Here is a 57,671-nt window from a genome sequence, read left to right on the forward strand (position 1 = left end):
CGCCCGGTCCCGTTCCGAACCCGGAAGCTAAGCCCCATCGCGCCGAGAGTACTGCGGGGCCAGCCCGTGGGAGGCCAGGGCGCCGCTGACCGGTGGACGGCACCGAGCCGTGCGATTGGACTGAGAAGGGGGAGGCCTCGCGGCCTCCCCCTTTTTTCGTTTCTCAGGCAATTTGTCTCACATAGTAGCTGTGTTTTATAACCCTCGTTTGTCGCATCTTCTTTGAACGGGCTACAATATCGTAGTCTGTGTAGCATGGAGGTGAACATGGCTGAAGCTGGTATCGGCGTTGATATCGTCGAGATTTCCCAAATGAAATCAATCCTTGAGAAGACGCCGTCGTTTGCCCGGCGCGTGTTTACCGATGAAGAGCGTGCGTATTGCGATGCGTCGTCTCGCCCTGCCGCTCATTATGCCAGCCGCTTTGCCTCTCGCGAAGCGGTACTTAAGGCACTTGGAACGGGGTTTAGTCAGGGCGTTGGACGTAAGGACGTTTCCGTAACACGCGATAGGCTCGGCAAGCCAAAGGCTCTGCTTTCTGGTCGCGCTCTCGAAATCGCCCAGGATTTGGGTGTTGTCGAGGTTGCTCTTTCTATTACCCTTACGGGTGACTTGGCTGTCGCTAATGCCATTGCGATCACCGAGGATGCTCGACCTAAGCCTAAGGAAGAAAAAATGAGCACCAAGGAGCGCGTTGCCCAGACATTTAAAGAGGTTCGTTCTGTATTGGATGAGCTTGAACAGCTGCAACAATCTGCTTTGTCGGAGCATTTGATTGATAATCCGCAAGATACGCAAGGAGCATAGATGAAACCGGTTTTGAGTACCGAGGAAGTCGTTCGCCTCGAGGATATCATCGAGCGCGAGGGCACCTCGAAGGCCGAGCTCATGGAGTTGGCAGGTGAATTTGCCGCCAACGAAATTTTAAAGCTCAACCCTGATCGCGTTCTTGTGCTGGTCGGCTTTGGCAACAATGGCGGTGACGGTTGGGTCGCTGCGGATATCCTGACCCATAAGGGCGTTGATGTTGATATCGTTTCTCCAGTTGAGCCGGATGAGATTCCTGCTGCCCTTGCTCGTCACGTTGCCCGTCGCACCGCCGGTCGCGACGTTCATGTGTGCGTTGGGCCTTCGCGAGACGAGCTAGAGGTTCTCATTAACAAAGCGGATGTCGTGGTCGATGCTATTTTTGGTACCGGTTTTCACGGCAACCTTCGTGCGCCGTTTTCTATTTGGATTCCTACGGTTAACGAGTGCGCCGATCACGTTGTTTCTATCGATGTTCCCTCGGGCCTGAATGCCGAGACGGGCGTTGTGGATGACGACTGCATCCGTGCCGAGCGTACCGTGACGATGATTGCCCCTAAGATCGGCCTCTACAGCGCTGACGGTCCGGAGTATGCTGGCGACCTGGTGTGTGGCGGTCTGTACGACCGCCTCGACGAAGTCATCGATGATGTCGATCATGCTGCCGAGATCGTTGAGCCCGGTGATCTGGTGGACTACTTTGCCCCGCTGCCCACGAATATCGATAAGTATTCGCGCGGCTCCGCGCTCATCGTTGCCGGGTCGGCACAATATCCTGGTGCCGCCATCATGGCCGCAAAGTCTGCCGCTCGTGCTGGTGCCGGTTATGTGGCCGTTGCGACGCCCGATGCGTGCGCCAACCTTATTCGTATGGCGCTCCCGTCGATTCCCGTTTTCGCCATTCCGTCTGATTCCCGTGGATCTTTTGGTGCCGCTGCGCGTATGACAGTGTGCGAGATTGCTAAGAAGTACAGCTGCGTTGTGTGCGGGCCTGGCATGACGACGTCTGCCGGATCGATGCAAGTCGTTTCGGGCCTGCTTGAGCTCGATGTGCCGCTTATCCTAGATGCAGATGCGCTCAACTGCCTTGCCAAGATTGCAATCGACGGCATCGACAGTAATCCCGAGATGTACCGTCGCGAGCAGCCGCTCGTTATGACGCCGCATTATCGCGAGCTTTCGCGTCTCGTTGCCGGCGACGAGGTCAATGATCTTGGCACTGCGATTGCCGCTGCTCAAAAGATTGTCTGGGCTGCCGGTTCCGATAATCTCGTTGTTATCGCTAAGGGCCCGACGACGGCCATTTGCGGCGTCGAGCGCGTGCTGCTGCCGCTTTCGGGCCCAGCGTCGTTGGCGACCGCTGGCTCGGGTGATGTCCTCGCAGGTATCCTTGCAGGAACGCTTGCGACCATGCGTGACGATATGGACCGTTGGGAGCTGCTGTACTCGTATGCCGTCGCACTCCACAGCTATGCCGGCTTTGCTGCGGCGACGGAGTATGGCGAGAAGAGCGTTATCGCGACCGATCTTATCGACTTGATCGGTCCCGCCATGGAATTGGCGGCAAAGGATGCGCTCGATGATCTGGGAATCATGGACGAAGGGTCGGATGACTAATCATGAATAAAGCCGATTTGACGCGTTGGTCCTGGGTCGAGATCGACCGCGGGGCGCTCCGCCGCAATACGAGGGCCTATAAGAACTTGCTAGATCCGCGTCAGCGCCTGTGCTGCGTGGTTAAAGCCGATGCTTATGGTCATGGAGCCGTCGAGTGCGCCAAGATCATGTATTCGGCCGGTGCCGACATGTTTGCCGTGGCGACGGTCAGCGAGGGTATTGAGTTGCGCCAGGGCGGAATCACCAAACCCATCCTGATTCTAAGCGAGCCTCCCATCGAGGCTATTCCTTCATTGCTCGAGTTCGATATCATGCCCTCGGTCTATACGTCCGATTTTGCTCTTGCGTATGGCGAATGTGCCGTCGCGGCGGGCAAGGTGGGCAAGTATCATCTTGCCATCGAGACGGGTATGAACCGCATCGGCGTTCACTACACGCAGGTGCTCGACTTTGTCCGCGGTATTAATTTCCATCGCGGTATTCAGTGCGACGGCGTATTTACGCACTTTGCCACGGCCGACGAACCATCGGGTTGGGACTACAAGCTGCAGTGCCAGCGCTTTACCGAGGCCGTTCAGGCCATTAAGGATGCGGGTTTTGAGTGCGGTATCGTGCACTGTGCCAACACGCCGTCCTCGATGCTCGATCCCTCGATGCATTTTGATATGATTCGCGCTGGCGTTGGCTTGTATGGCATGCAGCCGTGCGAGCTGAGCGGCCGCGTGATGCAGCTTGATCCCGTTATGAGCGTTCATGCGCGCGTGACGCGCGTGGCGCATCCTGCGATGGGCGAGGGCGTAGGCTACGGTTTTACCTACCGCGTACCGCGCACACGCGTTCAGATCTGCACGCTGCCGATCGGATATGCCGACGGCCTTTCGCGCACGCTTTCCAATCGTATGGACGTGCTGTATCGCGGTGAGCGCGTGCGTCAGGTCGGAAATATCTGCATGGATCAGTTTATGGTTGCCATTCAGTCCAACCCGGCTCACGAGATTCCCGAGGCCGAACATGGCGACGAGATGATAATTATCGGTCGCGATGGCGATGCCGAGATTACCATGGATGAGATGGCGCGCCTGCGCGGCACGATCAACTACGAGGTCGCCTGCGGCTTTGGCATGCGTCTCGACAAGGTCTACGTGTAGGAGCCGCTATGGGCGTTATGCACATCCCCGTCCATAGCCATCAGGCGCCGCGCGAAGTTGCACTCGAGGAGATCGAGGCCGTCCTGGGTGATTGCCGCCTTTGCCAGCTTTACCAGTCGCGCCACAATATCGTGTTTGGGGTGGGAAACCCCCGCGCTCGCGTGATGTTTATTGGTGAAGCGCCGGGCCGTAACGAGGATTTACAGGGCGAGCCCTTTGTGGGGGCGGCGGGTGAAGACCTCAACGGCATTCTGTCCCTGGCGGGTCTTAAGCGTGAAGATGTCTATATCGCCAATGTGCTTAAATGTCGCCCGCCGGGAAACCGCAATCCGCGTCCCGAGGAAGTGCTTGCTTGCTCACCGTTTTTGCGCGAGCAGATTCGAAGCATCTGGCCCGATATCATCGTGACGCTCGGCAATCCCGCAACGCACTTTGTGCTCAAGACCGAGATTGGCATTACCAAGCTGCGCGGCAGGTTCCATCAGATGGGGCACTTTGTGGTGATGCCGACGTTTCATCCCGCGGCGGCGCTGCGCAATCCGGCGTGGCAGGAGTTGCTGGAGGAAGACTTTAAGATGCTGGGCGACTATCTGGTGCGACATCCCGCGCCAGAGGGCGCCTCGGAATAATAAGGAGCGTATATGTCCCTGGAGCGCCTGGGGCTAGGTACCTACAAAACGGCTCGTACTGCCGATACTGAGCAATTTGGCGAGTTGGTTGCACCGTGTCTAGAAAATGGCGATGTGCTGATACTGACCGGCGGCTTGGGCGTGGGAAAGACCCACTTTACCAAGGGCGTCTCGCGCGGCTTGGGCGACGGGCATATGGTCACGAGTCCTACGTTCGCGCTCATGGCCGTTCACGACCAGGGGCGTATTCCGCTGTTCCATTTTGATCTGTACCGCTTGGAGCATGCCTACGAGCTCGAGGATACGGGCATTTTTGACGTGCTCGGCTATGAGGGCGCTTGCCTGTTGGAATGGGGCGAGCAGTTTCAGGACGAGCTGACGGATGAGTATCTCTCGGTGACGCTTAGGCGCGATGAGGACGATAGCGACGTGCGAACGATCGCGCTCGAGGCGCACGGCGAGCGCGCGACGGAGCTTTTCGATTTGATTGATAAGGCTGTACAAGATGAGCTTGCATAACGACAACGCGCTGGTAGTGGCGCTCGATACTTCGACCGACATGCTTGCCTGCGCGGCAAGCTGGATTGATGAACAGACGGGCGAGGCGAAGCTGGTGAGCGGGGACCATCTGTGTCGTCGCCATGCCAACGTGGAACTTGTGAATACCGTCGATGGCGTGTTGGCGCAGGCCGGGCTGAATCGCGGCGATGTCGGCTGTTATGTGGTTGGACGCGGCCCGGGTTCGTTTACGGGCGTTCGCATTGGCATCTCGACCGCCAAGGGTCTGGCGCGCGGTGCCAACGTGCCGTTGCTGGGCGTGTCGACACTTGACGCTTGCGCCTGGACGGCGTGGAAGGCTGGCGTGCGCGGCAAGCTTGGTGTTCTTGCCGACGCCATGCGTGGCGAGGTGTATCCGGCTCTGTACGTGCTGGGGGACGAAGGTCCCGAGCGTCTGTTTGAGCGCGAACACGTGGTCAAAGCCGCCGTGGCGCTTGATGAGTGGCGCCAGGCCGCGGACTGGGGCCAGGTTAAGCTGACTGGTGACGGTCTCGTACGTTATGGCAAGCTGCTGAGTGAGGATGAGACTGCGCGCTGCGTGGAGCGAGACCTGTGGTGGCCCTCGGGCGAAGGCCTTCTGATGGCGCACGCCGCGGGCGACGGTAATCCGGCTCGCGTTTTGCCGATCTACACGCGTCTTTCGGATGCCGAGGAAAATGAGCGTAAGCGCCTTGGGCTTGCCGAGAGCGCCCAGAGCGAGATTACGGGTGTTGCCGACGAGCTCGCCGGCCGCCATCTGCAGTTCCGTCCCATGGGCGCGGCGGATGCCGAGGGCGCGAGCGCATTGGAGGCCGCCTGCTTTGAAGGCGCCGGACACGAGGCGTGGACGCCGGGCATGTTCCTGTCCGAGCGGGGCGAGGGCGTTGCCGCTCCGCGTAGCTGGTGGGTGGCGCACGACGACGGTCAGCTGCTGGGACTTGCCGGCGGCATGGTCGTCGACGGTGACGTTCAGATTATGGACGTCGCGGTTGATCCTGCTCATCGTCGCGAGGGCATTGCCCGCAAGCTGCTGTCGCACGTGAGCTATGACGCCCAGATGCTCGGCTGCACCACTGCTTCGCTTGAGGTTGAGGACGGCAACGAGGGTGCGATTGCGCTCTATAGCGCCTTGGGCTTTACCGAGGCGGGTCGTCGCCGTGGCTACTACGGCGTCGGCAAGGATGCCATCGTCATGACGGCGTCGCTGCCCCTGGTGCTTCCTCTCGACAATGCCTCGCCCGAGCCAACGGCTGCCGAGCAGCGCGTCTGGCCGCTGCCTGAGCCCGAGCGCACCGCCGAGGAGCGTGCCGAAATCGAGCGCCGTCGCCTAGTTCTTGCCATCGAGAGCTCTTGCGACGAGACGGCTGTTGCGATTATCGATGCGGACGGCAATATGCTGGCCAACCAGGTGTCGACGCAGATTGATTTTCATGCTCGCTTTGGCGGCGTGGTGCCCGAGATCGCCTCGCGCAAGCATGTCGAGGTGATTGTGAGTGTCGTAGATGCGGCGCTTGAAGATGCCGCGGTATCGCTTGGCCTTGAGGGTGGAGCGATTGCGCCAAGTGAGCTTGCCGCCGTGGGTGTGACGCAAGGCCCAGGCCTGGTGGGTGCCCTGGTGGTGGGCGTCGCCTTTGCCAAGGGCTTTGCGTATGCTGCCGGTAAACCGCTCGTGTGCGTCAATCATCTGGAGGGTCACCTGTTCGCCAACCTGCTGGCGCAGCCCGACCTTAAGCCGCCGTTTATCTTTACGCTTGTCTCGGGTGGGCACACCATGCTCGTGCACGTAAAGGCATGGGGCGACTACGAGGTGCTTGGCGAGACGCTGGACGACGCCGTGGGCGAAGCCTTCGACAAGGTTGCCAAGGCGCTGGGCCTGGGCTATCCCGGCGGCCCCATCATCTCCAAGCTTGCCGAGACGGGCAATCCCCGCGCGATCGATTTTCCCCGTGCGCTTAACAGCAGGGGAGACTACCGCTTCTCGCTTTCGGGCCTCAAAACCGCTGTGACGTTATACATCGAGCAGGAGACCAAAGCCGGCCGAACGATTCACCTGCCCGACCTTGCAGCCTCGTTTGAGGCGGCGGTCTTTGACGTGCAGTACAAGAAGGCCAAGAACGCCTTGCACGCCACCGGGTGCAAGGAGTATTGCATCGGCGGCGGCGTCTCGGCCAACCCGCATCTGCGCGAGATGATGATTAAGAAACTCGGGCGTCAGGGGATTCGCGTAACGGTGCCGCCTCTCTCGGCCTGTACTGACAACGCCGCCATGATTGCGGAGGTCGCTCGCCGCAAATTCGACCGAGGTGAAATCTCGCCGTTCGACGTCGACGCCGATCCAAACATGACGCTGTAGTCGTATGGGTGCGGTCTCCGACGCTGCCCGGGCGCCAGCGGCCGCATATGAACTTTCCTGCTCTACAGTCCTGCTCACGACGGAGGCCACATTAAGTGGCCTCCTGTTCGTGCGGAACTCGCGATAAAGTTCATATGCGGCCGCTGGCGCCCGGGCAGCGTCGGGAACCTTTCTGTATCGATGCAGCTACTGAGCTGGATCGGCGTCGACAACGTCCGGCAAGGTTAGCCAGCCTGCGTCGAATTTACGGCGTGCTTTAGCTGAAAGAAACCTACCTGATAATCGACTCAATATCTCGGCTTTTATATAGCAGTCGGCGGACTTCCATGACGTCGTCGATGACGACATAAAAAACCATGTAGTTGCCAACGTAGAAGCGGTAATACGGGTGCGACCGTCTTCTTGTCGAAGGGTATGTTGGTGACATGGTTGGATTCTTGAGATGCTCGAGTATGCCTGCTTCAACATTGTCGACAAGCCTATTTGCTGCAGCGGGGTTATTGAGATCAAAGGCGATATATGACGCTGCTTGGCTGAGGTCCTCCCAAAATAGGGGAAGATAGCGGAGCTTATAGTGCCTGTTCATCGAGACCGCCGTCGAGCATTTTTCTGACAGAGCCAAAGACATCGTCGTGTGTATAGCGAAGTTGCATGCTGGCAGCCTGACGATCAGCGGCATCAAGTGCGCTCTCGATTGTATTGCTCAGCGACTTGTACTGCTCAAAGCTCATGACGACCATAGAGCCCCGCCCGTTTTTAGTTAGAAAAACCGGACCCTCCTGTTCGACTTCGCGTTCAACATCCGGGTAGTGATTTCTAAGATCTGAGACCGGCCTAATATTCACAGCTACCTCCTGAGCTATCAGAATATTATCGTAATTATGATAACAGAGTTGAGATTTGGGATGGGAACTCCTCGGGGGCGGGGCGGGCGCCTGCCGCCATATATGAACTTTATCGTGAGTTCCGCACGAACAGGAGGCCACTTAATGTGGCCTCCGTCGTGAGCAGGACTGTCCGAGCAGGAAAGTTCATATATGGCGCAGGCGCCCGCCCCGCCCCCGAGGAGCATCTCTCAAGCAAAAACTGTCGTGGGGTAAAGTCCGAGGTCAGTGACGTTTTATACCGAGAAATTCAAAAAAAGTTGAAAATTCATTACATATTTGCGTTGACTTTAGTCAACTAAAGTTTCATACTCCTTTTCATCCACTGGGGGATGTGAACGCGCACGGATCGTTCGCATCATGATTGAAGAGGATTTCTTAGACATGTTCACGCATCAGCTAAACATTATCAGCGTAGTAATTATCTGATGCGGGTTAGCACATACAGCTAGCCCGTACGATAACGGGCGGCTGATGAAGATGAGGGCCGTCGAGCGCAACCGACGGCCCTCATTTTTTATGTCTAGGAAGTTCTTTTTTGAGGAGGAAATGTAATGAACGGAGTTTTGCTCATGGTTGTGGCCGCGGCGGTGCTCGCCTGCGGCTATCTGGGCTACGGCCGCTGGCTGGCTAACAAGTGGGGCGTTGATAAAGAGGCTCTCACGCCTGCCAAGCGCATGAAGGACGGCAAGAGCTTCTCGCCCGTCTCCGCCTTCACCGCGTTCTCGCATCAGTTCAGCTCGATCTGCGGTGCTGGCCCTGTTACGGGTACGATCGTCGCCATGGCCTTCGGCTGGCTGCCCGTCGTGCTCTGGGTCCTCGTCGGCGGCATCTTCTTTGGCGCCGTTCACGACTTTGGCGCCCTGTACGCTTCGATGAAGAACAACGGCAAGTCCTTGGCTCAGCTCATCGAGAAGTACATCGGCAAGACCGGCCGTCGCCTGTTCCTGCTGTTCTGCTGGCTGTTCTGCATCATCGTCATCGCCGCTTTTACCGACATGGTCTGCAAGACGTTCATGTTCACCCCGGTCGTTGACGCCTCTGGCGCTGCCACCGGTGCCATCGACTTCACCAAGTCCTATGCCGCTGGCTGCGCTGGCACCATCTCCATCCTGTTCACCTTCGTCGCCATGGCCTTTGGTTGGGCTCAGAAGAAGTTCAACCTCACCGGCGCTGCCGAGTTCGTCACCGGCGTGGTGCTCATGGTCCTCATGTTCGCCGTCGGTATGCAGTTCCCGGTTTACCTGGACAAGTTCCAGTGGTTCGCCGTCGTCATGGTCTACCTGGTCTTTGCCGGTGCCATGCCCATCCAGATGCTCAAGACCCCTCGCGACTACCTCACTTCCATCATGATGATCGTCATGATTGTCTGTGCTGTCCTCGGCATCGTCGTCCTGGGCGTTAACGGCCAGGCCACCATCACCGCTCCGGTTTTCACCGGCTTTAGCAATGCCTCGGGCATGATGTTCCCGGTCCTGTTTGTCTCCGTTGCCTGCGGCGCTCTCTCCGGTTTCCACAGCCTCGTTTCTTCGGGCACCTCTTCCAAGCAGGTCGAGAAGGAGCAGGACGCCGTCAAGGTTGGTTTTGGCGCCATGATCGTCGAGTCCTTTGTCGGCATCCTCGCCATCATCGTCGCCGGCATCATGTTCTCCGACATGAACACTGCCGGTACCGGCGCCCTCAACGCCGGCGTCGCTTCCACCCCGTTCCAGATCTTCGCTGCTGGCATTTCTCGCGGTATGCAGGCCTTCGGCGTTGACGGCACGCTTGCTACCGTCTTTATGACCATGAACGTCTCCGCTCTGGCCCTGACCTCGCTCGACGCCGTCGCCCGCATCGCCCGCACCTCGTTCTCCGAGTTCTTTGCCCAGACCAACGACGCCCTGGCCATCGAGTCCAAGGCCGGTTACATGAAGGTCCTCGGCAACCCCTGGTTCGCCACGGTTGTCACTCTGCTCCCCGGCCTCGCCCTCGCCTTTGGCGGCTATGCCAACATCTGGCCGCTCTTTGGTGCTTCCAACCAGCTGCTCGGCGGTATGACCATGATCACCCTTGCCGTGTTCTGCAAGTGCACCGGTCGCAAGGGCTGGATGCTCTACGTGCCCGTCGCCTTCCTGCTCTGCTGCACCTTCACCTCGCTGGTCCAGAGTGCTATGGGCTGCATGACCGCCGTCCAGGCCTACGGCTTCTTCGGTACCATCCCGGCTACCGCCACTACGGCCGCAGTCTCCGTCGCCGCCACCAAGGGCCTGCAGCTCGTCTTTGCCGTCCTGCTGATGGTCCTGGGCCTCATCGTTGCCGTCAACTGCCTCAAGGAACTCTTCGGCAAGGAGGCCGGTTCCATGCCCGACGAGGAGCCCGAGTGGTCCGAGATGGGCAAGGCCGAGTATGGTCGCGCTGCTGCTGCCGAGGCTCCCGCAGGCGCCGAGGCCGCCAAGGCCTAATCGACCTAAGGGATTGAACGTCACATCTATATGACTCGGAAAGGCCGGGTCCGCAACTGCGCGGGCTCGGCCTTTTTTTCCTTGCAAAAGCTAGTGTGCCCGGGTGTTCTCGCAGATGTTTTGCGTGGATAGGGGCGTGCGTTGTACCATATAGACGTATATGTGTACATATGAAAGGGGCCCCGTGGCCAAGACGGTATATTCCGATAACCAAAACAACGTCGATGCCCTGGCTGAGCGTCTGAGCAGCCAGACGTCGCTTTCTGCCGAGCGTGCCAAGCTGGTTGCCTACGACCTGCTCTGCCGCAAGGCGCTCAAGATCAAGTCGAGCGCGCTGGCACAGATTTTCCGTTCCGTCGATAAGGAATGTGACACCAAGGCGATGCGCGATGAGCTTATCGCGGCAAAGATCGTTACCAAGATCGAGGGCAGCGGCATTAACGGGCGCCCAGCGTTCTATACCATTAATGCCGAGATTCGCGATGTCCAGGAGCAGCCTGCCGAGGCTGCCGAAGAGGCCGTCGAGGACGTTGTCGAGGCGCCTGCTGCGGTGGAAACGGCTCCGCGCGAGAACGTCGACACCGATGAGCTGCTTGACGAGAGCGTCGTTCGCGCCTTTACGGCCAAGGCGGGCCGCGGCGGTTTTGGCGGGGGCGGTAAACGCGATGCGCAGCGCCGTGCCCAGCAGGAGCGCTTCCGTCGCGCCGTGGCTCAAAAGGACGAGCTCGATACCGAGACTGTTGAGACCGAGGTTGCTGCCGAGTCGCAGAAGCCTGCGAAGGAGCAAAAGCCCGTGGAGGCCCAAGAGCCCAAGCGTCGTCGTGGTGCTCACTTTAAGGCTGCGCAGCAGGATGTCGCGCATGAGGTTGAAGAGCCTTCCGAGGTTACAGACGATGCTGAGGAGTCTGCCAAGAGGGCTCCGAGTTCGTGTCGTCCCGGTCGCGGCTTTGCAGGTCGCGCGTACCCCGTAAAGCGTCAGGAGAAGGGCAATCCGGCTTCGACCGCTCAGGCCGAGAAGGCCGAACAAACCGAGAAAACCGTTGAGCCGGCGGCTCGCGAGCAGCAACCTTCCGAGTCGCAGCCTGCGACTGACACCGAGGCCAAAGCTCAACAGTCCGCTGATAAGCAGGCGGGGGAGAGCGCCTCAAGCAAGCCCCGTCGTCGTCACCGCGGCGGTCGTGGCTCAAATGCCGAGGCCGCGGCCGAGAAGGCAACGACACAAATCAGAGATGAGAAGGTCGAGACTCCGGAGGATCAGGTCAAGCGCCAGCCGGCGAAGGAGACTAAGTCTGATCGTCCGCAAAAGCACTCGTCCGCGCCCAAGCAGGAACGCAACACCCGGGCAGATTCCAAGCGTAAGCCCCGTGCACAGGCTGAGCCTGCCGCGGCCGATAATGCTGCCCAGCGGTCTGAGCCGACTGTCCACGGCGAGGTTTCGGCATTTGCCTTGGCCCACGTGCTGGGCAGGCAGCTGCTCAAGGTTGTCCCCACGCCTACGGCGCTCTCCAAGATTAAGGAGCAGCAGACCCAGATTGTAAGGGTTGAAGGCAAGGACGGTAAAAAGACGCCGCAGCGCGCTCAGCACAACGAAATGTCCAATCGCAAAATCGCGGAGGAGATTGCGATTATCCAGGCATGGATTGAGCAGAACCGCGGTGCCGATACGCCGGTTGCCTCGCGTCGCCAGCGCGCCTACCAGATTTTTAACGATGAGAAGGCCTTTGACGGCAAGCACGGCGAGCGCTTGATTCGGCGTATGACCGAAAAGGGCATCAGCATGCAGGCGATTAAGGTCGCCCCCAACCGCCCCGTGCACTTTACGGGTTTCTTTACGCTGGGCGCCGACAAGCCGTTCATTATGGTCGAGAACCTAGACACCTATGACGAGATCGTCAAGCTCCTACGCGGCCGCAAGCACGCTAAGCTTTTTGGCACCAAGGTGGGTGGCGTGATTTTTGGCGGTGGCTGCAAGGCGAGCGTCTCGCACGCACTGGATGATTATCTGGCCGAGATCGGCTATCGCTTTAACTATGTCTACTACGTGGGCGATATCGACCGAGAGGGTGCGCGCATCGTCGAGCAGGCCCGCAATGCCAATGTGGTTGAGATTCGCTTGCATGCCGGCATGTATCGTGCCATGCTCGCCGAGCACAAGCGCCGCGTGAAAGCTGGCGGCGAGTGCGAGCCTGCGGCTGCTAATCAGGGTGTGCCGCAGAATTTGGCGGCGACAATCAAGGATCTGCCTATGGTCACGCGCGTGCAGTTCCGCAATGTGCTGCGCGAGGGCGGTCGCATTCCGCAGGAGATTCTGATGACCGCCGACTATCGGGATGGCGACTCGGGAAGCTTCGACCGCATGCTGAACAATTAGGGACGCGTGGCCCCGGCGGGCCGGGCATTAAGTTTGCTGCTCTACAGTCCTGCGCAAGACGAAGGCCACATTAAGTGGCCTTCTTTGCGTGCGGAACTCGCGACAAACTTAATGCCCGGCCCGCCGGGGCCACGCGCCATTTTGTAGATGGCGGCTCGCTTTTCGGAACGGGGCTGATATTTCTTGATGTAAGGCGCTCTTGGTCCTTTCGGGCTTGGGGTGTCTGTCTTTTGAGGGTGGATGAGCCGGCACTTGGGGACGTTCCTTTAGTGCCGGCACTTTGGGAACGTCCCCAAGTGCCGGTTGAGATACGGAGAGCCCGTTGTTGATATGGGACGGAGGGATTCCGCGTCCGCCTGCCGGCGGCCGCGCCCCGCTGCGTCGCTCCGCTCCTTGCGTGCTGCGCTGGAAAACGCTCCGCGTTTCCTCAGCTCCGCACCCTTGCGGGTTCGAATCCCTCCGCATGCCCACAAGAAAGCGCCCCGGGCTGATGAAAGCCCGGGGCGCTCAGTTACCTTGGCTGGGACGGAGGGATTCCGCGTCCGCCTGCCGGCGGCCGCGCCCCGCTGCGTCGCTCCGCTCCTTGCGTGCTGCGCTGGAAAACGCTTCGCGTTTCCTCAGCTCCGCACCCTTGCGGGTTCGAATCCCTCCGCATGCCCACAAGAAAGCGCCCCGGGCTGATGAAAGCACGGGGCGCTCAGTTACCTTGGCTGGGACGGAGGGATTCGAACCCCCAACAGCCGGCACCAAAAACCGGAGTTCTACCGTTGAACTACGTCCCAATGTGTGGTGCTGCCCAAAAGCAGCTCGTCTAGTTTACCTAATCTGCGAGGGCATCGCAAACGCCATCGAGCAGGCGTACAGCGAGTGTCTGTGCATCGCTTGCGGTGAAGGTTCCGTTGTAGCGCGTCATGCCCGTGAGCTCAATGCGGATGCGCGCGGGCTTTTGCTGCGCGGCGACATTAGCGGTGCGGATGCGCTGCGCCAGGTTGTGACATTCGGCAAGGGCGATCGTGGCGCGCGGCGCTGCATCTGCGGGCAGCTCATCGCTTGCGATCTCGAGTACCAGGTCCACGTCGGTCGGAACCTCGGAATCGCAAAGCATCATGCCGCTGTTGTCGGTCGTCGCCGTGGCGATGTTCCACATGCGCGATGCAACGCTGCGTGCGATGGGGTCCTCACCGATGACGGCAATCTGGAAGCGCTCGAGCACGTTGGCGGCGCGGGCAAAGCCGATGCGCGACTCGGCCTCGGTAACCGAGGGTTTGCCCTCCCACACGTGATGCAGACGGTTGATATAGGCGTAGGTATCCTGGAATGCCATGCCGTCGGCAAACAGGCCGACATTTTCTTGGAACTGCTGCAAGGCCGCCTCGGTGTGCGGGCCAAAGTAGCCGTCGTCCTCACCGCAGGCAAAACCCAAAACGTTGAGTGCCCTCTGCAGGGCACGAACGTCGGCACCATGGAAATTGGGCATGCGCAGATAAAGCGTGCGGTCGCCCAGCTTATACGAGGCGTCTACCAGGGCGCTCCAACAGGGGATATCGACGGCGTAGCCAGCGGCAAGGCCGCTGTCGAGCCTAAAGGTGCCAACAGCCTGCTCGGTGGTGGTGCCAAAGCGCTTGTCGGCGACCTCGACGTCATCGATTGTATAGCCGAGCTGCAGAAGGCGGGACTGGACGTCCTCGACGGCTGCTCCCTGCATGCCCGTTGTGATAGGTTCCATGAACGAGCCCCTTTCGGCGTACCATTCGTACTATTTAAGCGTGTGTCGGATAGACAACGCAAAGGGTTGCATAAACATGCACTCAACAGTGTAGCAAGTTGTACCCAAATGCGCTGCTGACAGGTTTTATAACCCCCGCTAGTTAAGGCGCTCCACAAAGAAATCTGCCATGGAGTCGAACAGCTCGCGTGCATGCGGGTCGAGCTCGGCACCTTCGATAGCGGCCTTGGCCTTGGCAGTCAGGTTGAGTGCGTAAGTGTGGGCGAAATCGACAGAGCCGGTCTGCTGGAAGATCTCCACGGCGCGTGCGAGTTGCGCGGGGTCCTCGGTGCCCGAGGAAAGGATTGCCTCGACTTCGTCGTGATAACGCTCGTCTGACAGGGCATGCACGGCGACGAGCGTGCGCTTGCCCTCTGTGATATCGGTGCGGAAGTCCTTGTTGGCGGCCTCCTTGGCGCCAATAAGGTTGAGCAGATCATCTTGGATCTGAAAGGCAAGGCCCGTGTGCAGGCCAAAGGCACGCAGCGCCTCAATCTGGTCTTCGCTGCCGCCACCGATAATGGCTCCGGCGGCAAGTGGCGTGGCTCCGCTGTAGTACGCGGTCTTGTGCGTCGCCATGTCCAGATAATCGTCGACCGAGATGTCAAAGCGCCCATCGCGGACCCAGCCCAGGTCGAGCGCCTGACCCTCGATGGTGCGAACGATCATCTCGGTGAGCTCGTGGAGCACGCGGAGCTTCACGTCTGCCTCGAGCGTGGGGTCGTCGAGAACCGTCTTGGTAACCATGGTGAGCGCTAGGTCGCCGCAGTTGATGGCAAGTCCCGTACCCTCGGTAAGGTGCATACAGGGCTTGCCGCGGCGCAGCTGGCCGTTGTCGGCGATGTCGTCATGGATAAGCGCTCCCGACTGAAAGTGCTCGATGGCCGCCGCCGCGCTTCGGGCGCTCTCAAAGCTGCCGCCTACCGCGGTGGCGGCGAGCATGCAGATGAGCGGGCGGTGGCGCTTGCCGGCATTGGCCGTAAATGCCGAGAGCGGGCCATACAGGTAGCGCTCGATATCGGCAGAGGTCGCCTGTCCGTCAAAGAACGTGGCCAGATAGTCGTTAATCTGGTCAAAATGCTGGGCTAAAAAGCTGGTAAACGGACTGGACACGGGTTCTCGCATTCTTTCTTAGGTTGCATCGTTGCGTTATGCAGACAACATATTGCCACATTAGGGCATCGAGCGCGGCGGTTGAAGACGATTGAGCCATGTTGTCGCAAATGCGGCAAGAGGCGCGGCTAGATAAGTCCAAAGTGCTCGAGCGCGGTGACGACGCCGTCGTGGTCGAAGCTGTCGGTGACGTAGTCGGCCTTTTCCTTGAGGAAGTCCGGCGCGTTGCCCATGGCGACGCCAACATCGACCGCCTCCATGAGGGCGATGTCGTTGCTTGCGTCGCCGATGCCGTACACAGTGCCGTGATCTGGCCCCAGGGCGTCAAGCACGGCCTTGATTCCGGCCCGTTTGGTGCACTCGCGAGGCGAGATTTCCGTGACCTCGAGTTCGAGCTCGTTGAGGCAGAGCAGAGGCCCAAGCTCTTCATCTTGGGCGATGCGGTTGGCGAGCGGTGTGGACATAAGAATTTTATAAGCGTTGTAGTGCTTGAGTTGCGTGACGGCGTCGCCCACGGTGCGCGCGTATCCGTACGTCTCGGGGGCATCTGCGCTCATGCGCACGACGCGATCGATGCCCTCAAAGCGAATGACCTCACCCGATTGTTCGAGATAGGGGACGAGGCGCTGTAGCAGACCGGGGTTTATGGCCGCATTTCGTACGATGCGCCCCTCGAGTTCGGCGTAGCCGCCCGCGAGACATACGATGCCCGCCCACGGCAGCTCGAGCAGCTTGGGATGGATGCAGCTGAGGGTGCGCCCCGTGCAGATAAAGGCTTTGTTGCCGTTGGCGACAAACGTGCGAATTGCCTGTGCAACCGTTTCGTTGGGATAGGGGGAAAGGTCTCGCTCGCCCTCGGGGAGCTCTTGGGCAAGTTTGGGATCTTGCCAGGCAAGCGTACCGTCGATGTCGAAGAAGCAGATATTGCCATGCTTTTTGGCGTCATCGGCGGCATGAGAAAGCGGGGTGGCAAATGCAAAACCCGGTTCGAGTCCCATAATCTGATCAAAGTGCTCTTTGACGCGGGGGACCGAGACGCCGATGATTACCTGGGCGGTCTTGCCGGTGACGATGAGGCCTTTGGCGCCCGCTGCGACAAAGGTTGCGTTGTCCGCGACGATAGAAGGGTCCGCGACTTCGACGCGCAGCCGCGTGGCGCAGTTGGTTGCGCCCACAATGTTGGAGACGCCGCCCAGAAGCGCCACAACCTGCTCGGCGAGCAGACGATCTTGTGATGCCTGGCAGTCGGAAGCGCCGACTTCTGATAAGCGCTTTTCGTCAACGTCGTTTCCCGTCAAGCGCGAGAGCGCCGTGTTGCTGGCAATGTAGTTCTCGCGTCCCGGGGTTTTAAGGTCAAAGGTCAGGATAAGACCTCGAAAGCTCAGAAAGAAGATGACGCTAAAGACGAGTCCGATTCCGAGTGCCAAAAGGTAGGAGCCGGCATGCGTCCGCATGAGCGGGATAAAGTTGAAGGCAGCCATCTCCATAAGGCCACCCGAGAAGATGCCGACGACGCCAAAGAAGTTCATGGCCATGGCAAGGCAGGAGGATAGGACGGCGTAGAGCAAAAAGAGTCCGGGATAGGTGAACATAAAGAGAAACTCGAGCGGCTCGGTGATGCCGCAGACCATCGAGGCGACGATGGCGGGCAGAAGGATGGTCTTGAGGCTGGCACGGCGTTCGGGCTTGGCCGTGGTGTAGAACGCTCCGGCGATGGCGGGAAGACCAAAGAGCTTGACCCAACCGGTGGCGGTGAAACCAGCCCAGGGCGCTAGCTCGTTGAGGGGGCGCGTGCTGTGCGAGAGGATGGGAAGCAAGTTGGTCCACGTGGCGTAGATGCCATCGGTAATAACCAAATTGTCGTAGTAGATTGGCATGTAGAGCAGGTGATGCAGCCCCACGGGCTCGAGTGCTCGCTCTAAAAACACGAAGGCGCCCACGCCGAAGGGACCGACGCCCGTAAGTGCATGGCGCAGTGTTTCGGTCATTGCGTATACGATGGGCACGATGGCGGCCGAGATAGCGGCAAGGGCGAATACGGCAAAAAAGCTAATGAGGTAGACCAACGAGGAACCCGAGAAAGTACCGAGCCAATCGGGAACCTTGGCATCGTAGAAGCGGTCATGGATGGCGACGACGGTGGCCGATACCGCCAGCGGGCCGATAATGCCGGTGTCGAGCGTCTTGATGCCGTCGATGACGGTGATGCCGCTGGCGGAGGTCAAAGACGACGGGTACTTAAGTCCAAGGTTGTCGCCGCTCAGCTTAATGATCTCGCTCAAAAAGAAGCAATAGGCAAAATAGGCCACGAGTGCCTCGAAGCAGCAGCGCGCCGGTTGCTTTTGGGCAAGGCCGATGGGCAGAGCTACGGCAAAAAGCAGTGGGAGGCGTTTAAAGACCGTCCACGAGCCGCGCTGGATGATAGCCCAAAAAACATACCAAGGGGTTCCGTATACGGCGAGGTCGCCGACGATGTCCGCAGACGTTGCGAGGGCGGAGACGCCGACCATAAGGCCCGATATGGAAAACAGCATGGCGGGCGCGAACATTGCCCCGCCAAAGCGTTGGATTTTCTGCAGCATAATATGCCTTCCGGATGCAACATGCTGTGCGAGCAAGAACGTTTAAACAATGAACTCATTGTAGAGGACTGGCTGCTTGCCGCATTGACGGTTTTGATTCGGTCCGATTTGGGTGCCGGGGGAACCGTCGACGGTAAATAATCCGTGCTTTGCCGATAGACGGTTTAAACAACCCCAAGAAATGCTATCGTGCCTAGCCATACATATTCATTAGAGGTGAAGCCATGCCAAAAGCGATTTACGAAGGAATCTACCGCGAGATCCGTTCGCGCATCATTAACGGGACCTATGCGTTTCAGGAGATGCTGCCAACCGAAGCCGAGCTGACCGCAGAGTTCGACTGCACGCGCAATACCGTCCGCCGCGCATTGAGCATGCTGGCCGACGAGATGTTTGTGCAGCCCATACACGGCAAGGGCGTACGCGTTATTTGGCTCAAGGGCGAAACCGACATGCTGGGCGCGCTCGAGGAAGTCGAGTCGTTTGGCGAATTTGCAAAGCGCAACAATGCCGTTGCATCGACGGACGTTAAGTCCTTTGAACATCTGGTCTGCACCGAGCAGCTCTCTCGTCGCCTGGGCTTTAAGGTGGGCGAGGAGCTGATTCGCGTAGTGCGTGTCCGAAGCCTCAACGGCAGCGCGCGCCAAGTGGACCATGGCTACTTTTTGGAGTCGATCGCCAAGGGTCTGACCCCCGAGATCGCGGCAGAATCTATCTACGACTATCTGGAGCACAAGCGCGGCATCAAAGTGATGGCAAGTCGCCGTACGGTGAGTGTCGAGCTCGCCAACGATGAAGACTGCAGCTATCTTGACCTCGGCAAATACAACTGCGTCGCCGTCATGGAGAGTCAGTCGTACACTTCGGACGGCATCTTGTTCGAGGTGACGCATGCTCGCACACACCCCGAGATCTTCCATTACCGCATCAATTCCAAGCGATAGGTAACAGACGCATAAGCTTGCGTTTCGATATGAAGCGCCCCATGCGGTCGATGGGATATCGGCCGTACTGGGCGCTTTAATTGTTTAGACAATATTTGTCAAGTACGAATGTATCAAGAACCGTTCACCGAAGTATTTCTACCGCTCTAGTAATACTTGTTCAAACAACTGTCCAAATAGCGTATTGTACAAATCAGAAAAAGGGGCAAAGTCCCCGAGCCAATCTCCGAAGGTGGCGGCAAAGGGTGCCGCCACGGTGTGAAAGGGTGGATTGTAATGAAGAACGAAATGAGCAGAAGGCAGTTCCTGGGCTTCGCTGGCTCCGCGGCCACGGTCTTTGGCCTGGGTCTCGTGGGCTGCGGTGGCTCCGCCGGCTCCGGCTCCTCTGCTTCTGGTGACGCTGCCGAGGTCTACTTCCTCCAATTCAAGCCCGAGGTCGACAAGGAGTGGAAGGAGATCGCCAAGGCGTACAAGGAGGAGAAGGGCGTCGAGGTCAAGATCGTGACCGCCGCCTCCAACACCTACGAGGAGAAGCTTAAGTCCGAGATGTCCAAGAGCTCCGCTCCGACCTTGTTCCAGGTCAACGGCCCCACCGGTCTTAAGAACTGGAAGGACTACTGCGCCGACCTGTCCGATACCAAGGTCCGCGGTGAGCTCGTCGACGACTCCCTGGCTCTGCAGTCCGACGGCAAGGATCTAGGTATCGACTGGGTCCAGGAGAGCTACGGCATCATCTACAACAAGCAGCTGCTCGAGAAGGCTGGCTACAAGGCCGAGGACATCAACTCCTTTGACAAGCTGAAGGCTTGCGCCGATGACATTCAGGCCCGCAAGGACGAGCTTGGCGTTGACGGTGCCTTCACTTCCGCCGGCATGGATGACTCCTCCAGCTGGCGCTACACCACCCACCTCGCCAACCTCCCGCTCTACTACGAGTTCGAGAAGGAGCACAACCAGGAGGATGACGAGATTAAGGGCGAGTATCTCGACAACTTTAAGCAGATCTTCGACCTGTACATCACCGACTCCACCTGCGATCCTTCGCAGCTTGCCTCCAAGACCGGCGACGACGCCTCCAACGAGTTCGCAACCGGCAAGGCCGTCTTCTATCAGAACGGCTCTTGGGCCTACGCCGACCTCATCAAGGCCGGTATGACCGACGATCAGATTGGCATGATGCCCATCTACATCGGTGTCGACGGCGAGGAGAACCAGGGCCTGTGCTCCGGCGGCGAGAACTACTGGTGCGTGAGCTCCCAGGCTTCCGAGGATGCCCAGAAGGCTACCGAGGACTTCATGTATTGGTGCGTCACTTCTGACACTGCCACCAGCATCATCGCTGACAAGATGGGTCTGACTGCCCCGTTCAAGAGCGCCAAGGACACCACCAACGTCTTCTCGCAGCAGGCTGTTGCCATGGCTAAGGACGGCAAGAAGACCGTCGCTTGGGACTTCGTTTACATCCCCTCTGAGGAGTGGAAGAAGAACCTCAAGCAGGCTCTGATTGCCTATGCTGCCGATAACACCAAGTGGGACGGCGTCAAGAACGCCTTCGTCGATGGCTGGAAGACCGAGAAGGCTGCTTCCGAGTAAGCAGTTGCTGCCCAAGCTATCTGATTGGCGACAGGGGGCGGGCAGACGTCGGTTTGCCCGCCCCCTGCATATTGAAAGGACCCTTCTATGGGCAAAGCACTCAAGCGCTGGTGGCCGCTCTTTATGCTGCCCACGTGCCTGGCGTTTATGATCGGGTTCGTGATCCCCTTTATCCAGGGTTTCTATCTCTCGTTCTGCCAGTTTATTACCATTAACAACACGCACTTCGTCGGTATCGAGAACTACGTGCGTGCACTGTCCGATCCGCAGTTTGCCACGTCGTTCTTCTTTACGGTGGCGTTTGCTTTCCTGTCGACGGTGCTCATCAACGTGATCGCCCTCGCCATCGCGCAGGCGCTCACCCGCAAGGCGCTCAAGGGCACCAACATCTTCCGTACGATCTTCTTCATGCCTAACCTGATCGGCGGCATCGTGCTGGGCTACATTTGGCAGATTCTGATCAACTGCCTGCTCTCCAACATCGGTGCCGACCTTATCGCCCTTAACTCTGCTGCTGGCTTCTGGGGCCTTATCATCCTGACCCTGTGGCAGCAGGTCGGCTACATGATGATCATCTACATCGCCGGTCTGCAGTCCATTCCGTCCGACTACATCGAGGCCGCCAAGGTCGACGGCGCTACGGCATGGCAGACGTTTTGGAAGGTTAAGATCCCCAACCTGATGCCGACGATCACCATCTGCCTGTTCCTGTCCATCACCAACGGCTTTAAACTGTTCGACCAGAACCTCGCCCTTACCGGTGGCGCCCCGGCGCACTCCACCGAGATGCTCGCCCTGAACATCTACAACACGTTCTATTCGCGTGCTGGCATCGCATGGCAGGGCATCGGTCAGGCCAAGGCGGTTATCTTCTGCATCCTGGTCGTCGCTATTTCCATGATCCAGCTTAAGGCCACGAGGTCCAAGGAGGTGCAGCAGTAATGAAACGCGATAAGGCTATCAACCGTGCGCTCTCGATTTTCTTTACGATCCTGTCGCTCGCATGGATTTACCCCGTGTTCATGATTGCGCTCAATTCCTTTAAGAAAGGGACCGCAATCAGCACCACCACGGCATTCGATCTGCTCACGCCCGAGACGTTCAACGGCCTTGCAAACTACGTGCACGCCCTTAACGAGCAGGGCTTTGCCTCGGCGTTTATGTACTCGCTCATCATCACGGTCACGTCGGTCGTGCTGATCTTGGTGTGCTGCTCCATGTGCGCTTGGTATGTGGTGCGTGTCAACAGCAAGATCTCGAACTTCTTCTATTACCTGTTCGTGTTCTCGATGGTCGTACCGTTCCAGATGCTCATGTTCACGCTGTCCAATTTGGCGGACCGCATCGGCTTCAACACGCCGTTCAACATCTGCTTTATTTACCTTGGATTTGGCGCGGGCCTGGCGGTCTTTATGTTCGCCGGCTTTGTTAAGAACATCCCGCTCGAGATCGAGGAGGCGGCCATGATCGACGGCTGCAACCCGGTCCAGGTGTTCTTTAAGATCGTCCTTCCCATCATGAAGCCCACCTATCTTTCGGTCGGCATTCTCGAGACCATGTGGGTCTGGAACGACTATCTGCTGCCCTACCTCACCCTCGACTCCACCAAGTACAAGACCATTCCTATTTTGATCCAGTACTTCCGCGGCGGCTACGGTCACGTCGAGCTCGGCCCCATGATGGCCTGCATCATGATGGTCGTTGTCCCCATCGTCCTCATGTACATCCTCTGCCAGAAGTACATCATCGACGGCGTGGTGGCAGGTGCCGTCAAGGGCTGATGCCGTAACTGTTTTGCAAGTTTCTGCGGCGCCCCTCAGCGTGGCGCCGCGTATCGAAAGGTAGAGACATGGCCGAGATCGTTCTCAAACATGTTCAGAAGGTGTATCCCAACAACGAGTCCAAAAAGAAGGGCTTCTTTGGCAAAAAGAAGAAGACCGAGGAGAAGAAGCACAACCTCAAGGTTACCGAGGATGGCGTGCTCGCTGTAGAGGACTTCAACCTCACTGTTCACGACCAGGAGTTTATCGTCCTCGTTGGTCCCTCTGGCTGCGGTAAGTCCACGACGATGCGCATGGTTGCCGGCCTGGAGGACATTACCTCGGGCGACGTGCTCATCGACGGCAAGCGCGTCAACGACGTGGCACCCAAGGACCGTGACATTGCCATGGTGTTCCAGAGCTACGCTCTGTACCCCAACATGACGGTGTACGAGAACATGGCGTTTACGCTTGAGCTCAAGAAGGTCCCCAAAGACGAGATTGACCGCAAGGTTCGCTCCGCTGCCGAGATTTTGGGTATCACCGAGTACCTCGACCGTAAGCCTAAGGCGCTTTCGGGCGGCCAGCGTCAGCGCGTTGCCATCGGCCGCGCCATCGTGCGTGACCCCAAGGTATTCCTGATGGACGAGCCGCTGTCCAACCTGGACGCCAAGCTTCGTAACCAGATGCGTGCCGAGCTCATTAAGCTTCGCCACGAGATCAAAGGTACATTCATCTATGTTACCCACGACCAGACCGAGGCTATGACCCTCGGCGACCGCATCGTGGTCATGAAGGACGGCGTTGTTCAGCAGATCGCCACGCCGCAGGAGGTCTTCAACCATCCCGCGAACATCTTTGTCGCCGGCTTCATCGGCGTGCCGCAGATGAACTTCTTCGATGCCCAGCTGGTGCGCTCGGGCGAGGGCTTTACCGTCAAGACCGACGACATGAATGTCGCGCTGGCCCCCGAGACCTGCGCTCAGCTTGCGCTTAACTGGGACGGCGGGGACATGAAGGAGATCACGGCCGGCGTGCGTCCCGAGCAGATTCTGCTTGCCGACAAGGGCGAGGAGGGTGCGCTTCAGGGCACCATCGAGGTCACCGAGCTCATGGGTTCGACCGAGCACGTTCATGTGACGTCTCCCGACGGCCAGTTTGTCCTGATCATCCCTGTCGTCGACCTCGAGGCCAGGGGTTCGCTCAAGGCCGGCGACCCCATCTGGTTCAAGTTCGAGAAGAATGCGACCCACCTCTTCGATAAGGTCTCTGGCAAGAACCTTATCTAGGCCCGATTCAATCAGGCCCTCCTTTTGGGCGACTGCGGTTTTGCCATCCTTTTGCCGTAGTCACATATAAGGCTCCCCTCTCGTCCGCTGAGCGAGAGGGGAGCCTTTCTTTGTGATGGGGCCGTTCATCTGTCAGTTTGTCTTGATCTGTAACAGGTAGGGCCGATTCCGGACGTTAGATGTTACAGATCGAGACGGTTCCACTGAGCTAACCATTTCATCTAAATCTGTAACACCAGAGGCGAATTTCAGCTGCTAGATGTTACAGATTGAGATATTGCTGCAGGACGATTCCGTTTGTCTCAATCTGTAACATCTGGAAGGTCAATCAGGGTCTAACTGTTACAGGTTGAGACAAACCCCCGTGGGAGGTCCGGTATGTCTTGATCTGTAACAGGAAGAGCCAATTTTGGATGCCAGATGTTACAGATCGAGACAGTTCATCGGGACAATTCTGCTTGTCTTGATCTGTAACAGATAGACCCAGTTTTGCCGTCTAGGTGTTACAGGCCGAGATTATTTGGTCGAGACAAATCACAGGCCGGCGTATCGGCACAAAAAACGGAGCCGTGTTGCCACGACTCCGCTTTCAAGAGGATGGGTAAAGGAAACGAAATTAGCTCAGGTGCCAAATCTCGTCGTTGTACTGGGAGATCGTGCGGTCGGACGAGAAGGTGCCGGCGTTGGCGATGTTGATTAGCGCCTTGCGCATCCAGGTGTCCCGGTCCTCGTAGTCTGTTAGCACGCGCTCCTTGGTCTGGATGTACTCCTCAATGTCGAGCAGGGCCATAAACCAGTCCTTGCCCTTAATGTCGTCGTGCAGACGCTGCAAACGCTCGGCATTGCCCGTTGCCATAAAGGCGGGGTTGGTGATAAAGTCCACCAGCAGCTTAATACCGGGCTTGCGGTAGAGCGCGCCGGCGTTATAGCTGCCGTCGGCGTAGAGCTGCTCGACCTGTTTGGACGAGGCGCCAAAGGTGTAGATGTTCTCGTCGCCCACGAGTTCGGCGATCTCGACATTGGCGCCGTCGAGCGTGCACAGGGTCAAAGCACCGTTGAGCATGAACTTCATGTTGGAGGTGCCGCTCGCCTCCTTGGAGGCCAGGCTGATCTGCTCGGAGATGTCGGCGGCGGGAATCACGCGCTCGGCAGCGGTGACGTTATAGTTCTCGATCATGACAACTTGCAGGTAGGGAGCCACGTCGGGATCGTTTGCGATCCACTGTGACAACGTCAGGATCAGATGGATGATGTCCTGGGCGATAGTGTAGGCAGGTGCCGCCTTGCCGCCAAAGATGATGGTGACGGGGTGCTTAGGTCTATTGCCGTTCTTGATGTCGAGGTACTTCCAGATGATGTAGAGCGCGAGCATCTGCTGGCGCTTGTACTCGTGGATACGCTTGACCTGAACATCGATGATCGCGTTGGAGGGAATGGTCACGCCCTGCTCGAGCGCCATGAACTGGCGCATGATGGCCTTGGCCTTGACCTTGGTGGCGGCCAGGCGCTCAAGAACATCCTTGTCGTCAGCGAATTCGGCGAGCTTGCTCAGGTCGCCGGTGCTGCGCCAATCGGTACCGATTACATCGTCGAGCAGGCTGGCAAGTGCGGGGTTGGCTCCCTGGATCCAGCGGCGGAAGGTGATGCCGTTGGTCTTGTTGGAGAACTTTTCGGGATAGATCTCGTAGAACGGGTGAAGCTCGGTGTTCTCCAGGATCTTGGTGTGGAGTGCGGCGACGCCATTGATGGAGAAGCCAAAGTGAATGTCCATGTGGGCCATGTGGACGGTGCCGTACTCGTCGATGATGGCGACGCGCGGGTCGCCATGCTCGGCCTTGGCAATCTCATCGAGTTTGACGATGATGTCGGCGATGGCGGGGGAGACCTTCTGCAGGCTGGCGAGCGGCCATTTCTCGAGCGCCTCGGCAAGGATCGTGTGGTTGGTGTAGGCGACCATGGAGCGTACGATGGTAACGGCTTCGTCAAACTCGATGTCGTGCTCGGTGGTGAGTAGGCGGATGAGCTCGGGAATAACCATGGTGGGGTGCGTGTCGTTGATCTGAACCACGGCGTAGTCGGCCAGATCGTGCAGGTTGCTGCCACGCTCTACGGCCTCGTCGATCAGGAGCTGGGCGGCATTGCTCACCATGAAGTATTCCTGGTAGATGCGAAGCAGGCGGCCCTGCTCATCGGAATCATCCGGATAGAGGAACAGGGTGAGGTTCTTGGCGATCTCGGTCTTGTCGAAGTCGATGGAGCTGCCGGGTACCAGGCCGTCGTCGACACTTGCCAGGTCAAACAGGCGCAGGCGGTTCTTGGTGGGCTGGCCATAACCGGGCACATCGATGTTGACGAGCTTGGAAGTAACGGCAAAATCACCGAACTCAACGGTGTAGGAGCGGTCGTCATCGATCAGGATGTCCTGCTCGCCGAGCCACTCGTCGGGGACGGCCTTCTGCTGGTTGTCGGCAAAGCGCTGGCGGAACAGGCCGTAATGGTAGTTGAGGCCCACGCCGTCACCGGTAAGGCCCAGCGTGGCAATGGAATCCAGGAAGCATGCGGCCAGGCGACCCAAGCCGCCGTTGCCGAGCGAAGGCTCGACCTCGAACTCCTCGATCTTGTTGAGGTCGTGGCCGGCAGCGACGAGCTGGTCCTTAACCTCGTCATAGATGCCGAGGTCGATCATATTGTTGATGAGCAGCTTGCCGATCAAAAACTCGGCAGAGATGTAGTAGAGCTTTTTCTTGCCGTTGTTGAGCGGACAGGCGGCAGAGCGCTCCTGCACGAGCTTGACCAGCAGCTTATAAATACGACGGTCATCGAGCTGCTCGAGCGAGGTGCCAAAGGACTGCTCGGCGAGTTCTGCGAGGCTTATACGGGGCATGTTTCCTCCTGTGGTGAGTCGACTACATGTCAGAAATTCAAAAGAAGCCCGCGCGAGGGATTGGGATGGCCTCGCGCGGGAAAAGCGGTCGCGTCCACACGGTGGGGTGGGGTCGGGCGCGGTGGCTCCTATTGGGGAAGCTCGATTTCGGCTTCCGACGGGATACGGAAGTAGGTCTCGGTCCAGTCGGTGAGCTTGCGCTCGAGTTCGCGGGTGATGGCGCCATCAAGCATGCGCCACGTCCAGTTACCGCCCAGGGTGGCGGGGGTGTTAATGCGCGCCTCGTTGCCCAGATTGAGCAGGTCCTGCATGGTGTAGATACAGGTATCGCTCACGCTGGCGGCGATGGTGCGGTTGAGCGCGTCGGCCATGGACTCGCCTGCCTGCTGGTGGGTATACAGGGCCGCCTGCTCGCGCTGACGCGGGGTGGCCGTTCCCTCATACCAGCCGCGTGCCGTTTCGTTGTCATGCGTTCCGACGTAGGCGACGGTGTTGGCAATGTAGTTGTGCGGCAGGTAGTACGAGTTGGTGCCTTCAAAAGCGAACTGCAGAATCTTCATGCCGGGGAAGCCCGTGGTGTCGCGCATGTCGATGACGCCGGGGGTAAGAAAGCCCAGGTCTTCGGCAATGATGGGAAGCGTGCCGAGCTTTTCCTCGAGCACCTTGAAGAGCTTGAGGCCGGGTCCCTGCGTCCATGAACCATATGACGAATCGGGAGAGGAGAACGGCACCTCCCAAAAGGCTTCAAAGCCGCGGAAGTGGTCCAGACGGATGATATCGTACATGTCGAGGGCAGCACGGACGCGGTCCTCCCACCAGGAGAAGCCGTCTGCTTCCATGGCATCCCAGTCATAGATGGGGTTGCCCCAGTACTGGCCGGTGGCCGAGAACTGATCAGGCGGCGTTCCCGCGACGCTGACGGGATTGCCGGCGGCGTCGATCTTAAAGAGCTCGGGCGTGGCCCACATCTCGACGGAGTCGCGCGAGACGTAGATGGGCAGGTCGCCGATGATCAGGATGTCGTGCTCGTTGGCATAGGCCTTGAGGCGGCTCCACTGGCGATCGAAGAAATACTGCGTCATCTGGTGGTAGAGCATGCGCTCGGGATGGGTGGCGCAGACCTTGGCGGATGCCTCGCCGCGGCGGCGGAGCTCCTCGGGCCACTCCCAAAAGGCTTTGAGTCCGCACTCCTCCTTCACGGTCATAAACTCGCAGTAGGGAATGAGCCAGTCCTCGTTTGCCTGGATAAAGTCGTCGAAATCGGCCGGCTTGTCGGCAGCAAAGCGCTCAGCGGCTCGATCGAGAATCTGACGGCGGCCAACAAAGATGGCACCGTAGTCGACGTTGCTGGGGTCGGAACCAAGGAAGACGCCGTCGATGTCACGCTGCTCCAGATAGCCGGCTTCGATAAGCTCGGCAAAGTCGATCAAGTTGGGGTTGCCTGCGCGGGCCGAGAACGACTGATAGGGCGAATCGCCATAGCTGGTCGTCGTAAGGGGCAGGATTTGCCAGTAATGTTGTTTGCACGAGGCGAGAAAATCGACGAAGTCGTAGGCATTCCAGCCAAAGCCGCCGATTCCGTATGGTCCGGGCAGAGATGAGACGGGCATGAGGACGCCGCTTGCACGCTCCATGAATGCGCTCACCAACCTTCTTGTTGTGGGGTCGGCCTGCCGATGGGTCTGCAGTCCGCCTCCGATGTTCTGATTCGATACACCTATTGTATACATGTTGTTTAAACATGTATAGGCAAGATAAAAAAGTTGGTCGATTTTCGGCGAATGGTTACATGCCATGAAAAAAGCCCCGGTCTCACATCGTGAGATCGGGGCAAGAACGGTATGTAGGTTTTTGCTACTCGGCGTCGGCGAAGCCGTTGGGGTTGTGGCTCTGCCAGTTCCAGCTGTCGCGGCACATGTCCGCGATGTCGTACTGTGCCTTCCAACCCATCATGCGCTCGGCCTTGGAAGCGTCGCACCAGTTGGCGGCGATGTCGCCGGCGCGGCGCTCGCGAATCACGTAGGGCAGCTCTTTGCCGCAGGCCTTGGAGAAGGCGGCGACAACCTCGAGCACCGAGGTGCCGGTGCCGGTGCCCAGGTTAAAGATCTCGACGCCGGTCTTGCCGTTCATCCAGTTGAGAGCGGCCACATGGCCCGATGCCAGGTCGCACACATGGATGTAATCGCGCACGCCGGTGCCGTCGGGGGTGGGGTAGTCGTTGCCAAAGACCTGAACGGCCTCGAGCTTGCCCACGGCAACCTGCGCGACATAAGGCACCAGGTTGTTGGGGATGCCCTTGGGGTCCTCGCCGATCAGGCCCGACGGATGGGCGCCGATGGGATTGAAGTAGCGGAGCAGCACAACGTCCCACTCGGGATCGGCGGTGTGAACGTCCATAAGGATCTGCTCAATCATCCACTTGGTCCAGCCATAGGGGTTGGTCGCAGGCTTCTTGGGGTCTTCCTCGGTGACGGGCGGGTTATCCGGATCGCCGTAGACGGTCGAGGAGCTCGAGAAGATGATGGACTTGCAGCCATGGTTGCGCATAACGTCGACGAGCACCAGGGTGTTCTCGATGTTGTTGTGGTAGTACTCGACGGGCTTGCTCACCGACTCGCCGACGGCCTTAAAGCCGGCGAAGTGGATGACGCGGTCGATCTGATGAGTATCGAAGATCTTGTTCATGGCATCGCGGTCGAGCACGTTGGCCTCGTAGAAGGTGAGGTTCTTGGCGGCCTTGTCGCCCACGATGGTCTTGACACGGTCGACGGCGACGGCGCTGGAGTTGGAGAGGTCGTCGACGATGACGACCTGGTAGCCACCCTCGAGCAGCTGAACGACGGTGTGCGAGCCGATAAAGCCGGCGCCACCGGTTACGAGGACGCAGGTGTCTTTGGGGTCGAGTGCTTTGGACATGTAGTCTCCTATCGAATCAGGAACACTTCCTGAGGGAGTATAGCGCAGGCAGGGGCACCCAAAACGTGCAGGGCAGGAAAAGCAGACGAACATGCTAACGTACTCATGGAAATGTTTGGCGTGGGCATAACCTTGACTTTGACGTTTGCATACGAGCCGCCGACCATGCGGTTTGCTGCCGTTCGTGGAAATCGTTGGGACGAGCGCGATGTACGCTAATATGTATGAGTTGAGCGACATATAAATAAACATGTAACGGAGTAGATATGTCACCAAACAGCGATTCCATCCTTTCCCAGGAGCTTTCGCGTCGCACTGCCCTCAAGGCCTTGTTCGGCGCCGCTTCTGCAGCCGTTCTTTTTGGTCTGCCCGCTCGCGCCCATGCTGCGGAGGCCACCAAGGAAACCACCGACAAGCTCAATGCGGCCCAGGCTCAGCTTGACGAGGTCCAGGCCCAGCTCGACAGCATCGCAAATGAATACGCGGCGCTGGCCAACAAGAACGCCCAGACTCTCAACGATATCGAGAGCGTACAGGGCCAGATTGACAGCACGCAGGCGCAGATTGACGAAAAGAAGGCCGAGCTCAAAAAGAAGCGCGGCGATCTTTCCGATCGCGTTTCCGCCAACTATAAGTCGGGCGGCACCAACATCCTGTCGCTGCTGCTCGCCTCGGGCTCGTTTGAGGAGCTCGTCGCCAATGCGCACTATGTTGAGAAGATCAACAAGAGCGACCGCGACGCCATCGAGGATATCCAGACCATCCAGAAAGAGCTCGATACACAGAAGTCCGAGCTCGAGTCGCAAAAAGCCGACTTGGAGAAGCTCAAGGACCAGCAGACTGCCCAGATGCAGGACATGCAGGCCAAGCAGCAAGAGGTCCAGACGGTTCTGAACGGCCTCTCCGACGATGTCAAGGAGCTCATGGCTCAGCGCGATTCCGAGATTCTCGCTGCCGCCCAGGCTGAGGAGGCTGCCAAGAAGGCTGCCGCTGCTGCGGCTGCCGCAAACAAGAACAATTCCTACTCGGGTGGTTCAAACTCGGGTGGCGGATCGTATGCGCCCGGAAATCCGCAACAGAATGCCGGCTCGGGCAAGCAGCAGGCTGTCGTCAACGCATGCTACTCCACGCCTTCGCCTGGCCTAAACTGGTGCGCCGCCTGGGTCACCAACGTCTTCCGCAACGCCGGCGTGGGCTACTTTGGCGGCAACGCGTGCGACATGTTTAACGCCTGGTGCTACAGCTCCGATCGTTCGGCGCTGCAGGTGGGCATGATCGTGGCCGACTCGTCGCACAGTGGCACCGGTATGCCGGGTCTGCTGTACGGACACGTGGGCATCTATGTTGGCGGCGGCATCGTTATGAGTAACGAGGGCGCCATCACGTCGAGGTCGCTTGACTCGTTCATTAGCTTTTACGGCACTGGCTCTGGTGTGCGCTGGGGCTGGCTTGGCGGTATTGCGCTGTCGTAGCTGCGGCTTGGTCCGGGACAGTCCGAGAGGCATAAGGTTGCCTGCTCGGGCAGTCCTGCGCAAGACGAAGGCCACATTAAGTGGCCTTCTTTGCGTGCGGAACTCGCGATCAACCTTATGCCTCGCCCGCAGCCCCGGACCTTCCGGGCTCAAGGCGCGACACACCGGACTGGTTGTCTGAATTAAAGAAAGTGAAGGCCCCTTTTGGGGCCTTCTTTTTATAAAAATTCGCCTACTCGGTGGACTTCGGGTTCTAGGTCTACGCCGAATTGGTCTTTGACGGTTGCTTGGATGTGGCGGATGAGTTCGTCGACGTCGGCGGCGGTGGCGTGGTCGGCGTTGACGATGAAGCCGCAGTGTTTTTCGCTCACCTGGGCGCCGCCGACGGAATGGCCGCGCAGGCCGGCATCCATGATGAGCTTACCGGCAAAGTGGCCCTCGGGGCGCTTGAAAGTGGAGCCGGCACTCGGCATGTCGAGCGGCTGCTTGTCCTCGCGGCGTTGGCGGTAGTCGTCCATGTCGGCCTTGATCATCGCGGCGTTACCCGGGGCGAGATTGAAGGTGGCCGAAAGCACGATGAAGCCGTCGTCGGCGATGCGGCTCTTGCGATAGCCCAGATTGAGCTCGTCGACATCGAACTCGATGATGCTGCCGCTACCGCGGGTGCCGTCGTCGAGCATGCGGGCGGGCTTGTAGACGCGTACAGACTCCAGCACGTCGGCCATGCAGGCACCGTAGGCGCCGGCGTTCATGTAGCAGGCGCCGCCGACCGATCCGGGGATGCCCGAGATGGGCTCCATGCCGGTGAGGCAGGCCTCGGCTGCCGCGGCCGCAACATCCGAAAGCAGCGCACCGGCTGCTGCCGTAACGTGCGTGCCGTCGACGGTAATGTCGGAGAGGCCCTCGCCTAGCGCTACGACGACGCCGCGTATGCCCTTGTCGCCGACGAGTAGGTCGGAGCCGTTGCCCATGATGGTGAGTGGCAGATCGCAGCGATAGCAGGTATCGAGCGTGGCGACGAGGCCCTGCTCGGTGTCGGGCGTGACAAAGACGTCGGCCGGGCCGCCAATCTTAAACGTGGTGTGCTCGCGCATGGGCTCGCTCATCAACACGTTGTCCTCGCCGGCAACGCCAGCGAGCGCGCACAGCAGGTCCTCGTTAAAAAAGTCGTTCTCGTGCATCCGAATATCCGCCTTTTGGTGGTCGTTGTCATCAATCGATTGCAATATACCCCACCTGGACGTATTTGGTGCGCTGGCGGCGATAAAACAGCCGTCTACCGGATTGGTAAAGTGTTTATCATCGAGGTAGAGGGGCAGTCGCTATACTTTCAAGAGATTGCGCGTAAACCCGGAAGGAGCGAGATGGCCAACAAAGTCACCCTCAAGCAGATCGCCCAGGAGGTGGGGCTTTCCCCCTCGTCGGTCTCGCTTGTTCTCAACAATCGGCCTTGTCGCATCTCGGAAGAAAACCGCAAGCTCATCAAGGAGGTCGCGGCGCGCAACCACTATGTTCCCAACCAGATTGCGCGCAGCCTGGTCATGCGCGAGTCACGCACCCTGGGCCTTATCGTCCCCAACATCGAGAGCCGATTTTTTGCCTCACTTGCCGGTAGCTTGGAAAAGCGCTGCCGCGAGGACGGCTATGCGCTCTTTATTACCAGCTCGGGCGGAAGCGCCGACGACGACCTGGAACTGCTGCGCCAGCTGGTGACGCGCGGCGTCGATGGTGTCTTCCTGGTGGTAGGCGACGAGTTCTCGGACGACCGTGCCCTGCGCGAAGAGGTCAGCCATCTACCCATCCCTGCCGTGATGGTCGACCGCGCCATTGAGGGGCTCGAGTGCGACAAGGTGATGTTCGACCACGAGATGGGTGGCTATATGGCTACCCGCTATCTGATCGAGCAGGGCCACCGTCGCATTGCCTGCTTGGTTAATGCGCGTCGTTCCAATACGGGTCGCAAACGACTTGCCGGCTATGAGCGCGCGCTGCGCGAGGTTGGCCTGCCTATCGACGCGCGTTTGGAGTTTGAGAGCGAGTACTACATTCCGAGCGCCTACGAGGCCTCGGAGGCGGTGCTCGCAACCGACGCCACTGCCGTATTCGCGAGCTCGGACAACATTGCCCTCGGTTTGCTCAAGCGTTTGCACGAGATGGGGAAGAGCATCCCAGGCGATATTTCGGTGGTGAGCTATGACAACTCGGCGGCCGACGTTCTCTTTGAGCCGGCGCTGACCGCCATTGAGCAGGATCCTGGTGTCCTCGCGGAACATGCTTTTGGCTGCATGTCCAAGCGTCTTGCCGGTAGGGGCGGTAGGCGTGCCGAAGAGGTCGTCCTGGAGCCGGCGCTTATCGTTAAGGGCAGCGTGCTCGAGCTTACTAAACATAACTAAACACGTTTATCAATTTGCAGAGACCGAATGTGGAGCACCTGTGGCAGACAATGCCGCAGGTGAATGTCGCGTTTTGTTGATCGATGTGATTGATAAGGGTGATAAAACGTTTTTTCACCCTGATAAAACGTTTTAGCAAATATACTAGTCCCAAGGAATGGTTGCCGTATTGGAGGGCGACCGCACAGCGGAGGGACATAAACAATGGCTAAAACACTGGGGACGCCGTGGAAAAAGCTGGGCCACGAGGTGCCGGCTTCCGAGCTCGAGGGCGTCGACCTGTATTGGCGTGCATCGAATTATCTGTCCGTCGGTCAGATCTACCTTCGCTCTAACCCGCTCATGCGCCCCGACTTTGTCGATGAGAAAACCGGCGAGGTGCGCGACTTTGGTCGCCCGGACGTTAAGCACCGCCTGGTCGGTCACTGGGGCACCACGCCCGGCATTAACTTCCTGTTCGGTCATGTCAACCGCCTCATCGCCGATCACAACCAGAACGCGATCTTCTTGATGGGCCCGGGTCACGGTGGTCCCGCTGGCACCGCCCAGTCGTTGCTCGATGGTACCTACCGCGAGATTCGCCCCGACATTACCAATGACGAGGCCGGCCTGCAGAAGTTCTTCCGCCAGTTTTCCTACCCCGGCGGTATTCCGAGCCATTTTGCGCCCGAGACGCCTGGCTCCATCCACGAGGGCGGCGAGCTCGGCTACACGCTCAGCCACGCCTACGGTGCCGTCATGGATAACCCGAGCCTGCTGGCCGTGGCTGTGGTGGGCGACGGCGAGTCCGAGACCGGTCCGCTCGCGACCTCTTGGCAGTCTAATAAGCTCGTGAACCCGGCAACCGATGGTATCGTCCTGCCGATCCTGCACCTCAACGGCTACAAGATCGCCAACCCCACCATTCTTGCCCGCGTGTCCGACGAGGAGCTCACCAAGTTCTTTGAGGGCATGGGCTATAAGCCGCATTTCTTTGTCGCCGGCTTTGACGAGGAGAGCCATGCGAGCATTCATGCGCGTTTCGCCGCCCTGTTCGAGCAGGTCTTCGATGAGATCTGCGACATCAAGGCCACCGCTATGGCTCAGGCCACTGCGGGCGAGACCGTGGTTCGTCCGGCCTATCCCATGATCGTGTTCCGTACGCCCAAGGGTTGGACCTGCCCCAAGCAGATTGATGGCAAGAAGACCGAGGACTCCTGGCGCGCCCATCAGGTGCCGCTGGCGAGTGCCAAGGACACCCACGAGCATTTCCGCGTGCTGCGCGAGTGGCTGCGCTCCTACAAGCCCGAGGAGCTCTTTACGCCCGAGGGCCAGGTGCGCCCCGAGGTGACGGCCTTTATGCCGACCGGCGAGCTGCGTATCGGCGCCAATCCCAACGCGAACGGCGGCAAGGTACGCCGCGAGCTCGAGCTTCCCGATATTCACGCTCACGAGATCCCCGTCGCAAGTAAGGGCCACGGCTGGGGCTCCACCGAGGCCGCCCGCGTCTTTGGTGAGTACACTGCCGATGTTCTGGCCAAGAACATGGATGATTTTCGCATCTTCGGTCCCGACGAGACCGCGTCCAACCGCCTGCAGGCTGCCTATAAGGTGACCAAGAAGCAGTGGGATGCCGGTTTCTACGAGGACGATGCCAACGACGAGCTGCTGGCCGGTTCCGGTAAGGTTGTCGAGCAGTTGTCCGAGCACCAGTGCGAGGGCTTCCTCGAGGCCTACGTGCTCACCGGCCGCTCCGGTGTGTGGAGCTCCTACGAGAGCTTTGTCCACGTGGTCGATTCCATGGTCAACCAGCACTGCAAATGGCTCGAAGCAACCAAGCGCGAGATTCCGTGGCGTGCTCCTATCAGCGGCCTCAATATTTTGCTGTCGAGCCATGTCTGGCGCCAGGACCACAACGGCTTTTCGCACCAGGACCCCGGCTTTATCGACCTGCTGCTCAACAAGGCAAACGACACGCATGTCGTGAATGCTTATTATCCGGCCGATGCCAACATGGCCCTTGCTGTGGCCGAGCGCGTCTACCAGTCCACCGACTGCGTCAATGCCATCTTCTGTGGCAAGCAGCCCGCCCCCACCTTCCAGACGGTCGACGAGGCCAAGTCTGAGCTCGCCGAGGGCGTAGCGACCTGGGAGTGGGCATCGACTGCCGACTCGCTCGCCGAGGCCGACGTCGTGGTCGCTACTTGCGGTGACGTGCCGACGCTCGAGGCACTGGCCGCAACCGATATGCTGCGCGGGCTGGGCATCAAGGTCTGGTTTGTCAACGTAGTCGATCTGCTCAAGATCCAGAACGTCTGCGAGAACGACCAAGCCATCAGCGATGAGCGCTGGGCTGAGCTGTTTGGCCGCGGCGAGAAGCCCGTACTCTTCGCATTCCACGCCTATGCCGGCACGATTCGCCGCCTGATCTGGAACCGTCCCGGCCACGATGCCTTCCGCGTTCACGGCTACGAGGAGAAGGGCTCCACGACCACGCCGTTTGACATGCTGCGCCTGAACAACATGGACCGCTGGGCCCTGGCCGCCGACGTGCTGCGCATGGTTGACGCCGATAAGTTTGCCGAGCAGATTGATGAGTGGGAGGCCTTCCGCACCGAGGCCTTTGAGTTCGCGTGCGACGAGGGCTTCGATCACCCGGCCTTTACCGACTGGGTCTGGCCCGACGCCGCAGCCGCAACCGCTGCCGACGGCGTACTCTCCGCAACGCAGCTAACTGCCGGCGACAACGAATAGCATCCGGGACGGTCTCGCGCTGGGGGCGGGCCCCGCGGGGGGGGGGGGGGGGGGGGGGGGCGTGCGCGGGGGCCTGTCCTGTCGGGAGGGCCCCCCCCCGCCCGCCGCCCCGCCCGCCCCCCCCCCCCCCGGGCCCCGGCCCTCTCGACCGTTTCGATATGCGGGGGCTGATTCTTTTTTATGTAATGGGGACCTTGCTTACGCTGCCTTAGAAGCCGTGCATCTAACTATGGTCAGCCAAGATTGCATTGCCGGGGCGGGGCCGGGGTGCTTGGTTTTGGAAGTTCGCGAAGCCCACTTCCAAAACCAAGTACCCCGCCCCCGCCCCTCGTCCGTGAACTTTTTCGCTGGGCGAGCCATAGACACCACGCACCGATGCGGTAAAGCGGCGGCTTGAAATTGGTGCTATATTCAACTTGAGTTGTTTAATACTAGTACGGGAGGCTGATATGGGGCTGTTCAAGAAGAAAAACCCGCAGGATGCCTTTGATCCCGATGTGTTTACCATCACGGATACGATTTTGGACCCGCCGCGGTTTACGTTTTTGCCGGCTATCTACCAGGATGCCACGCGTCGCAAGTGGGCCGTGCATCAGCGCGGCGGCGAGCCGAAGATTTTTGACTATGCGGACGTGCTGCAGTGCGAGATTGTCGAGACCGGAAATCCCGAGGATGTGCCGGAGCTTAGCAATCGCGAACTAGCTCAGCAGATTTTGATTAATCCAGCTCAGGCTACCAAAAACAACGCTGCCAAGCGTAATATGTGCCTTGGTATGGGTGTCATCGTTGCCGTGCAAACCGGCGAGGATGAGATTTCGAAGCTTGAGATTCCGGTGACCGCGGGCGAAGTCAAGCGAGACTCCGGCCTATATCGGTCGTATCGGAACGTTGCGGAGCAGATCAAAGAAGCCTTCGACGCCATGGGGCGTCCGGAGCAATGATGCCCGCAGCATCAAGCGGTTGAGGAGCCTTGCCCATGTCGAGTGAACCATATGCGATTCCGCCCAAAGATCGCGCCTTTGAGGGCATTCTTTGGTATATCAAACATTATGACCTGCAGGGTGGTGACCGGCTGCCCGCCGAGCGTGTGCTCTGTGAAGAGCTGGGCGTGTCACGCACGGCGTTGCGCGCTGCGATCACGCGTCTGATTTCGTGCGGAACTTTGGAAAGCCGCCGCGGTTCGGGCACCTATGTGTGTCCTCCCAAACCGCTGAACATCTTTCAGGAAACATGGAACTATACGCAGGCGGTGGAGAGGGTTGGCTCAAAGTCGACCGCGCGCCTGGTTTGGTCCAAGGTCGTGTACGCCGATATCGATTTGGCCCAAAAAGCCCAGATCGACCTGGGCACGCCGCTCTTCTGCATTCGACGTGTGCGCGTGGTTAATGGTTCCCCGGCGTCGATTGAGACGGCTCACGTCAACCTGTCTTTGTGCCCCTCGCTTCCCGATCACGATTTTGAGCAGGAAAGCCTCTACGACGTTTTGCTCAAAGAGGGGAATGTCCATGTGGCGCACGGCAAGGAGTATATTTCCATCAGCCGTCTGAACGCCGACGAGGCCAAGTTGCTGGGTGCCCAGGAGGGCACGCCGGTGTTTTACAAAGCTTCGCACGAGCGTGACGAGAACGATGGCTTTGTCGAGTATTGCAAATCCGTGATTCTGCCGACCAAGTATCGTTTTGCCGATAACGGCGAGGCGGACGGCGTTGCGACGAAGGTGGGTGTCGAATGGCTGATGCAGTAGAAGACTTGCCGGTTTACAAGCAAATTCGCCGCTGCATTGCGGAGCGAATTGAGCGCGGCGACTACCCGACAGGCTCGATGATTCCGTCCGAAAACGAGCTGGCCGAGGAGTTTGGCACGACGCGCCTGACAATCCGAAGCGCCATGGACGAGCTGGTCAAAAGTGGCCAGATTCGTCGGGTACAGGGCAAGGGCGCCTTTGTGGGACACAAGTGGTTTGACGAGCACGAACGCAAGGGCGGCTTCCGCCAGTCGGTTCTGGCGTCGGGTGCGACGCCGTCGGTGCGCATCCTGGCGCGCTCCAAACGCTACGCCGGCCCGTATTACGCCGACCTGTTTGACATCGCCGAGGACGATCTGCTTTACTCGGTGCGCCGTCTCAACTGCATTGATGGTGAGCCCGTATCGATCGAGATGACGCTGATTCCGTGTCTGCTGTTTCCGGGCATCGAAGACGTGGACATTTCGGTCTTCAGCCTGTTCGAGACCTATGACATGTTGGGGCGCAAGCCGGACAAGTCGATTGAGAAACTCGATATTGAAGCGCTGGGCGCACGCGATGCGAGTTTGCTCAATCTTGAGCCGGGCGATCTGGCGCTCGTACTGGAATGCCTGACCTATGACTCGAGTGGGCAGCCGATTGAGCATGCCAAGTCTTTTAACCGCGGCGATGCCGGCGGATATACCTACAACTATTAGCGTTTAGAGCATTCTCGTGCACGGCGGGGTGCTCATTTTTTTACGGACATGTGTCGTATGACCGATGAGCGGCAAAAACTGACCGTCTACCGAGACGGGAGGACGAAATCAAAAAATCGGTATTAAAAACGGCTAACCTGTAATCGTTCACTGGTATTAAGAACCTTTGAATTGTTGAGCTTGGGGCCAAGATGTCCACAAGGTTAAGCGGCGCGACGGGGCGGCAAGCCCGGCCAGTCCGTGCGACAATTCGAACTGCTCGTGAAAGGAACGGGAATGAAGGAGACCGAGAAGATCGAGATCATGCACTTCGACCAGGAGGGCTACCTCGAGGACGGCAGGAACGTCTACGAGGCCGGCAAGCGGATGACCGCCCTGGCCGACCGCGTGCACGAGGAGGGCTACGACGCCGTCTTCCTGATGGGCGTCGGCGGCACCTGGGACGAGTTCATGCAGCTCGAGTACCTCATGAACAAGTTCGGCGACCGCGACCTCGAGGTCTACCTGATCCACGCCGCCGAGTGGAACGTCATGGGCCACAAGCGCATGACCGACAAGTCCGTCGTGCTGACCGCCTCCGAGTCCGGCACCACCCCCGAGGTGCTCGAGGCCATCGGCAAGATGAAGGATATGGGCGTGCGCGTCTTCGCCATGACCAACCCCGAGGGCAAGATCGGGCAGGCCGTGGGCGCCGAGAACTGCGTCATGATGGCCTCCGACCACGGCGCCGGCGGCTGCGAGAAGGGCTACTACCTCGCCGACTGCTTCGGCCTGCGCCTGCTCAACCGCCGCGGCTGCTTCCCCAAGTTCGACCTGTTCATCGAGCAGACGAAGGACGTCTGGAAGGACTTGCTCGACATCCGCAAGCGCTTCGAGCCGCGCGCCGAGGAGATCGCCAGGAAGTACGCGCTGGCCGACTACACCATGTTCATCGGCTCGGGGGCCCTCTGGGGCGAGACCATCCTGTACTCCATGTGCCTGCTCGAGGAGATGCAGTGGAAGCGCATCCGCCACATCACCTCGCACGACTTCTTCCACGGCACGCTCGAGCTGCTCGAGCCCGGCGTCCCGGTGTTCCTGTTCATGGGCGAGGACGAGTGCCGCGCCCTCGACGAGCGCGTCCGCGCCTTCCTCACCAGCGGCGTGACCGGCGACGAGGACTACGTCATCATCGACACCGCCGAGTACGCGATCCCGGGCCTGGACGACGACTTCCGCGTCATCGTGTCGCCGTGGATCCTGTCCGTGCTGACCACCGACCGCCTCTCGCGCAACTACGAGCTGGTCACCAAGCACAACCTCAAGTACCGCCGCTACTACCACCAGTTCGACTACTAATTCTATTTGGGGGAAACCGCAATGAGGCAATACATCTTTGCCAGCCACGCGCATTTTGCGACCGGCATCAAGGAGAGCACCGAGCTACTCTCGGGCGCGCGCGATAACGTCCACGATCTGTCGATGTTTGTCGACGGCCGCACCGACGTCGCCGAGGAGGCCGCCAAGCTCCTGGCGACTATCGATCCCGCCGACGATGTGATCGTGTGCACCGACCTGTTTGGCGGCAGCGTCAACAACGAGTTCACCAAGATCGTCCAGACGCGCCCCAACACCTACCTGATTGCCAACATGAATCTGCCGCTGCTGATCCAGCTGCTCTTCTCGGACCAGGAGGCTCCCGCCGACCAGGTTATCCGCGAGATCCTCGCGGCTGACGACACGCGCGTCAAGTTTGTCAACGACCTGCTGACCGATGCGGATGACGAGGAAGAGTTCTAGTCACTGCCTGCTAATAATGGGGCCGGGTTTCCGGCATGAGACCTTTGGGGGTCAATCATGATTCAATTGGTTCGCGTCGACCATCGTCTGCTTCATGGCCAGGTGGCCGTCTCTTGGGTCCAGGGCCTGGGCTCCGACTGCATCTTCTGCGTTGGCGACAAGGTTGCCAACGATCCCGTCTGGAAGACCACGCTCAAGATGGGAAAGCCGGCCAACGCCAAGCTCGTCATCAAGGACATGGAGCACGCCATCGAGGCTATCAACTCCGGTGTCACCGATAAGTACAAGATGATCATTTGCGTCGCCAGCATCGCCGAGGCCAAGCAGCTTGCCGAAGGCTGCCCGCAGATTACCTCCATCAACCTGGGCAACACCAAGTCCAAGGATGAGCAGCGTCCCGATGCCCGTAAGATCTCCCGTCAGATCTTTGTGACCGCTGCCGAGGAAGAGGACATTCGCGAGCTCGTCGGCCGCGGAATCGAGGTCGAGATTCGCGCTCTGGCCGACGACCCCAAGGTCGATGCTCTAAGCGCCCTCTAATTGGGAACCACGGGGCGGCGCGTACGGCGCCGTCCTGCTCGTGGGCGTACCGGATAAACGCTTTACCCGTTACCCCATCTACCGTTCACCGGGAGTACCTGCCCGTTGAGCGATTGGTATTAAATAGTTATCGCATGACTATATAATTGGTATCAAATCATTTGCACCGGTTTAGGTGTTAACAGCACACCGGTACAAGCTGGATCTGTCTGGGCGATTGTCGGCATGGAAAAGGGCGCGCTGACAAGTCGGGAATCGCCACGCGGATCCAAGAGGGATCAAAGGGAGGAACAATGCTTGTTCAAGCGATCCTCATCGGACTTATCGCTGCCTTCGGTAAGCTCGATTATCAGCTCGGTACGCTCTATGCGTTCCGCCCGATCGTTCTGTGCCCGCTCGTCGGCATAGTCCTCGGGGACCTACAGTCCGGCCTCGCCATCGGTGCGAGCCTCGAGCTGCTCTTCATGGGTTCTATCGCCATCGGCGCTTATGTGCCGCCCGATGAGACGATTGGCGGCGTGCTTGCCTGCGCCTTCGCTATTCAGCTGGGTCAGAGCACCGAGGCCGCTATCGCGCTCGCGATGCCCATCGCCACTCTGACCCTGGCTATTAAGAACGTCGTCAATGCCGGTATGCCCCTTCTGGTCGACCGTGCCGACGTCTTTGCCAGCAAGGGTAACCTCAAGGGTATCTACGCTATGCACTGGATTATCGGTCTCGTGATTGTCGTTCTGGCCTTTGTCCTGTGCTCCGTCTCCTTCTATCTGGGTGCCGACGCTGTTCAGGGCCTGCTCGACTTCATCCCGACGTTCGTCCTCGATGGCTTTGGCGTCGCAGCCAACATCCTGCCTGCCATGGGCTTCGCCATGCTCGGTCGTCTGGTGCTTACCAAGCAGCTCGTGCCGTTCTACTTCCTGGGCTTCCTGCTGTGCTCCTATGCCAACGTGCCCGTCCTCGGCGTCGCTCTGATCGCAATCATCATCGGCATCGACAAGTACGACCTGCTGGGCCTTGGTGGCGCCCAGCCCCAGCTTTCTGTGGAAGGGGATGAGGACGATGACTTCTAATTCCGAGAACCAGATTACTCGCTCCGACCTCATTAAGAGCGCCGTGAACACCGGCGCCCTGGGCATGGAATTCTCCTGGACCTACTACAAGCAGATGAACATTGCCTTCTGCCTGATGGTCGCCAACATGCTCAAGAAGATCTATGCCGGCCGTCCCGACGATTACGCCGAGGCCCTGCACCGTCACAGCGCGTTCTTCAACATCACCCCGCAGCTCGCTCCCTTCGTGGGCGGCATCGCGATGGCCATGGAGGAGAAAGTCGCTCGTGGCGAGGTTGAGCCCGAGAGCGTCAACGACATCAAGGCCGCCCTTATGGGCCCGCTTTCCGGCCTGGGTGACTCCTTCTTCCTGTCCACCCTGCGCGTCGTCGCCGCTGCCGTGGGCATCAGCCTGTGCCAGGCCGGAAACGTCTTTGGCCCCATCGCTTTCCTGCTCATCTACAACACCCCGGCGTTCCTGATTCGTATCTTTGGCGCTATCAAGGGTTATGAGCTGGGCATTGGCTTCCTCGACGAGGCTCAGAAGACCGGCCTGATGCAAAAGATCATGGCCTGCGTCGGCATCGTCGGCGTCATGGTCGTCGGCGCCATGAGCAAGGACATGTTCTGGGCTTCGCTGCCCGTCGCTATCGGTCAGGGCGACTCCGCCCAGACTCTCCAGGACATCCTGGACGGCATCATGCCCGGTATGCTCGGCATGGCCGCCTTCTGGCTCTATTACTGGCTGCTCTCCAAGAAGATCAACCCGATGGTCTTGATCCTCTGCACCATGGTCGTGGGCATCATCGGTGCTTACTTTGGAGTGCTTGCCTAATATGTTCGAATCGCGCTTCCATCGCGTCTAACGGTTGCGTCGATCTTTGGGGGCTTGTCGCATCTGCGGCGGCCCCCTGTTTTTTAAAACTCCGTACGAAAGGGGAGGGCTATGGTCGTACCCGAGCTTTCGCTCATGAACATCAACCATCGTTACTACAGCATCGAGACGTTTTTTAAGGCTGCAGGTGAGGCCGGCTATCGCAATATCGAGCTGTGGACCGGCTCGATGCACCTGTATGTGGATTGCCATGAGCACGAATCGGTGGATAAGATTCGCGATCTTGCCGCCCAGTACGGCATCAAGATCGTGTGCGTGTGCCCCGAGCAGAACAACCCCAAGCCGTGGAACGTCGCGGTGCGCGGCGAGGCGGGCCAAAAACGCATCCTCTCGTACTTTAAGAATGTGATCGACGTAGCCGTTGAATTGGGCGCGCCGCAGATTCTGGTGACGAGTGGTTGGGCCTATCTGGACGAGCCGGCTGAGGACGCCTGGGCCCGTAGCGTTGCCATGCTGCGCTCGGTGTGCGACTACGCCGACACGCGCGGTATTCGCGTCGCGCTCGAGGCGCTGCAGCCGTCGGAGTCCGTGCTGGTCAACACTGCACAGGATGTGGCGCGCATCCTCGAGGCGGTCGATCGCCCCAACCTGAAGGCTTGTATCGACTTTGGCGCCATGGAAGTTGCCGGCGACACGATAGACGGCTACTTTGAGGTTTTGGGCAACAAGATCGTTCACACCCACTTTGTAGATGTGGGCGGCGGCACGACGCATCTTGCCTGGGGCGACGGCGAGCGTGATATGCGTGCCGACCTCGAGGCACTCATGCGCCACGGCTATACGGGCTATGTCTCGGCCGAGACGTGTGATGGCCGCTACTATCAGGATCCGTCCAAGGCGACGACTCAGGTTATCGAGATGTATCGCCGTGTGACAGCGGAGATGGAGGCCGAATAACTAAACTGCGCGGTTGCGCCGGAAACGCTTGGGCGGGTCTGGCGCAACGCTTTTATAGCTGGCGAGTTGTGGGGAGCCCGTTGGCAGTAGCGCTCGAAATAGACAACTATTGGCGTTGTAATACCACTCGGGTGAGGAAACCGACCGTTTACCGCAAATCTCCGTGAGTTTAGATTGGTATTAAATAACAAGCAATCGTATGGCTATAATTGGTATCAGTAAGAAGCGCGATGTATAGAATTGCGCACATGTGATGGGAGGACACACATGAAGGAGACCGAGAAGATCGAGATCATGCACTTCGACCAGGAGGGCTACCTCGAGGACGGCAGGAACGTCTACGAGGCCGGCAAGCGGATGACCGCCCTGGCCGACCGCGTGCACGAGGAGGGCTACGACGCCGTCTTCCTGATGGGCGTCGGCGGCACCTGGGACGAGTTCATGCAGCTCGAGTACCTCATGAACAAGTTCGGCGACCGCGACCTCGAGGTCTACCTGATCCACGCCGCCGAGTGGAACGTCATGGGCCACAAGCGCATGACCGACAAGTCCGTCGTGCTGACCGCCTCCGAGTCCGGCACCACCCCCGAGGTGCTCGAGGCCATCGGCAAGATGAAGGATATGGGCGTGCGCGTCTTCGCCATGACCAACCCCGAGGGCAAGATCGGGCAGGCCGTGGGCGCCGAGAACTGCGTCATGATGGCCTCCGACCACGGCGCCGGCGGCTGCGAGAAGGGCTACTACCTCGCCGACTGCTTCGGCCTGCGCCTGCTCAACCGCCGCGGCTGCTTCCCCAAGTTCGACCTGTTCATCGAGCAGACGAAGGACGTCTGGAAGGACTTGCTCGACATCCGCAAGCGCTTCGAGCCGCGCGCCGAGGAGATCGCCAGGAAGTACGCGCTGGCCGACTACACCATGTTCATCGGCTCGGGGGCCCTCTGGGGCGAGACCATCCTGTACTCCATGTGCCTGCTCGAGGAGATGCAGTGGAAGCGCATCCGCCACATCACCTCGCACGACTTCTTCCACGGCACGCTCGAGCTGCTCGAGCCCGGCGTCCCGGTGTTCCTGTTCATGGGCGAGGACGAGTGCCGCGCCCTCGACGAGCGCGTCCGCGCCTTCCTCACCAGCGGCGTGACCGGCGACGAGGACTACGTCATCATCGACACCGCCGAGTACGCGATCCCGGGCCTGGACGACGACTTCCGCGTCATCGTGTCGCCGTGGATCCTGTCCGTGCTGACCACCGACCGCCTCTCGCGCAACTACGAGCTGGTCACCAAGCACAACCTCAAGTACCGCCGCTACTACCACCAGTTCGACTACTAAGAGCTGGTCACGGGTCCGATATCTTGGCTGGTTGATATCTCAACCCTGCACAAGGGCGTCCGCAATTGCACGGGCGCCCTTTTTGCGTTGTAACAAGAGACCGCTGCTAATCGCTTGCCCTATGTTTCCAAATGAATACGCTGTGAGCCGAGGGGGACGGTTCTCCCCGCAAGCACTCTAGTATGCTAAAGTACCCAGAAGATCGGCGGAGCTATGCCGGTCTTTCGTTCTATATGAAACGCAGTATGAGGAGGCTCACCAGATGACGGCCACACCGTGGGGATTCCGGGACATATTGCCCGAGGAGGCTCAGGCACGCGAGGAGATCGCGTATACGGTGAAGGGCTGCTTAAGGGAGCATCATTACCTTCCGGTCGAGACGCCGCTGCTCGAGGACAAGGGTTCGCTCGAGGAGGGCGGCCGCATTGCGGACACGCCGTTTAAGCTCTTTGATGACGACGGCCGCCTGCTGGTGGTCCGTCCCGACAACACGCTGCCGATCGTGCGCCTGGTTTCGACCCGCATGCGTGCGGCCGATTTGCCCCTGCGCCTTCGCTACGAGGCGCCGGTGGTTCGCGAGTGCCAGCGCAATGCCGGTGGCTCGCGTCAGTTTACGCAGCTGGGCTTTGAGCTTATCGGTGCGGGCGATACCGCGGGCGATGTAGAGATTGTTTCGCTGGTGGCCGAGGCCGTGCGTAAGCTGGCGCTTCCCGATGCTCGTATTATCGCAGGTAGCGTGCGTCCTTTTAAGGAGCTACTCGCGGCGTGCGAGGATCGCGAGCTGGCAGCCGAGGCCCTGCGCTGCGTGCATGCCAACGACTTTGTGGGCCTCGATGCCCGCGTGGCTGCCAGCACCGAGTCTGATGCCGTCAAGGCCGCCATTAGCGAACTGCCGCGCCTGCACGGTGGTGCCGAGGTGCTCGACCGCGTGGACGCGCTGCTGGAGGCCGCCGGTATCGCCGCGCCGCCGACGCGCGAGCTGCGTGCCCTGGTCGAGGGTTTGGCTCCCGAGGACGCCCAGGTGCTGTCGTTCGATTTCTCCATCATGAACTCTTTCGATTACTACACGGGCCTGGTCTTTAAGGCCTATGCCGGCGGCTTGCCCGATCCGGTCGGTTCGGGCGGACGCTACGACTCCATCTTTACCGGTGCATTTGGCGACGGCATCGAGGTGCCGGCTGCGGGCTTCGCCTTTTCGCTCGAGCGCCTGGAGGCCGCGCGTACCTCGGCAGAGGACACCGCTTCCGACGGCGATCACGCCGCGGGCCGTGGCGCCGAGGGTCCGCTGCGCATTGCCGTGCCCAAGGGCTCGCTTAAGGCAGACACGCTCGACGTGCTCGAGGCCGCGGGCCTGGACGTCTCTGAGTTGCGTGACCCCGGCCGTCACCTGATTGTGCGCGGTCGCGACACGCGTGCCGGTGAGGGCACGGTCGGCGATATCGAGTTTGTTATCGTGCGACCCAGCGATGCGCCCGCCTTTGTGGGCTGCGGTGGCGCCGATTGCGGCATCTGCGGCTGGGATTCGCTCATCGAGGCCGACCTCAACCTGCTGCAGCTGGTCGATCTGGGCTATGGCCTGTGTACCTTTATCGAGGCAGAGCCCGCGTGGCGCGCCGGTCAGGCCGAGCGCAACTATGCCCGCCGCGGGTCGCTCCGCGTGGCTACCAAATATCCGCGCATCGCGAGTGCCTGGTATGCCGAGCGCGGTGTGAACGCCGATATCGTCTCGCTGCACGGTAACATCGAGCTGGGCCCCATCGTCGGCATGACCGACCGTATCGTGGATATTACCGCCACGGGTGCCACGCTGCGCGACAACGATTTGGTCATCACCGGCCGCATTATGGACTGCACGGCGCGCTTTTTTGTCAACCCGGGTGCCGCTCGCTTAGATCCGCGCGTACGCAATCTGGCAGATCGCTTGGCGGCGGCCGTTAAGGACAAGCATTTTGAGCCCGTTGCGGGCTCGGCACAATAGCGCGAGCACGCACGGGCGCCCCAACGTCTGGGCTGCGGGCCGATGGGCGCCGCCGCCCGGCCTCTCGTTTTTCGAACACAACCTCGACCGATAGGGGATACCGATATGAAGACTATCAAGCTTGCTCCCGGTGAGCGTCTCGTTACCAACCAGCTCAACCGCAAGGGCGTGCTGCCGCAAGACATCGTCGACGCCGCCCGCGATATCGTGGCCAACGTGCGCGCCAACGGCGATGCCGCGGTGCGCGACTACTGTCAGCGTTTTGACGGTGTAGAGCTGCAGAGCTTCCGTCTGCCGCAAGAGCAGATCGATGCCGCGCTCGAGGGCCTCGATCCGGCCTTTGTCGCGGCGCTCGAGAAGGCTGCGCGCCAGATTCGCGAGTTCCACCAGCGCGAGGTCGAGCAGAGCTGGTTTACCACGCGTGCAGACGGCACCATGCTCGGCGTTAAGGTGACCCCGCTTGCGGCGGCCGGCATCTACGTGCCGGGCGGTCGCGCGCAGTATCCCTCCACGGTGCTCATGAATGCCATTCCCGCCAAGGTGGCCGGCGTTGAGCGCGTGGTCATGGTGACCCCGCCGCAAAAGGACGGCCTGATCAGTCCCTACACGCTCGCGGCGGCAAAGCTCGGCGGCGTGGACGAGATCTATATGGTGGGCGGCGCTCAGGCCGTGGCCGCGCTGGCATACGGTACCGAGACCATTCCGCGCGTCGACAAAATCACCGGTCCGGGCAACGCCTTTGTTGCCGCGGCCAAGCAGATTGTCTCGGGCGACGTGGGTATCGACATGGTCGCCGGTCCCTCCGAGGTCTGCGTGCTGGCAGATGCCACGGCCAAACCCATGGTGGTCGCGGCCGACCTGATGGCCCAGGCCGAGCACGATCCGCTAGCAGCCTGCTATCTGGTGACCTGCGACGAGCAGTTTGCGCGCGAGGTCGAGGCGGGTATCGACATTTTGGTGGCACAGTCCCCGCGCGCCGAGATCACGCGCGCCTCGCTCGACAACGAGGGCACCATCGTGGTGGCCGCCGATATGGCTGCTGCCGTCGAGGCGGTGAACACCGTGGCGCCCGAGCACCTGGAGCTGCACTGCAAGGATGCGATGGGCCTGCTCGGCGGCATTCGCAACGCCGGCGCCATCTTTGTGGGCGCTTGGAGCTCCGAGCCGCTTGGCGATTATGTTGCCGGCCCCAACCACACGCTGCCGACCGGCGGCACGGCCATGTTCTCCAACCCGCTTTCGGTCGAAGAATTCGTCAAGCGCTCGAGCGTCATCTGCTATACGCCCGAGGGCCTGCTCTCGGACGCTCCCGCGACGCAGCGCCTGGCCGAGGCCGAGGGCCTGTGGGCACACGCGCTTTCCGCCGCACTGCGTCGCCGTGTGCTGGAGCAGGGCGAGGGTGCCGTGAGTGCTGAGTCTCTGGCCGCGGCCGACCTGACCAAGGTCGCCTGGCCGGGCGACGCCGTGGCGACGGTCGCCGAGGGTGTGGACCTAGCGGCTGCAAGCGCGGATGGCGCTGGCGCGACCGGCGAGGAGGCCTAATATGGCCGAGCTGACGTCTCGCATGAAGGAGCTCGTCCAGCCCTACTTGGCTGGCATTGAGCCCTACAACCCCAACTTTACGCCCACGCGCATCAACCTTTCGGCCAACGAGAACACCTATCCCGTGCCGGCTGGCGTGCGCGAGGCGGTCGACGCCGCCCTGGCTGCCACGCCGCTCAACCGCTACCCCGATCCCATGTCGAACGACCTGCGCGACGAGCTTGCCGCTTGGCATGGCGTGGCGCGCGAGAATATCTGCGTGGGCAACGGCGGCGACGAGCTGCTCTATAACTACCTGCTGGCGTTTGGCGGTGCGGGGCGGACCCTGCTCAACTGCCCGCCGTGTTTTAGCGAGTATGCGTTCTTTGCGTCGCTCTGCCAGACCGAGGTGCGCGACGTGTGGCGCGACCCGGCGACCTTTGAGCTCGACCAGGCTGCCGTGCTCGCGGCGGCGCCCGAGTGCAACTTGGCCATTGTGACCTCGCCCAATAACCCCACGGGCGACGTGGCGCCGCTCGACTTTGTCGCGGCCCTGTGCGATGCGTGCCCTGGCGTGGTGATGGTCGACGAGGCCTACGTGGAGTTTGCCGATGATTCGTTTGGCGCGGCCACCACAGCGCAGGGACTTATCGCCGAGCATCCCAACCTGGTGATCCTGCATACGCTGTCCAAGGCGTTTGGCGCCGCCGGCACGCGTCTGGGCTATGTGATTGCGGCGCCCGAGGTCATCGACGTGTTCGCGGCGATTCGCCAGATCTATTCGGTCAACGTGCTGAGCCAGGCGGCGGCGCTTGCCTGCGTGCGCGCCCGCGATGCGTATGCTCCCGTGGTGGCACAGGTCGCATCCGAGCGCGAGCGCGAACTGTGTGCCCTGCGCGCAATGGCTGCCGGGGGTCTGCCCGTGGAGGCATGGCCGAGTGCGGCGAACTTTGTGCTCGTGCGCACGCCGCATGCTACGCGCGTGCGTGAGCGCCTGCGCGACGAGTATTCGATTTTGGTGCGCGACTTTAGCTACGCGCCGGGGCTTGCGGACTGTCTGCGCATTACCGTGGGCACCCCGCAGGAAAACGATGAGGTGCTGGCTGCGTTTGCCGCGCTGGTGAAGGAGGAGATGTAGATGAGCCGTTATGCCGAGGTGACCCGCAAGACGGGGGAGACCGACATTGTTGTCAAACTCGACCTGGACGGATGCGGCGTGTGCGATATCTCGACGGGCGTACCGTTTTTCGACCACATGCTCAACGCCTTTGGCCGCCATGGCCTGTTTGATTTGACGGTGCATGCAGTAGGCGACGTAGAGGTCGACGCGCACCATACCGTCGAGGACACGGGCATTGTGCTGGGTGAGGCGTTTTGCCAAGCGCTGGGCGACAAGGCGGGTATTACGCGCTTTGCAGACGCGGCGATTGCCATGGACGAGACGCTCGTGATGGCCGCCGTGGACATTTCGGGTCGCGGCCAGGCCTACTGCGAGCTGCCCGTGCCGACCGAACGTGTGGGCAGCTTCGATACCGAGCTGGCCGTCGAGTTCTTCTATGCCTTTGCGCGCGATGCCAAGCTCACGCTGCACGTGCGCGAGCTCGCAGGCGGCAACTCGCATCACATTATCGAGGCCGCCTTTAAGGCCGTGGGCCGCACGATGCGCCACGCCTGCGAGCTCGATCCCCGCGTGCAGGGCATCCCCAGCACCAAGGGCTCGCTGTAACCTACCAAAAAGGGACAGGTTTATTTTGGCAGGTTTTATCTGCGGAAATGCTGTCTCATACGGTGGGTGAACGTTTAACCGACCAAAATAAACCTGTCCCTTTTTGGCAGGTTTTGAATGGGAAAAAGGAGGGTCGCGTGGGCGAACCGAAGATCGTGGTGGTCGACTACCACAAGGGCAACTTGTCGAGCGTCGTGCGCGGGCTTGTGCGCGCCGGTGCCGCCGCCTGCACGTCGGACGATCCGGAGCAGATCCGCCGCGCCGACGGCCTGGTCATCCCGGGCGTGGGTGCGTTCTATGACGCGATCGCCTTTATGCGCCAGAGTGGCGAGGAGGCGGCCGTGTTCGACGCCGTCGCCGCCGGAACCCCGCTGTTCGGCATCTGCCTGGGCCTTCAGCTATTTTTTGAGCGCGGCAACGAGGGCGTGCCTGCGGACGAGGGCGCGGTCGCCGACGGCAGCGCCCCCGAGCAGGCTGGCGGTCCCTGGGTCGATGGCCTGGGCATTATGCGCGGTTCGTGCACGCGCTTGGAGTCGAGCCGACTGAAGGTGCCGCACGTGGGCTGGGACCAGGTGCACATGACGCCCGCCGGTGCGGCCGATCCGCTGCTTGCCGGTTTTGCCGAGGGTGCCAACATGTACTTCACCCACAGCTACGCGGTGGCTGACGACGCCGATGCCGCCGATGTGCTGGCGCGCACACACTATACGCGGAGCTTCCCGTGCATCGTTCGCCATGGCAACGTGTGGGGCTGCCAGTTCCATCCCGAGAAATCCTCCGCGCTGGGTCAGCGCATCCTTAAGAACTTTGTGAGCATCGTTGAGGAGGTTGGCCGATGATCCTGTTTCCCGCAATCGATCTGATCGGCGGCAAGGTCGTGCGCCTGGAGCGCGGTGACCGCAGTCGCTGCAAGGTATATTCCGACGACCCCGTGGCCGTTGCCCGCTCGTTTGCCGAACAGGGCGCGAACTGGGTGCACGTCGTCGACCTGTCCGCTGCCTTTGGCGAGGACGAGGGCGCACGTACTGCCAACTCGGCGGCGATTAAGGCCATCTGCGGCGTCGACGGTCTGTCCGTGGACGTGGGCGGCGGCGTCCGCTCGCTTGCGCGCATCGACGAGTTGGCAGGCTACGGCGCATGCCGTATCGCGCTGGGCACCGTGCTGGTGACCGAGCCGGGTTTTGCCGAAGTGGCAGCCCAAGGCTTTGGCGAGTTGCTGGTGGCAGACATCGCCGCGCGCGACGGTCAGGTCAAGGTGAACGGCTGGCGCGACGGCGCAGGTGTGGCGCTCGACGATGCCGTGGCGCAGCTTTCCGAGCTGGGCTTTAAGCATCTGGTGTATACCGACATCGCGCGCGATGGCATGCAGACGGGTATCGATGTGGCGGCGTATCGCCATGTGGCCGAGGTCGCGGGCTTTCCCGTCGTGGCTTCGGGCGGCATCTCGACGCTCGACGACATCCGCGCACTGGCCGCGGTGGGTGAGGGCGCGATTGAAGGCGCCATTACCGGCCGTGCGCTCTACGAGGGCAACTTTACGCTGGCCCAGGCGTTGGCCGCCGCCCGAGGGGAGGAGTAGCCCATGCTTACCAAGCGCGTAATTCCCTGTCTGGACGTCAAGGACGGCCGCGTGGTCAAGGGGGTTAACTTTGTGAGCTTGCGCGATGCGGGCGATCCGGTGGAACTGGCGCGTGCCTACGACCGCGAGGGTGCGGACGAGGTCGTCTTCCTGGACATTACTGCCACGAGCGACAACCGCGCGACGACCATCGAGATGGCAGCGCATGCGGCCGAGGAGCTCGCCATTCCCTATACCGTGGGCGGCGGCTTTCGCGACCTGGCGGGCATGCGCACCATGGTTGCCGCCGGTGCCGACAAGGTGTCGCTCAACTCGGCGGCCGTGCGCGATCCGTCGCTGATTAGCCAGGCTGCCGCGGCGTTTGGCAGCCAGGCCGTGGTCGTGGCGATCGATGCCAAGCGCGTCGGCCTGCCCGGCGCATCCGGTGCCGACAAGTGGGAGGTCTTTACCGCAGGAGGTCGCAACGCCACGGGCATCGACGCGGTGGCGTGGGCCGAGGAGGCGGCTCGTCGCGGCGCCGGCGAGATCTTGCTCACCAGCATGGACCGCGACGGCACCAAGGCCGGCTTTGATTTGGCGCTCACCCGCGCCGTGGCCCGCGCGGCGCCAATCCCCGTCATCGCGAGCGGCGGCGTGGGCACGCTCGAGCATTTTGCCGAGGGCGTGATCGAGGGCGAGGCCGACGCCGTGCTGGCGGCGAGCGTCTTTCACTTTGGAACCTTCAGCATTCGCCAGGTGAAGGAGTATATGGCCTCTCAAGGCATCCCTGTCAGGTTGGACTTCTAGCGCTGCGGCTTGCCCAGGCACCCGACCTTCCGGCTCCAACCCTCCTCGCGTACTTAAGTACGCGTCGTCGGGCTTGTCGCTCGGAATCTCGGGCACCTGGACAACCCTCGCCGACCTGCGAAGTTTGAATTTGGGGAGAGAAATGGAAGAGATAACCGATCCTTCAAAGCTTGCGTACGACGCCCGTGGGCTGATTCCTTGTGTGGTTCAGCAGTATGACACCGGCGAGGTGCTCATGGTTGCCTGGATGAACGAGGAGTCGGTGGGGCTGACGCTCGAGACCGGCACCACGTGGTTTTGGAGCCGCAGTCGCCAGGAGCTCTGGAACAAGGGCGCGACGAGCGGCAACATGCAGGAGGTTCGCGAACTCTGGGCCGACTGCGATAGCGATACGCTGCTGGTCAAGGTCGACTCGCCGGGTCCGGCCTGCCATACCGGCAACCGTACCTGCTTCTTTAAGAAACTCGCGTAGGGCGGGCGCTCGACCAGGCGCTTGGCCGACCAGAAAGGATTGAACCATGGGTGTGCGTACCGCAAACGTTCAGGATGGAAATATCGGCGAGACGCTAACGGGGCTGGCCGAGGTGATTCACGGTCGTCGCGATGCGTCGCCGCAGGAAAGCTATACCGCTCGACTGCTGACCGATGTGGAGGATGAGCTGCTCAAGAAGCTTGCCGAGGAGGCGAGCGAGGTGATCATGGCCTGCAAGGATAACGACCATGATCACATTCGCTACGAGGCTGGCGACCTGGTCTACCACCTGCTCGTGACGCTTGAGCGCTACGGCATTACCCTCGACGAGCTGGCCGGCGAACTCAACGCCCGCCGCCACTAGTCGTTAAAGAACGTCCCCGATGACCATAGAAGTTGCGGTGGAACAGTTCTTGTTTGACGGTCTTAGGGCTATAAATAGGAGCTATTTCACCGCAACTTATGAAGGGATGGCTAGGCGAGGGGTGTGGACTCCCATTCGCCGGTGGGGTGGGGGATGTCGAAGGTTCGGTAGCCGCAGTCGTAGGCATGGGCTTGGGCCTCGCGGATATTCCAGCAAATATCACAGGCGCGGTGCGCATCCGAGCCAAAGGTAATGGGCGCCTCAGCATGGGCAAAGCAGCGCAAAAGGCCGGTCGCGGGATAGTAGTCGTCGAGCCCCTTGCGCGGTGCGGCGGTCGAGACCTCAACGCGGCGGCCCGTATCGTGCGCACACTCGGCCATCTGCCGCCAAAACGGTGCGGGGTCAAAATCGGGCGCAAAGCCTTCCTTCGAAAAGCGCATGACCAGGTCGGGGTGAGCCATCACATCAAAGTTGAGCGAGCTTTCGCAGGCGCGGCACCAATCATCGACGTAGCGCTCCCACACGCCGCGCACGCCTAAGTTTTCCCAAACGTGCAGGTTGGTGTCGTCGTCGATCCAGCCACAGCGTGAGTCGGGCGTATCGGGGCGTGCGACGCCCTCTGTCCCCGTCGTGCCCGCAGCGCCTGCCATGATATTGCCCGGGCTACCAATCCAATGCACGCTGCCCAGGCGTACGACGGCGCCCCGGGACCAGCGCTCAACCAAAGGCTCGCAGCCTTCGTACCAATCGCACTCAAAGCCATAGACAAGCTCGAGCTCCGGCGCAATCTGCGCGGCAAGCTTGCGGGCATCCTCAAAAGCCAGACGATGCGCCGGCAGGTCGCCCTCGACAACCTGCACCTCGCAGGTGGCATCCATGCTGGCAGGCAGGGTAAGGTGATCGGTCGAGACCATGGTGCGGCAACCGGCCGCAGCAGCGGCGCGGACGTTGTCTTCAAACGAGGCGTGTCCGTCCGAAAACGAGGTGTGAGTATGGCAATCGACCAGCGGGCAAGCAGGCATGGCGGCTCCTTTACGTCAAGCGAATCTGCTCCATTGTAACGGCGCGGCCCCCAGTGCGATGTGCGCGCCGTGGGCCGAAATCGACTGGAAAGGACGGGCAGCGCATAAGGGCGGGCTCGCGACATCGGCCTTGCTTCGAATCATGTACCTCAGCTTCCAAAACCGACAAAAAATGACATGTTTGGAGGCTGATGTACATGTTTGGCCGAGGCGGTGGAGTGTCGGTTCTTGCAGACAAGGAAAATCGCGCTCATCGCGCGCCGCCACACTTGCGCCGCTCGCGATGTGCTAGCGTTTGGGTGAATAAAACGAGCCCGTGCGGAAAGGAGCCGGACCGTATGCAACGTGGAAGTACATCTCCGCTGTCCCGCGAGACCGATGCGCCCGAAACCATCGTCAAGCTGGAGTGCGACATCGACGACGCGTCGCCCGAGGTGCTCGCCTACGCCGCCGACCGCCTGCGCGAGGCCGGCGCGCGCGAGGTGCACTGGCTGCCCCTCTATTGCAAGAAAGGCCGCCCTGGCTGGCAGTTGCAGGTAATCTGCACCCACGAGGATATCGAGCGCCTGCAGACGATCATCTTTTTGGAAACCACGACCAATGGCATCCGCCGCCAGGTTATGGAGCGCGTTTGCCTGCCGCGCTACTTTGAGCGCGTAACGACGCCGTGGGGCGAGGTGTCCGTCAAGGTGGCCACCTTGCCCGACGGCAGTGAGCGTGCGGCGCCCGAGTACGAAGACTGCGCCCGCCTTGCCCGTGAGCACAATGTGCCGCTCCAACGCGTGATGCAGGCGGCCCAGAGCGCGGCACTGCGATTTGAATAACGCGGCTGGTGGCGACATTCCGCGCCCGGCCACGTCAACCCCACCCCGAAAGGACCTCCATGAAATACCTCATCGCTTCTGACATCCACGGCTCGGCATATTGGACCGAGCGCCTCTGCGCCGCCATCGAAGCCGAGCAGCCCGACCGCATCGTCCTGCTGGGCGACCTGCTTTATCACGGTCCGCGCAACGACCTGCCGCGCGACTACGCTCCCAAGCGCGTGATCCCGCTGCTCAACGCCCTGGCCGACCGCATTATCGCGGTGCGCGGCAACTGCGACGCCGAGGTCGACCAGATGGTTCTCGACTTTCCCGTCATGGCCGACTACGCCACACTGTTCGACGAGGTCGGCCGCGAGCTGTTCCTGACGCACGGCCACGTCTTTGGCGCCGGCATGCACAACAGCGTCGACCACGCGCCCGCGCTGCCCGAGGGCTCCGCGCTCGTCTACGGTCACACGCACGTCAAGGTCAACGAGGAAAGCACCGCACACCCGGGTCTGTGGCTCTTCAATCCCGGCAGCGTGAGCATCCCCAAGGACGGCACGCACAGCTATGGTATCTACGAGGGCGGCGTGTTCCGCCATGTGATCATGGAGGAGGACTAACCATGGCCGAGCACATGGCTCAGCAAAATGCCGAAGGTTCGCGCGACCTGTCCACGCTGGTCGATGCATCGGCCGAGTTACAACATCTGGTACAGACTATCTGGCGCTTGCGTCAGCCCGACGGCTGCCCGTGGGACCGCGAGCAGACGCACCAGAGCATTGGCAAGAACATGATCGAGGAGGCCTACGAGGCGCTCGACTGCATCGAGGCGGATGACGCGGCCCATCTTCGCGAGGAGCTGGGCGATGTGCTCATGCAGGTCGTGTTGCATGCGCAGATCGCGGCGGACGCCGGCGAGTTTACGCTGGCCGACGTGGCGCGCGATATCGACGCCAAGCTCATTCGCCGCCATCCGCACGTGTTTGGCGATGTGGATGCCGACAACTCCGACGAGGTGCTCAAGATTTGGGACGAGGTCAAACTTGCCGAGAAGGCCGCCAAGGACCAGGCCGTGGCGGCGGGCGAGGCTGCGCCCGAGGGCCTGCTCGACGGCGTGCCCACGCATCTGCCGGCGCTGATGCAGGCTCAGAAGGTTTCGCGCAAGGCGGCTGCCGTGGGCTTTGAGTGGGAGACCGTCCAAGATGTGTGGGACGAGGTCGCCGAGGAACGTGCCGAGTTTGAGGCCGAGGAGCCCGGAACACCCGAGCGCGAGATGGAGTTTGGCGACCTGCTCTTTGCCCTGGTCAACGTTGCGCGCAAAGAGGGCATCGACGCCGAGAGCGCCCTGCGCGCGAGCACGGCCAAGTTCCGCCGCCGTTGGGCCGCAATGGAGCAGATGGCGGCCGATGCCCATGTTGATCTTGCCGAGCTTTCGACCCACGGGCTCAACGACCTGTGGGATGCCGCAAAGGCAGAGGAGTAGGACACGGTGTTGGTCGGCGGGGCGTAAGGGCGGCGCCCCGTCGACTTGCCCGTTGGCGACCACGCGCGCTCGAGTAATGGATTTGTCCTACGGCTCGTCCGGCTGGTCCGCCCGCGTGCTATAACTAAAGGACTTAGCGCAAACAAACCTCAACCGCACAAGGCGCACATGGATCAGATTTACGACAACAGGCACTATTCCGCCGGTTCGCGCGAACCGTCACCTCGCCGTGCGCATTCGGTGCAGCTTGGCGGGTCTGGTTATGCTGGCGCTGATCGCTCCAGGTATAGCTCGCCGGCGACTTCGCATCCCAATGCTCAGCCAAATAGTTCCTCGGACAGTCCGGTGTGCCCATCGCGTTCCAAGCATGCGTCGCGGCCTTCGACCCAGGCGTCCGACAAGCCGCGCCGTCCCTCAAGCCGTTTTTCGGGTTCGGACTTTATGCACTACGCCAACGATAGCGCGGTGGTCAAGGCAATCTATGATTTTACCCACGGTCCCCAGCGAGGGCTGTTTGTTGGCATTGTCGTCGCCCTGGCGCTCGTGAGCCTGTACTTCCCCGTGCGCGACCTGTATGTGGCAAAACGCTCGAGCGACATCTTGGCCAAGCAGGTCGAGATTCGCGAGCAATATAATGACGACCTGCAAAAAAGCGTCGACAAGCTGCTCTCGGAGGAGGGCATTAAGGACGCGGCGACCGAGGACCTGGGTCTGGTGATGCCCGGCGAGAAGAGGATTGAAGTGCAGGGCCTGGACGACGATTCCG

49 protein-coding genes, 1 tRNA gene and 1 rRNA gene (1 of these 51 running past the window's edge) are annotated in these 57,671 nt (G+C 60.3%); 40 read left to right on the plus strand and 11 right to left on the minus strand.

What is annotated here, in order from left to right:
• From rrf to tsaD, 7 genes are all read left to right on the plus strand, one after another.
• A 5S ribosomal RNA gene (rrf, locus tag ACTQ40_RS02675) occupies positions 1-91 on the plus strand; the annotation flags it as partial.
• A gap of 176 nt (positions 92-267) precedes the next feature.
• Positions 268-807, plus strand: coding sequence for a holo-ACP synthase (acpS, locus tag ACTQ40_RS02680; RefSeq protein WP_441563287.1), 540 nt, complete (start codon positions 268-270; stop codon positions 805-807).
• Entirely contained in the window at positions 808-2,424 is a 1,617-nt protein-coding gene (locus ACTQ40_RS02685) for an NAD(P)H-hydrate dehydratase (RefSeq protein WP_441554737.1), read from the plus strand. It abuts the gene before it with no gap.
• Positions 2,425-2,426: 2 nt separating this feature from the next.
• A complete protein-coding gene (gene alr / locus ACTQ40_RS02690) occupies positions 2,427-3,572 on the plus strand; it encodes an alanine racemase (RefSeq protein WP_154515162.1) in 1,146 nt (381 codons plus the stop codon).
• A gap of 8 nt (positions 3,573-3,580) precedes the next feature.
• Positions 3,581-4,201, plus strand: a complete 621-nt coding sequence (locus tag ACTQ40_RS02695; RefSeq protein ID WP_441563288.1) for a uracil-DNA glycosylase — start codon at positions 3,581-3,583, stop codon at positions 4,199-4,201.
• Between the two features lie 12 nt (positions 4,202-4,213).
• Entirely contained in the window at positions 4,214-4,720 is a 507-nt protein-coding gene (gene tsaE, locus ACTQ40_RS02700; protein ID WP_427748361.1) for a tRNA (adenosine(37)-N6)-threonylcarbamoyltransferase complex ATPase subunit type 1 TsaE, read from the plus strand.
• Entirely contained in the window at positions 4,707-7,091 is a 2,385-nt protein-coding gene (tsaD, locus tag ACTQ40_RS02705) for a tRNA (adenosine(37)-N6)-threonylcarbamoyltransferase complex transferase subunit TsaD (protein WP_441563289.1), read from the plus strand. Before tsaE ends, tsaD begins: the two co-directional genes overlap by 14 nt.
• A 271-nt stretch (positions 7,092-7,362) precedes the next feature.
• Here tsaD and ACTQ40_RS02710 read toward each other — a convergent pair whose 3' ends face one another.
• Positions 7,363-7,677, minus strand: a complete 315-nt coding sequence (locus tag ACTQ40_RS02710; RefSeq protein WP_441064486.1) for a type II toxin-antitoxin system RelE/ParE family toxin — start codon at positions 7,675-7,677, stop codon at positions 7,363-7,365.
• Positions 7,661-8,077, minus strand: coding sequence for a type II toxin-antitoxin system Phd/YefM family antitoxin (locus tag ACTQ40_RS02715; protein WP_441563290.1), 417 nt, complete (start codon positions 8,075-8,077; stop codon positions 7,661-7,663). The genes ACTQ40_RS02710 and ACTQ40_RS02715 overlap by 17 nt, the downstream gene beginning before the upstream one ends.
• Before the next feature lie 452 nt (positions 8,078-8,529).
• Between ACTQ40_RS02715 and ACTQ40_RS02720 the strand changes: the two genes are divergently transcribed.
• Together ACTQ40_RS02720 and ACTQ40_RS02725 are read left to right on the plus strand one after the other, a co-directional pair.
• The gene (locus ACTQ40_RS02720) at positions 8,530-10,419 is read left to right on the plus strand and encodes a carbon starvation CstA family protein (RefSeq protein WP_427794386.1); all 1,890 of its coding nucleotides are present in this window, start codon (positions 8,530-8,532) and stop codon (positions 10,417-10,419) included.
• A 184-nt stretch (positions 10,420-10,603) separates the two neighbouring features.
• Complete coding sequence (locus tag ACTQ40_RS02725) at positions 10,604-12,790, plus strand: hypothetical protein (RefSeq protein ID WP_441563291.1); 2,187 nt, start codon at positions 10,604-10,606, stop codon at positions 12,788-12,790.
• A gap of 707 nt (positions 12,791-13,497) precedes the next feature.
• Here the strand turns inward: ACTQ40_RS02725 and ACTQ40_RS02730 are convergent.
• The 4 genes from ACTQ40_RS02730 to ACTQ40_RS02745 all read right to left on the minus strand — a co-directional run bounded on the left by ACTQ40_RS02730 (position 13,498) and on the right by ACTQ40_RS02745 (position 18,250).
• A tRNA-Gln gene (locus ACTQ40_RS02730) sits at positions 13,498-13,572 on the minus strand.
• 38 nt (positions 13,573-13,610) lie between these two features.
• Positions 13,611-14,516 carry a peptidoglycan-binding domain-containing protein gene (locus ACTQ40_RS02735; protein WP_441563292.1) on the minus strand — a complete coding sequence of 302 codons (906 nt, stop codon included), beginning with the start codon at positions 14,514-14,516 and terminating at the stop codon, positions 13,611-13,613.
• 138 nt (positions 14,517-14,654) lie between these two features.
• A complete protein-coding gene (locus ACTQ40_RS02740; RefSeq protein WP_441563293.1) occupies positions 14,655-15,668 on the minus strand; it encodes a polyprenyl synthetase family protein in 1,014 nt (337 codons plus the stop codon).
• A gap of 128 nt (positions 15,669-15,796) precedes the next feature.
• Positions 15,797-18,250 (minus strand): PTS transporter subunit EIIC, encoded by a 2,454-nt coding sequence (locus ACTQ40_RS02745; protein ID WP_441563294.1) that lies wholly within the window; start codon positions 18,248-18,250, stop codon positions 15,797-15,799.
• A gap of 224 nt (positions 18,251-18,474) precedes the next feature.
• Between ACTQ40_RS02745 and ACTQ40_RS02750 the strand changes: the two genes are divergently transcribed.
• From ACTQ40_RS02750 to ACTQ40_RS02770, 5 genes are all read left to right on the plus strand, one after another.
• The gene (locus tag ACTQ40_RS02750) at positions 18,475-19,194 is read left to right on the plus strand and encodes a GntR family transcriptional regulator (RefSeq protein WP_427719731.1); all 720 of its coding nucleotides are present in this window, start codon (positions 18,475-18,477) and stop codon (positions 19,192-19,194) included.
• 276 nt (positions 19,195-19,470) lie between these two features.
• Positions 19,471-20,787: an ABC transporter substrate-binding protein gene (locus ACTQ40_RS02755; RefSeq protein ID WP_441563295.1), complete on the plus strand. Its 1,317-nt coding sequence runs from the start codon at positions 19,471-19,473 to the stop codon at positions 20,785-20,787.
• A gap of 87 nt (positions 20,788-20,874) precedes the next feature.
• Positions 20,875-21,729, plus strand: coding sequence for a carbohydrate ABC transporter permease (locus ACTQ40_RS02760; RefSeq protein ID WP_152073297.1), 855 nt, complete (start codon positions 20,875-20,877; stop codon positions 21,727-21,729).
• Positions 21,729-22,568, plus strand: a complete 840-nt coding sequence (locus ACTQ40_RS02765; RefSeq protein WP_154515140.1) for a carbohydrate ABC transporter permease — start codon at positions 21,729-21,731, stop codon at positions 22,566-22,568. The genes ACTQ40_RS02760 and ACTQ40_RS02765 overlap by 1 nt, the downstream gene beginning before the upstream one ends.
• Before the next feature lie 68 nt (positions 22,569-22,636).
• A complete protein-coding gene (locus tag ACTQ40_RS02770; protein ID WP_427719729.1) occupies positions 22,637-23,836 on the plus strand; it encodes an ABC transporter ATP-binding protein in 1,200 nt (399 codons plus the stop codon).
• A gap of 616 nt (positions 23,837-24,452) precedes the next feature.
• On the opposite strand, the gene glgP is transcribed toward ACTQ40_RS02770, so the two are convergent.
• The 3 genes from glgP to galE all read right to left on the minus strand — a co-directional run bounded on the left by glgP (position 24,453) and on the right by galE (position 29,636).
• The gene (glgP, locus tag ACTQ40_RS02775) at positions 24,453-26,720 is read right to left on the minus strand and encodes a glycogen/starch/alpha-glucan family phosphorylase (protein WP_441563296.1); all 2,268 of its coding nucleotides are present in this window, start codon (positions 26,718-26,720) and stop codon (positions 24,453-24,455) included.
• 128 nt (positions 26,721-26,848) lie between these two features.
• Entirely contained in the window at positions 26,849-28,366 is a 1,518-nt protein-coding gene (malQ, locus tag ACTQ40_RS02780) for a 4-alpha-glucanotransferase (protein WP_441563297.1), read from the minus strand.
• A gap of 208 nt (positions 28,367-28,574) precedes the next feature.
• Positions 28,575-29,636 (minus strand): UDP-glucose 4-epimerase GalE, encoded by a 1,062-nt coding sequence (galE, locus tag ACTQ40_RS02785; protein ID WP_427728932.1) that lies wholly within the window; start codon positions 29,634-29,636, stop codon positions 28,575-28,577.
• A 266-nt stretch (positions 29,637-29,902) separates the two neighbouring features.
• On the opposite strand from galE, the gene ACTQ40_RS02790 reads away from it, so the two are divergent.
• Positions 29,903-31,108, plus strand: a complete 1,206-nt coding sequence (locus ACTQ40_RS02790; protein ID WP_427719726.1) for a PcsB-like coiled-coil domain-containing protein — start codon at positions 29,903-29,905, stop codon at positions 31,106-31,108.
• Between the two features lie 218 nt (positions 31,109-31,326).
• Here the strand turns inward: ACTQ40_RS02790 and murB are convergent, their stop codons facing one another.
• Positions 31,327-32,289: a UDP-N-acetylmuramate dehydrogenase gene (gene murB, locus ACTQ40_RS02795; RefSeq protein ID WP_441563332.1), complete on the minus strand. Its 963-nt coding sequence runs from the start codon at positions 32,287-32,289 to the stop codon at positions 31,327-31,329.
• A gap of 183 nt (positions 32,290-32,472) precedes the next feature.
• Between murB and ACTQ40_RS02800 the strand changes: the two genes are divergently transcribed.
• From ACTQ40_RS02800 to hisE, 21 genes are all read left to right on the plus strand, one after another.
• Positions 32,473-33,501: a LacI family DNA-binding transcriptional regulator gene (locus ACTQ40_RS02800; protein ID WP_118388843.1), complete on the plus strand. Its 1,029-nt coding sequence runs from the start codon at positions 32,473-32,475 to the stop codon at positions 33,499-33,501.
• A gap of 204 nt (positions 33,502-33,705) precedes the next feature.
• Positions 33,706-36,234, plus strand: coding sequence for a phosphoketolase family protein (locus ACTQ40_RS02805; protein ID WP_441563298.1), 2,529 nt, complete (start codon positions 33,706-33,708; stop codon positions 36,232-36,234).
• 449 nt (positions 36,235-36,683) lie between these two features.
• A complete protein-coding gene (locus ACTQ40_RS02810; protein ID WP_154515126.1) occupies positions 36,684-37,175 on the plus strand; it encodes a hypothetical protein in 492 nt (163 codons plus the stop codon).
• A gap of 35 nt (positions 37,176-37,210) precedes the next feature.
• Positions 37,211-37,978: a GntR family transcriptional regulator gene (locus ACTQ40_RS02815; protein ID WP_154515124.1), complete on the plus strand. Its 768-nt coding sequence runs from the start codon at positions 37,211-37,213 to the stop codon at positions 37,976-37,978.
• On the plus strand, positions 37,963-38,676 hold the full coding sequence (locus tag ACTQ40_RS02820; RefSeq protein WP_154515122.1) for a GntR family transcriptional regulator: 714 nt from the start codon (positions 37,963-37,965) through the stop codon (positions 38,674-38,676). The genes ACTQ40_RS02815 and ACTQ40_RS02820 overlap by 16 nt, the downstream gene beginning before the upstream one ends.
• Before the next feature lie 276 nt (positions 38,677-38,952).
• Positions 38,953-40,014, plus strand: coding sequence for an SIS domain-containing protein (locus ACTQ40_RS02825; RefSeq protein WP_441554727.1), 1,062 nt, complete (start codon positions 38,953-38,955; stop codon positions 40,012-40,014).
• Between the two features lie 21 nt (positions 40,015-40,035).
• Positions 40,036-40,455 carry a PTS sugar transporter subunit IIA gene (locus ACTQ40_RS02830; protein WP_154515120.1) on the plus strand — a complete coding sequence of 140 codons (420 nt, stop codon included), beginning with the start codon at positions 40,036-40,038 and terminating at the stop codon, positions 40,453-40,455.
• A gap of 57 nt (positions 40,456-40,512) precedes the next feature.
• Complete coding sequence (locus ACTQ40_RS02835) at positions 40,513-40,995, plus strand: PTS sugar transporter subunit IIB (protein WP_441554728.1); 483 nt, start codon at positions 40,513-40,515, stop codon at positions 40,993-40,995.
• Between the two features lie 293 nt (positions 40,996-41,288).
• Positions 41,289-42,062 (plus strand): PTS mannose/fructose/sorbose/N-acetylgalactosamine transporter subunit IIC, encoded by a 774-nt coding sequence (locus ACTQ40_RS02840; protein WP_154515115.1) that lies wholly within the window; start codon positions 41,289-41,291, stop codon positions 42,060-42,062.
• Entirely contained in the window at positions 42,043-42,876 is an 834-nt protein-coding gene (locus ACTQ40_RS02845) for a PTS system mannose/fructose/sorbose family transporter subunit IID (RefSeq protein WP_441049357.1), read from the plus strand. Before ACTQ40_RS02840 ends, ACTQ40_RS02845 begins: the two co-directional genes overlap by 20 nt.
• Positions 42,877-42,987: 111 nt before the next feature.
• Positions 42,988-43,833 carry a sugar phosphate isomerase/epimerase family protein gene (locus tag ACTQ40_RS02850; RefSeq protein WP_441049359.1) on the plus strand — a complete coding sequence of 282 codons (846 nt, stop codon included), beginning with the start codon at positions 42,988-42,990 and terminating at the stop codon, positions 43,831-43,833.
• Positions 43,834-44,100: 267 nt separating this feature from the next.
• Positions 44,101-45,162, plus strand: a complete 1,062-nt coding sequence (locus tag ACTQ40_RS02855; protein ID WP_441554727.1) for an SIS domain-containing protein — start codon at positions 44,101-44,103, stop codon at positions 45,160-45,162.
• A 262-nt stretch (positions 45,163-45,424) separates the two neighbouring features.
• On the plus strand, positions 45,425-47,140 hold the full coding sequence (hisG, locus tag ACTQ40_RS02860) for an ATP phosphoribosyltransferase (RefSeq protein WP_441068747.1): 1,716 nt from the start codon (positions 45,425-45,427) through the stop codon (positions 47,138-47,140).
• A gap of 105 nt (positions 47,141-47,245) precedes the next feature.
• The gene (gene hisD, locus ACTQ40_RS02865; RefSeq protein ID WP_441040916.1) at positions 47,246-48,682 is read left to right on the plus strand and encodes a histidinol dehydrogenase; all 1,437 of its coding nucleotides are present in this window, start codon (positions 47,246-47,248) and stop codon (positions 48,680-48,682) included.
• Between the two features lies 1 nt (position 48,683).
• A complete protein-coding gene (gene hisC, locus ACTQ40_RS02870) occupies positions 48,684-49,799 on the plus strand; it encodes a histidinol-phosphate transaminase (protein WP_427728474.1) in 1,116 nt (371 codons plus the stop codon).
• Entirely contained in the window at positions 49,800-50,387 is a 588-nt protein-coding gene (gene hisB / locus ACTQ40_RS02875; RefSeq protein ID WP_427795451.1) for an imidazoleglycerol-phosphate dehydratase HisB, read from the plus strand. It begins immediately after the preceding gene.
• Positions 50,388-50,524: 137 nt separating this feature from the next.
• The gene (hisH, locus tag ACTQ40_RS02880) at positions 50,525-51,226 is read left to right on the plus strand and encodes an imidazole glycerol phosphate synthase subunit HisH (protein WP_441563299.1); all 702 of its coding nucleotides are present in this window, start codon (positions 50,525-50,527) and stop codon (positions 51,224-51,226) included.
• Complete coding sequence (locus tag ACTQ40_RS02885; RefSeq protein ID WP_441560739.1) at positions 51,223-51,966, plus strand: HisA/HisF-related TIM barrel protein; 744 nt, start codon at positions 51,223-51,225, stop codon at positions 51,964-51,966. Before hisH ends, ACTQ40_RS02885 begins: the two co-directional genes overlap by 4 nt.
• Before the next feature lie 3 nt (positions 51,967-51,969).
• Positions 51,970-52,752: an imidazole glycerol phosphate synthase subunit HisF gene (hisF, locus tag ACTQ40_RS02890; RefSeq protein WP_441540185.1), complete on the plus strand. Its 783-nt coding sequence runs from the start codon at positions 51,970-51,972 to the stop codon at positions 52,750-52,752.
• A gap of 142 nt (positions 52,753-52,894) precedes the next feature.
• A complete protein-coding gene (gene hisI, locus ACTQ40_RS02895; protein ID WP_427728483.1) occupies positions 52,895-53,224 on the plus strand; it encodes a phosphoribosyl-AMP cyclohydrolase in 330 nt (109 codons plus the stop codon).
• A 46-nt stretch (positions 53,225-53,270) separates the two neighbouring features.
• Positions 53,271-53,588 carry a phosphoribosyl-ATP diphosphatase gene (hisE, locus tag ACTQ40_RS02900; protein ID WP_006235893.1) on the plus strand — a complete coding sequence of 106 codons (318 nt, stop codon included), beginning with the start codon at positions 53,271-53,273 and terminating at the stop codon, positions 53,586-53,588.
• Positions 53,589-53,698: 110 nt separating this feature from the next.
• Here the strand turns inward: hisE and ACTQ40_RS02905 are convergent, their stop codons facing one another.
• Positions 53,699-54,610 (minus strand): PHP domain-containing protein, encoded by a 912-nt coding sequence (locus tag ACTQ40_RS02905; RefSeq protein WP_441540186.1) that lies wholly within the window; start codon positions 54,608-54,610, stop codon positions 53,699-53,701.
• A 338-nt stretch (positions 54,611-54,948) separates the two neighbouring features.
• On the opposite strand from ACTQ40_RS02905, the gene larC reads away from it, so the two are divergent.
• From larC to ACTQ40_RS02925, 4 genes are all read left to right on the plus strand, one after another.
• Positions 54,949-55,434 carry a nickel insertion protein gene (gene larC, locus ACTQ40_RS02910; protein WP_441540187.1) on the plus strand — a complete coding sequence of 162 codons (486 nt, stop codon included), beginning with the start codon at positions 54,949-54,951 and terminating at the stop codon, positions 55,432-55,434.
• Positions 55,435-55,493: 59 nt separating this feature from the next.
• Entirely contained in the window at positions 55,494-56,042 is a 549-nt protein-coding gene (gene yfcE, locus ACTQ40_RS02915; RefSeq protein WP_441540188.1) for a phosphodiesterase, read from the plus strand.
• Between the two features lie 2 nt (positions 56,043-56,044).
• Entirely contained in the window at positions 56,045-56,905 is an 861-nt protein-coding gene (mazG, locus tag ACTQ40_RS02920; RefSeq protein ID WP_441563300.1) for a nucleoside triphosphate pyrophosphohydrolase, read from the plus strand.
• Positions 56,906-57,073: 168 nt separating this feature from the next.
• Positions 57,074-57,671: the 5' portion of a hypothetical protein gene (locus ACTQ40_RS02925; RefSeq protein ID WP_441563301.1), read on the plus strand. The gene runs 164 nt beyond the window's last position; only the first 598 of its 762 coding nucleotides appear in the window; it begins with the start codon at positions 57,074-57,076; its stop codon lies off the right edge, out of view.

It is taken from the genome of Collinsella sp. Sow4_D11, from assembly GCF_052116465.1.
Classification (GTDB): Bacteria; Actinomycetota; Coriobacteriia; order Coriobacteriales; family Coriobacteriaceae; genus Collinsella.

What these genes read in the sequence shown, in the direction of transcription:
- ACTQ40_RS02685 (WP_441554737.1), top strand. Translation starts at nt 808, where the DNA reads ATGAAACCGGTTTTGAGTACCGAGGAAGTCGTTCGCCTCGAGGATATC.
- glgP (WP_441563296.1), bottom strand. Translation starts at nt 26,720, where the DNA reads ATGCCCCGTATAAGCCTCGCAGAACTCGCCGAGCAGTCCTTTGGCACC.
- ACTQ40_RS02735 (WP_441563292.1), bottom strand. Translation starts at nt 14,516, where the DNA reads ATGGAACCTATCACAACGGGCATGCAGGGAGCAGCCGTCGAGGACGTC.
- ACTQ40_RS02815 (WP_154515124.1), top strand. Translation starts at nt 37,211, where the DNA reads ATGTCGAGTGAACCATATGCGATTCCGCCCAAAGATCGCGCCTTTGAG.
- ACTQ40_RS02745 (WP_441563294.1), bottom strand. Translation starts at nt 18,250, where the DNA reads ATGCTGCAGAAAATCCAACGCTTTGGCGGGGCAATGTTCGCGCCCGCC.
- murB (WP_441563332.1), bottom strand. Translation starts at nt 32,289, where the DNA reads ATGCACGAGAACGACTTTTTTAACGAGGACCTGCTGTGCGCGCTCGCT.
- tsaD (WP_441563289.1), top strand. Translation starts at nt 4,707, where the DNA reads ATGAGCTTGCATAACGACAACGCGCTGGTAGTGGCGCTCGATACTTCG.
- hisD (WP_441040916.1), top strand. Translation starts at nt 47,246, where the DNA reads ATGAAGACTATCAAGCTTGCTCCCGGTGAGCGTCTCGTTACCAACCAG.
- hisC (WP_427728474.1), top strand. Translation starts at nt 48,684, where the DNA reads ATGGCCGAGCTGACGTCTCGCATGAAGGAGCTCGTCCAGCCCTACTTG.
- ACTQ40_RS02790 (WP_427719726.1), top strand. Translation starts at nt 29,903, where the DNA reads ATGTCACCAAACAGCGATTCCATCCTTTCCCAGGAGCTTTCGCGTCGC.
- larC (WP_441540187.1), top strand. Translation starts at nt 54,949, where the DNA reads ATGCAACGTGGAAGTACATCTCCGCTGTCCCGCGAGACCGATGCGCCC.
- ACTQ40_RS02750 (WP_427719731.1), top strand. Translation starts at nt 18,475, where the DNA reads ATGCCAAAAGCGATTTACGAAGGAATCTACCGCGAGATCCGTTCGCGC.
- acpS (WP_441563287.1), top strand. Translation starts at nt 268, where the DNA reads ATGGCTGAAGCTGGTATCGGCGTTGATATCGTCGAGATTTCCCAAATG.
- alr (WP_154515162.1), top strand. Translation starts at nt 2,427, where the DNA reads ATGAATAAAGCCGATTTGACGCGTTGGTCCTGGGTCGAGATCGACCGC.
- ACTQ40_RS02840 (WP_154515115.1), top strand. Translation starts at nt 41,289, where the DNA reads ATGCTTGTTCAAGCGATCCTCATCGGACTTATCGCTGCCTTCGGTAAG.
- ACTQ40_RS02755 (WP_441563295.1), top strand. Translation starts at nt 19,471, where the DNA reads ATGAAGAACGAAATGAGCAGAAGGCAGTTCCTGGGCTTCGCTGGCTCC.
- ACTQ40_RS02710 (WP_441064486.1), bottom strand. Translation starts at nt 7,677, where the DNA reads ATGAACAGGCACTATAAGCTCCGCTATCTTCCCCTATTTTGGGAGGAC.
- hisF (WP_441540185.1), top strand. Translation starts at nt 51,970, where the DNA reads ATGCTTACCAAGCGCGTAATTCCCTGTCTGGACGTCAAGGACGGCCGC.
- hisB (WP_427795451.1), top strand. Translation starts at nt 49,800, where the DNA reads ATGAGCCGTTATGCCGAGGTGACCCGCAAGACGGGGGAGACCGACATT.
- ACTQ40_RS02825 (WP_441554727.1), top strand. Translation starts at nt 38,953, where the DNA reads ATGAAGGAGACCGAGAAGATCGAGATCATGCACTTCGACCAGGAGGGC.
- ACTQ40_RS02885 (WP_441560739.1), top strand. Translation starts at nt 51,223, where the DNA reads ATGATCCTGTTTCCCGCAATCGATCTGATCGGCGGCAAGGTCGTGCGC.
- ACTQ40_RS02845 (WP_441049357.1), top strand. Translation starts at nt 42,043, where the DNA reads ATGAGGACGATGACTTCTAATTCCGAGAACCAGATTACTCGCTCCGAC.
- ACTQ40_RS02695 (WP_441563288.1), top strand. Translation starts at nt 3,581, where the DNA reads ATGGGCGTTATGCACATCCCCGTCCATAGCCATCAGGCGCCGCGCGAA.
- ACTQ40_RS02850 (WP_441049359.1), top strand. Translation starts at nt 42,988, where the DNA reads ATGGTCGTACCCGAGCTTTCGCTCATGAACATCAACCATCGTTACTAC.
- hisE (WP_006235893.1), top strand. Translation starts at nt 53,271, where the DNA reads ATGGGTGTGCGTACCGCAAACGTTCAGGATGGAAATATCGGCGAGACG.
- ACTQ40_RS02720 (WP_427794386.1), top strand. Translation starts at nt 8,530, where the DNA reads ATGAACGGAGTTTTGCTCATGGTTGTGGCCGCGGCGGTGCTCGCCTGC.
- mazG (WP_441563300.1), top strand. Translation starts at nt 56,045, where the DNA reads ATGGCCGAGCACATGGCTCAGCAAAATGCCGAAGGTTCGCGCGACCTG.
- ACTQ40_RS02835 (WP_441554728.1), top strand. Translation starts at nt 40,513, where the DNA reads ATGATTCAATTGGTTCGCGTCGACCATCGTCTGCTTCATGGCCAGGTG.
- ACTQ40_RS02905 (WP_441540186.1), bottom strand. Translation starts at nt 54,610, where the DNA reads ATGCCTGCTTGCCCGCTGGTCGATTGCCATACTCACACCTCGTTTTCG.
- ACTQ40_RS02800 (WP_118388843.1), top strand. Translation starts at nt 32,473, where the DNA reads ATGGCCAACAAAGTCACCCTCAAGCAGATCGCCCAGGAGGTGGGGCTT.
- yfcE (WP_441540188.1), top strand. Translation starts at nt 55,494, where the DNA reads ATGAAATACCTCATCGCTTCTGACATCCACGGCTCGGCATATTGGACC.
- ACTQ40_RS02770 (WP_427719729.1), top strand. Translation starts at nt 22,637, where the DNA reads ATGGCCGAGATCGTTCTCAAACATGTTCAGAAGGTGTATCCCAACAAC.
- tsaE (WP_427748361.1), top strand. Translation starts at nt 4,214, where the DNA reads ATGTCCCTGGAGCGCCTGGGGCTAGGTACCTACAAAACGGCTCGTACT.
- ACTQ40_RS02810 (WP_154515126.1), top strand. Translation starts at nt 36,684, where the DNA reads ATGGGGCTGTTCAAGAAGAAAAACCCGCAGGATGCCTTTGATCCCGAT.
- ACTQ40_RS02830 (WP_154515120.1), top strand. Translation starts at nt 40,036, where the DNA reads ATGAGGCAATACATCTTTGCCAGCCACGCGCATTTTGCGACCGGCATC.
- ACTQ40_RS02765 (WP_154515140.1), top strand. Translation starts at nt 21,729, where the DNA reads ATGAAACGCGATAAGGCTATCAACCGTGCGCTCTCGATTTTCTTTACG.
- ACTQ40_RS02760 (WP_152073297.1), top strand. Translation starts at nt 20,875, where the DNA reads ATGGGCAAAGCACTCAAGCGCTGGTGGCCGCTCTTTATGCTGCCCACG.
- galE (WP_427728932.1), bottom strand. Translation starts at nt 29,636, where the DNA reads ATGTCCAAAGCACTCGACCCCAAAGACACCTGCGTCCTCGTAACCGGT.
- ACTQ40_RS02820 (WP_154515122.1), top strand. Translation starts at nt 37,963, where the DNA reads ATGGCTGATGCAGTAGAAGACTTGCCGGTTTACAAGCAAATTCGCCGC.
- ACTQ40_RS02855 (WP_441554727.1), top strand. Translation starts at nt 44,101, where the DNA reads ATGAAGGAGACCGAGAAGATCGAGATCATGCACTTCGACCAGGAGGGC.
- hisG (WP_441068747.1), top strand. Translation starts at nt 45,425, where the DNA reads ATGACGGCCACACCGTGGGGATTCCGGGACATATTGCCCGAGGAGGCT.
- ACTQ40_RS02805 (WP_441563298.1), top strand. Translation starts at nt 33,706, where the DNA reads ATGGCTAAAACACTGGGGACGCCGTGGAAAAAGCTGGGCCACGAGGTG.
- hisI (WP_427728483.1), top strand. Translation starts at nt 52,895, where the DNA reads ATGGAAGAGATAACCGATCCTTCAAAGCTTGCGTACGACGCCCGTGGG.